The sequence below is a fragment of the Vreelandella boliviensis LC1 genome (genome assembly GCF_000236035.1).
Lineage (GTDB): Bacteria > Pseudomonadota > Gammaproteobacteria > Pseudomonadales > Halomonadaceae > Vreelandella > Vreelandella boliviensis.
Genome location: NZ_JH393257.1, coordinates 335,035 through 392,705 on the forward strand (window position 1 = coordinate 335,035; position 57,671 = coordinate 392,705).

Consider the following 57,671-nt stretch of genomic DNA (forward strand, 5'->3'; position numbering starts at 1 on the left):
TGAGGCCGAAGTGGTTGGCCGTTACGGCTGGATGACCGCGCAAACCTTCGCTGAAACCCTCGCTTTGGGCAACGCGCTGCCTAGCCCTATCGCCACCAAGATGGCCGGCTATGTGGGTTATGAAGTCGCGGGCATTGGCGGCGCCTTCATCGCAGTAGCCGCCACGGTTATTCCAACGTTGCTTTTGATGCTTGGCGCACTAGGGCTGCTTTATCGTCACCGCGACTCTCCCCGGGTTAAGCGCATGAGCCAATGGGTTCGCCCGGTCATTGCCATGATGATGGCTTGGCTGACGCTGGGGTTCCTACTCGAAAGCCTCAACACTAGCGGCACAATTCACACTCTTATCATTGGGGTAGTCGCAGCTATCGCACTGATGCGCTTCAAAACACACCCGGCCTTTGTCGTCATGGGCGCCTTGGTTTATGGAGGGCTGTTTCTCGGCTAACACTCACTGACACACGATCTCGTCAATAGACGATTGTGTGGTGACAACAAGAACCCGATAACGGGACCACGCGCTCACCACGCCGCTGCAGTTGGAGCGGCATCCCACAACACCAAACTCAATCTATAAAGGTGTACAAGAATGACGCGTTCAACATTTACTCTAAGTACGACCCTCGCCGCCATCGGTCTTGCGTCTAGCATGGCATTCGCCTCCACCGCTCAAGCTGATTATCCTGAGCAAGATATCCGTTTGATCATTCCATACGGCCCTGGGGGTGCAACCGATATCCTTTTCCGGCTCATTTCCCAAGAGGCGGAAAAGACGCTGGGTGAATCCATCGTTCCCGTCAATATGGCGGGCGCAGGGGCGACTCTGGGGTCTCGCAACGTGAAAGACGCTGACCCCGATGGCTACACGCTGCTTGGCAGCCACGACACCATTGCGCTTTCTAAGCTAGCAGGCACCGTCGACTACTCGTTTGATGCCTTCGAGCCCATCGCACTACTTACCCAAACCATCAATATTCCAACCGCACACGCCAATCATCCCGTACAGAGCGCCGATGAGATTGCTGACTATGTGAGTGAAAACCCAGGCCAAGTACGTTTCAGCATGATTCCTAGCTCCACTGACCACTTTTTCTGGGCACAATTTTTCCAGGAAACGGGCATCGATATGGCCGATGTACGCCTAGTTGGCTACCCCGACACGGGCCAGCAGGTATCGGCGCTGATGGCGGAAGAAGTAGATTTCGCCATGTTTAACCTGCCATCAGGCGGTGCATTCTTTGAAGACGGCACCTTCCGTGCTCTTGGCATCGCTCATCCAGAACGTCTCGAAAGCATGCCGGATGTCGCCACCCTGCGCGAGCAAGGTATTGAAATGGATCACTCCACCAGTCGCGGCATTTTCGCTCCCAAAGGCACACCTCAAGAAGTCCTCGACACCATTGCTGATGCATACGAACAAGCTCTAGAAAACGAAGAAGTGCAAAGCCGTATCGAAAATGAATTTGGCTCTGTCGTGAGATTTCTAGCGGGCGATGATTATCAAGCGTTCTTAGATGAAAACGAAGCTGCGCTTAGCGCCGCTGCCGAAAACATCGATTTCCAGAACTGAGGACGCATTCCCTAGCCCTCGTATGTACGCGGGCTAGGGTTGCCGGAGGCATCGCTAATGCTAACGCTAACTAAAGACCGCGCCTTGGCGCTGGCGCTGCTATTGATTGTGGCTGTCATGTGGAGGGAATCAGGCAGCATTGCCCCGCCCACCAGTTGGCAACCTTACGGGTCAGCGCTGTTCCCACGCATTTTATTGGTAGTGATCGGCGTTTTTTCACTGTTAATTCTGGTGCGTTCCTTATTGGTAAAAGTGCCAGAGCGGGCTGGCGCAAAGCAGCTCATTCATGAGTGGTTTCAAAGCCGGCGCACCATACTCGCTCTGTTCCTGCTGTTCGGGCTGTATGCCGCGCTACTTCCCGTAGTGGGTTATATCGTAGCCACCATCGGCTTCTTAGTCGCTTCTCTTGCGCTACTAATGGGTGTCAATACACGACGTAAATGGATGATCAATCTCACTCTTAGCTGCACCTTAGCTATCGTGATATTTGTCGTTTTTCGCTATGGCCTGAATGTTTGGCTGCCTTAACCTGGAGTAAATAATGACGAACTTTTTTCTCCAAGCGCTCGCTGAGGTCGGCACGCCATCGGTCTTGGGCTTAATTTTTATTGGCGTACTGTTTGGGATTGTGGGCGGTAGTATCCCTGGTTTTACCGTCACTATGGCCATCTTGGTGGTCTTCCCTTTCACGTTTGCAATGGATCCGGTAAGCGGTGTCTCGCTGATGGTAGGCGTGTTTGTGGGGGGGTACTCAGGCGGCATTGTGTCTGGCGTTATGTTGGGGATACCCGGCACCCCCTCTTCTATTACTACCGTTTATGACGGCTACCCGATGGCCCAGAAAGGCGAGCCTGGCCGCGCCCTGGGCATTGGCGTCGCTTCATCGTTTTTAGGCACCCTCATCAGCGTGGCAGTGCTGGTCTTTTTCGGGCCGCTCATTGCCAGCTTCAGCATGAACTTCCGCCCTTGGGAAATCACCGCGTTAATCGTTTTCGCGCTGACGCTGGTGGCAGGACTCTCCAGCGGCGCTCTGCTCAAAGGCCTTATGGCCGCTGCTTTAGGGCTTTTGATTACCACCGTTGGTTATGACCGTAACAGCAATCTGCGCTTTGACTTTGGCCTGCCGGCGTTGGGGTCTGGGTTCGAAATTCTCCCCGTGATGATCGGTATATTTGCTTTCTCACAACTGCTTGGAAATATAGAGAAGATCAAAGATGAGAAAAGCGAAGCCAAAAAAATCGATACCAACGTAACGATTCCTTACGGCCAGATACTCAAAGATATGACGGGGCAAAAGCTGAACATTTTGCGCTCTTCTTTGATTGGCAGCTTGGTGGGCGCGCTTCCTGGCACGGGCGGCACCGTAGCTAACTTTTTAAGTTACGACCAAGCTAAGAAATTCTCTCGTCATCCGGAAGAGTTTGGCACCGGCACCCCCAGCGGCATTGTGGCTTCTGAAGCCTCCAATAGCGCGGTGGCAGGTGGCGCGTTTGTGCCCACACTGGCGTTGGGAATACCGGGTGATTTGCCCATGGCCATCATGATGGGCGTACTGATTCTGCATGGCATTACGCCTGGGCCAATGATGTTTGAACAAAACCCGGTGCTGGTGGGCGCTATCTACGCCAGCCTGCTAATTGGTGCAGTGGTGATGGTGATCTGTAACCTGCTGCTAGTGCGCTGGTTCGCCAAAATATCGTTGATCCCCCAACAGATCCTCGTTCCCGTCGTATTAATGCTCTGTGCCATTGGCGCCTACGCCCTGAATAACAACCTGTTTGATATTTGGGTGTTGTTTATCTTTGGCATCATCGGCTATCTGCTGTGGAAAGCGAAAGTACCGCTAACGCCCCTGATACTCGGCGTGGTACTTGGCGACAACCTTGAGCGCCAGCTATTCCGCGCACTTGAGCTTAATGAAAGCTGGATGACCTTTTTAACTCGGCCACTCTCTGCGCTTTTCTTAGCATTAGCCATCGCTTCCATTCTGTTTTCGCTCTACCAGGATCGAAAGATTCAGCGTTTAAAAGGACTCTAATATGCAACAAGATGCACTCTACTACCCCAGCGCCTCACGGCGGATGGCCACATTTGGCAAACGCGGCATGGTCGCTACTTCTCAACCATTAGCGGCGCAGGTGGGTATTAGCATACTGCAGCAAGGCGGTAATGCGATTGACGCCGCGATTGCCACAGCAGCGGCATTAACGGTGGTTGAGCCTACCTCCAATGGCATTGGCAGCGACGCCTTTGCCATTGTGTGGGTAAACGGCAAGTTACATGGCCTCAATGCCAGCGGCCCCGCCCCGCAAGCGGCTACCATTGAAGCGCTGAAAGCACTCGGCCACGACACCATTCCCAATCACGGCATGCTGCCTGTCACAGTGCCCGGCGCGCCTGCTGCGTGGGCGGCACTGTCTGAGCGCTTTGGCAAGCTGCCGTTTGCTGAATTGCTAGCCCCTGCCATTGCGCTGGCAGAAGAAGGTTTCCCTGTTTCTCCCGTTATTCACCAAATGTGGAAGGATGCCTTCACCAACTATTCGGCCTATAGCGAGGCTTCTTTCAAACCTTGGTTTGATACGTTTGCCCCCGAAGGCCGGGCACCGGAAGCTGGCGAACTGTGGCGCTCGGAAGGCCATGCTAAAAGCCTAAAAGCAATTGCCGACACCCACGCTAAGGCATTTTACGAGGGCGAACTGGCCGAGGCTATCGACGCCTTTTCCCGCGAACACGGAGGCCTGTTGCGCAAAGAAGACCTGGCGGCTTACCAGCCGGAGTGGGTCGACCCGATTAGTGTGCGCTACAAAGGACATGATATTTGGGAAATCCCTCCCAACGGCAGCGGCATGATCGTGCTGCAAGCGCTGGGCATGCTTGAGCACTTAGGCGAAGAAGGACGCGATCCGGTTGAAACGCTCCACCGTCGTATTGAAGCCACCAAACTAGCCTATGTCGATGGCTTCGCACATGTTACCGACCTTGATGCTATGCGCCCCACTGTTGATCAGATGCTGGATGATGACTACTTGAAGTCACGTACCGCACTGATTGGCGAACAGGCGGTTGACCCAGTACACGGCAACCCGATTCAGGGCGGCACGGTGTATCTGGCAACGGCTGACAGCGACGGCAATATGGTGTCGCTTATTCAAAGCAACTTTAAAGGCTTTGGCTCAGGCATGGTCGTTCCTGGCACTGGCATTAGCCTGCAAAACCGCGGCTGGTCGTTCTCACTCGACCCCCAGCATCCCAATGCTTTGGCGCCCGGCAAGCGCACCTATCACACCATCATCCCTGGCTTTATTACCAAAGATAACCAAGCCGTTGGGCCCTTTGGCGTCATGGGTGGCTATATGCAGCCCCAAGGCCATGTGCAGGTGGTAACGGCGATGCTAGAGGATCAGCTTAACCCGCAAGCGGCACTCGATATGCCTCGCTGGAAGTGGACCAAAGGCAAAACCATCGAAGTTGAAGCCGACTTCCCTAATCACTTAGCGCTTGCACTGGCACGCCGGGGCCATGACATCGTCAAAGTTGCCGATTCCATCAGCTTTGGCCGTGGGCAAATCATTTTGCGCGACCCTGACACCGGCGTACTGCAAGGGGGCACCGAGCCACGCACCGACGGGGCTGTGCTGCCCTGGTAATATCTCACCACTAAACTGCCTTTCCGCCGCGTTGCCGTTGAAGGCAACCGGCGGTTGGGCTGGCTATCCACGCTCAACCACCGCATCATGACACTCCTTTTTTACTCGGTACTGTGCTAGCCCATCTATGTCTCCACCACCTGCTGAATCGACTTCCTCCTCACCGCTAAGCAGCTTCTTTGGCGTATTCCGTTACAGCCGCCGCGCGCTTGGTTTGGTGTGGGGAACATCCCGCTGGATGATGCTTGGCTTAGCCCTTTGCACGCTGGTCGCTGGCGTTCTACCTGCCGTGGCAGCGTGGGTGGGACAGTTGATTGTGGATGGCGTGGTGAGTGCCATGGAAACCCATCAAGCTGCCACGGATCCCAATCTGCTGGTATCCATAACGCCGGTGTTAAAACTGGTGGGTATTGAAGCTGTTATTATTGCGTTTATCGCCCTGGCCCAGCGCGGCCTCTCAGCCCAGCAGTCATTACTGCGAGCACTGCTGGGGCAGAAGGTTAATGTGATGATCTTGGAGAAAGCCGGCCAGCTGTCACTTAGCCAGTTTGAGGACTCAGAGCTTTACGACCAGCTCACGCGAGCTCGGCGTGAAGCGTCTACTCGCCCGCTTGCGCTGGTGAATAAAACCTTTGGACTGCTGCAAAACGCTATCTCGCTGGGCAGCTTCGGGGTGCTGCTGGTGCAGTTCTCCCCTTGGGCACTGCTGATCTTGGTGGCTGGCGCTCTGCCGGTATTTATCTCAGAGGCCAAATTCTCCGGCGATGCCTTTAAGCTGTTTCGCTGGCGCTCACCGCAAACCCGTATGCAGATTTATTTAGAGACGGTGTTGGCGCGGGAAGACAGCATTAAAGAGGTCAAGCTGTTTGGTCTAGAGGGACTATTTCTCAAGCGCTACCGGGATATCTTTACTCAACTCTTTGCCGAAGATCGCCGTTTAACGTTGCGCCGGGAAAGCTGGGGGTTTCTGCTCGGCTTGCTTGGCACCTTAACCTTTTACGCCGCCTACGCCTGGGTGGTGATTGAAACGATTGCAGGTGCCCTTACCCTGGGTCAGATGACCATGTACCTGATGGTCTTCAAGCAGGGTCAGGCCGCGCTCTCCGCCAGCCTCACTGCTATTAGTGGCATGTACGAAGATAACCTCTACCTCTCCAATCTTTATGAGTATCTGGAGCAGCCGGTGGAGGGAGAGAACGGTACGCTAACCCAAGGCGCACTGCCCGGCGACGGACTGCGCTTTGAACACGTTAGCTTCTCCTACCCTGGCGGCGGCGATGTTCTCCAAGATCAGGCTCTCCAAGATCCGGTTCTCCACGATATCTCGCTGCACCTCTGCCCTGGCCAAAGCCTGGCCTTAGTCGGCGAAAACGGCTCGGGCAAAACCACTCTGATCAAACTGCTCACGCGGCTCTACCAGCCTACCCAAGGGCGAATTCTGTTAGATGGCAGCGACCTGCGGGATTGGAGCACTCAAGCGTTACGTGAGCGCACCGGTGTGATTTTTCAGGACTTCGTGCGCTATCAATTGCAGGTGGGCGAAAACCTGGGCGTAGGCGATACCCATGCCTTTAACGACCAAGAAAGGTGGCAGAGCGCCGCGCGTCACGGTATGGCAGATGAGTTTATTACGCGCATGGCCAGCGGCTACAAAACCCAGCTGGGCCGTTGGTTTAAGAATGGCCAAGAGCTCTCCGGCGGACAGTGGCAAAAAATTGCCCTCTCAAGGGCTTATATGCGCGAGAACGCGGATATCTTGGTGCTAGATGAACCCACTGCAGCCATGGATGCCGCCGCAGAAGCCGAAATATTCGCCCGCTTTCGCGAACATAGTCGCGACAAGATGGCCATCCTGATCTCCCACCGATTCTCAACAGTGCGTAGCGCTGATCTCATTCTTGTTATCGATCAGGGACATATTATCGAGCGTGGCACCCATGAAGAGTTGCTTGCTGAAAATGGCCGTTATGCGAAGCTTTTTCAACTGCAGGCGGCAGGATACAAATAAGCTCTCAAATATAAATCGTTCTTATTACAAAATATACTCTCTTATTCTAAAGCTCCTTAAAGCGTGGATCGTAAACAAAAGTGACAAGTATCATAAAGCCGTCGACCATGCTAATACTTTAGCGGTAATGTGCACTCATCGTTTCCCACTACAGGAGTGGCACAGATGAACCGCCTCCATCAGATAAAAGTTAAATATGCTCTCGCTTTCATTAGTGTTGCATTAGCACTACTGATTATCGTTGTTGCAGACGTACTACTAGTTAACATGGTTAAAAACCGTTTAGATACTTTTATCACTAACTATATTCCTGCTACATCAGCCACACTTAACGGCGACCGTGATCTTTACCAAGCGCGGGTAGCAGAGATCGAATATCTGCTATCTGACCCCAACACTGAGCGAGCATCAGCGCTTATCGCTGAGTTTGAAGAAAATGCCCAGCAAGCCTACGATCGTATGGGGTTGTATGCCCAACTGATGCAGAACTACCCGGAGTTAACTGCCCAATTAGCCAATTTTGAAACGCTCTATACAGACTGGAAACAAGAGGCAGAACGGGTATTCGAGCTGCATCACCGTGGAGATACTACTGCAGCTTCAAACAGGCTAACTGGCATCTCACTAGACCGCTTTAATGAACTACGCAATATATATGATGTTTCAGGAACAAATATTGAGACAGCCACTTACAAAGCAGAAGCAGCGGTGATTGATAGAATCCAAGTGCAGCAAACAACCACTATCATTGTTGCATTAATTATCTTTATAGCTGCAACACTTATTGCTCTGTTAGGGCCGCTAATGATGTCACGGGCAATCCGTCAAATTAGTGGGCGTATCAAAGAGATTACCGAAGGCGATGGTGACTTAACCGCACGTATTGATAGCCAGCGCCGCGATGAAATTGGTGAACTTGCACAACAGTTTAATGCCTTTATTAAGCGCATTGACGATACGCTGCAGTCGGTTAGCAGCAGTACCGTTAGCCTCCAGCATGCGTCAACTGAAATTGCCAAAGGCAGTCAAGAACTCGCAGCACGTACTGAGCAAGCCGCTGCGAATTTACAGCAAACCTCTGCCTCGATGGAACAAATCGCGGCGGTGGTCAACAACGCCTCGGACTCTGCCCAACAAGCTGACCAACTAGCGCTTTCAACCCGCGACCTCGCTCAGCAGGGCTTGCACTCCATGAACAGTGTTGAGCAGACCATGGACACGATTAACGACTCGTCGTCTGAAATCAGTAATATCGTTAGTCTAATTGATAGCATCGCTTTTCAAACCAATATTCTGGCGCTGAATGCGTCAGTAGAAGCTGCACGAGCGGGAGAGCACGGGCGGGGCTTTGCGGTGGTCGCCCAAGAGGTGCGTATATTAGCCAGCCGCTCCAGTGATGCATCGAAAAATATTGCCACCCTGATCAATACCTCGTTAAGCCGCACAAAATCGGGCGTTGACCAAGTTAAGCAAACCGGCGTAACCATGCAGGAAATGGTAAAAAGCATTGAGCGTGTGGCTGACGTGATTGCTGAAATTAGTGCCGGTGCTAAAGAGCAGAGTGTGGGTATAGGTCAAGTCAACGACGCGGTCAACGAGCTGGATAGCATGACCCAGCACAATGCCTCCATGGTGGAAGAGTCCAGTGCTGCCGCAGCGGAGCTAAGAGAGCAAGCAGACCGGCTAGGCGTGCTAGTGGGTGCATTCAAGCTCAGTAATACCAACCAACAACCAGCCCTTGGCAAAGCAGCACTTGCTTCTAAGACGAATAAGACCTCGCCTACTGCTCCGCGTCGTTTGGCGAGCTCCCAGCAACCCGAGTGGGAGTCGTTCTAATCAAGCTCGCTTAGTTTTCAACGCTTCCTTGGACTTACGCTGAGTCCAAGGAAGTTTAATTGCCGGCTTATATAACGCATATCCATATCAGCAAGCTCTTTGGCTAACCACGGCCGCTCATAGTAGTCATCAAAGGTACACGTATGCTGTCTGATGCTTTAATTATTGATGATGATTGCAACGTCCAACTGTTGGGCAAAATGCTACTACGCCAGCATGGTTATCAGGTGGTGACTGCGAGCAGTTTTGGCGAGCTTGTGCGCCAACCCGACCTGCTCAATGTCGAGCTGATCTTGCTTGATATCGGGCTAGGCGAGTTTACAAGCCTGGATATTCTGGAATATCTGTATGATCTACGCTTAAACGCTTCAATTATATTAATTAGCAGTTGCACGGAAGAAACTGCCGCGCATGCTATTGCAGAAGGTGAAGCAAAAGGCTTGAAAATGTTAGGCTTCCTATCTAAATCCAAGCTACTCACCGGTCTAACGACATTCCTTGGGCCATTAAAAAAAGCGCCTAAAGCGCCTACAAGCGATGAGTTGGCGAAGGCCATTCGTGAACAACAGCTTTTTCTAGCTTTTCAACCCCAAATAAGCCTGCAACATGGCAACGTTATTGGCGTTGAAGCACTGGTACGTTGGCAAGATCCTCAACGCGGCGTGCTATACCCCGATAGTTTTATCCCTCTAGCAGAGCAAAATGGCCTGATGCTTCCACTTACTTGGTACGTTATTGAGCTTGCCATGAAGCAGCAAGCCCAATGGCAGTCGCGCGGGTGGGACTTAAACATCTCGATTAATATACCAGCGGCCTTTATTCAAGCAGAAGGTGTCCTGGAGGCGTTTGATCAACTCACCCAAGAGCACCAAGCTGTTCTTAGCAAGATCACCTTGGAACTCACCGAAACGGCGGGGGTTGAGTGTTTAGGCTACGCTTGCTATGTGCTCAAAGCGTTGCGGCAACGGGGCTGCAAACTGGCGTTAGATGATTTTGGTACCGGTCACTCTTCGCTAACACAGCTCTATCGGTTGCCTTTCAGCGAGCTCAAAATTGACCGTAGCTTTGTCTCACTGATCGACCAGGACAAAGAAGCACTGGTGATAACAGCGTCGATTATCGACTTAGGCACACGCCTGGGACTGACTGTAGTCGCCGAAGGTATCGAAACGTCGGCGCAGTTCACCTTGCTTGTTGAAGCTGGGTGTACGGTTGGACAAGGCTACTGTATTGCTCACCCTTTAACCGCTGGCGCTTTCAACACCTGGTTACGCGAGTACTCACCCTCAGCGCCAATAACTCATCAAACGAGCATGCTTTCTTGCTCTAAAGCCTGCTGAGTAGTGACCTGGAGAACGACTAAACGCTCCAGATAGATAGCCAATTCGCTAAATGAGGCTTCTAGCGCTGCTTGCTCCAATTGGCTTGCTTGCTCAGCAATCGCAGCACAGCCGAGAGAGGAAGAGGCGCCCTTCAGGGAATGCGCCTCTTGGCACAAGGCTTGGCGGTCCTCTGACTGCCAGTAGGCATTAAGACGGGCACTACGCTCACCAAGCCGCGTTAAAAATGTAGACAGCAGTGCCCCCAACGCTCTTGGCTCAAAGGTGCTTTTCAGCTCTTCACAAAGGCGCTTATCGAGTACCTGAACGGCGCCAACGGTATCACCCAGTGATTGGTGGCTTTTAGGCGAGTGACCGTCAACGTTTTCAACCGCTAAAATTTCGTCGTTAGAGAGATAGCGGCAGATCACCAGGTTCAGCTCATCCCGAGTAAAGGGTTTATGAATCATATCGTCCATACCGCTTTGCATACAGCGTTCGCGGTGCTCAGGCATAACATTGGCAGTCATCGAGACAATCGGTAGCCGGGGTAGCTGATGCACGGCTTCGTAATCACGCCAGCGTTGGGTGGTTTCGGTTCCATCCAGCTTGGGCATCTGCATATCCATTAAGACCAAATCGACCCTGCTATGGTCTACTTGAAGCAAGTCAAGTGCTTCCAAACCATTCTTTGCGATGGTCACCTGCTGGCCAAGGCGTTCAAGCATCACCCGTGCTACCGTTTGGTTTAGCGGATTATCCTCAACCACTAAAATATGGTGCTTTTGCTTAGTAGTGAGTTCACGCTGGCTTTCACCGGTTTGGTAGACCATTGGGGGGTCGGTTTCCGGCATTCTAACGGTAAACCAAAATCGACTACCCAGCCCCTGCTGGCTGTTAAAGCCTATCTCGCCCTGCATAGCTGCGACCAAACGCTTACAGATCGCCAGCCCAAGTCCTGTGCCTTCATGACGCCGCGCCATGGAGGTATCCACTTGAGAGAACGCTGAGAAGAGCTGTGTATGATCCGCGTCAGCGATACCACAGCCGGTGTCATGCACCTCGACGAGAACATTATCGTCGCCAAGTGCCTTCACGTGGCATTTAACGAACCCCTCTTCCGTGAACTTCAATCCATTATTGATTAAGTTCATTATGACTTGACGAAACCGAGCGATGTCCCCCATAACAAAACGCGGCAGCAAAGGATCAATCGTATAGCTAAAGGTGACCTTGGCCTTTGTCTCGCGCAGTGTGTAGCTTTCACATAGCTGGTCGATACACTGATGGAGATCAAACGGCTGAACATCCAGATCAAGGCGCCCAGATTCGATTTTGGTGTAATCAAGAATATCGTTAATGACTGCGCGCAAGCTTTCCGCACTGCGCTTGAGAGCAGCTAAATAAGTCTTCGCACTGGGTGTTTTAACCTCTTCGCTTAACAAGTCCGCCATCCCCACTACGCCATTTAACGGTGTACGAATTTCATGGCTCATCACGGCCATAAATTCGGATTTTGCGAGGCTGGCTTTCTCTGCCTGCTTGGCAGCTTCATTTAACGCTTGGCTCTTGGCTTCTAGCGCTTGGGCCTTGAGATCGCTTGAGCGGCTTTCCAAAATCAGCGCGCGAACTAACATCCCACCAGAAAACATAAGCAAGATAATAAGCAGCAGCACCAATCCGTAGAGATGCGTCAATACGCGGCGTTCCTCGCTGCGCTTATGTGAAACATGGGCATTGGTTTCGACCAGAATGGTACTGGTGAGCTGCTGTAGTTCAACCGTATCCTGCAGGAGGGTAGCTATTAACGCGCTATTTAACCCGGCAGGGTAGTCCCATAGCGTTTCGAGTAGGGTTTCCATCTCTAAAATGCGGATTTGAGTTTCTTTAACTACCTCCTCAATATCCTCAAGTTGCGCCACAATCCTGCCTATTTCACCTTGAAAAAAAAGTGACTGCCGACTGAAGAGAATTTCATAACGTAGCAACACATCGTCAACGGTGACGTTATCGGATCTTGTTGATTTCATTAACGTTAAGCGAAACTCGCGTACCTCACGATCAAACTGGTACCCGGCCCATAATAAGTTTTCGAGCAGGCGATTTTCCAGCGCATGCTGACGGTTGTAAATAACCCCACCGGTGGTTAACGCGGAAAGAAAAAAAAGGATCGCAGAGAATGTCGCGACCCTCGTACTGCGGGAAAAATAGAACTTAAAAAAGGCCAGCATGGCAATTACCCGGTTACATTATTCGACAACGATACGCGCCACCTGCCACACCGATCGCGAGAATATCTCTTCATTAAGCAGCTCGGGGTGTTTGTCAAAGGGGTAAATAACAAACAGCGGCCCCTGATCGCGAACACGTAGTACTTTGCCGTTCGCCTGCATGGCTAAAATCACATCATATTGCTCAACATCACTAACGGGTATAGTGGCCGCATACTCATTCAACGCTACCACACGCATGTTCTCCCCCTCGGCACCCGCGGCTTCCAATATGGCTCGCCCCAATGGGCCAGAGAAGCGCGTCATTCCATCATACCAGGGCGTGCGGGTAGTTGTTTCGTGTTGTACTAAGACCTCTAGCATCGCCCTATCAAAATGGGCCTCATCACCCACATTTGGCTGCCCTACCTTACCACTCACCACTAACATTACCGGGCCTTCAGGGGCTTCCAGGGCGATAGCCTGGGGCGACAGCAAGGTAATCCCCACTGCGGCGATAACCCCCCTGAATTTAAGAATCAGAGAACGACGCATTAAATTGCACCCCGGTATTAGCGATTAAGGATACAAGAAGTATATATCGGCCGCCTGCGGACAAACTGTGAACCTTTGTGTCAACGCATTATTATCAACTAAACTTTAGGTATTAGTTTTCTACACCTACGCGCGTGACATTTACAAGATGACAATAAGGGAATTCACCATGCATATTGGCGTACTTGAAGATGACCTCGACCAACAGGCATTTATTGAGCAGTGCCTACTAACGGCAGGCCACCAGGTTTCTTTGTTTACTCGCGCCAACGAGCTGCGTCGCGCAACCCAGCAGCGGTCATTTGATTTCTTGATTATCGACTGGTGGTTGCCAGACAGCGATGGCATGGACGTCGTTGCCCACCTGCGCCAACACGACAGCTGGCGCGGTCCAATCCTGTTTATTACCGCGAGCCAGGGCGAAGACGACGTCGTTAAAGCACTCGAACAGGGCGCAGACGATTTTCTCGCTAAACCCCTGCGGCCCAGTGAGCTTATTGCCAGAGTGAGCGCACTAGGTAGACGGTCAGGGTATGCCACATTGCGCCCAGCATCGGCTTGCCCAGAGACCTTTACCCTGCATACTGAGGAGCATTACATCAGCGTAGCGGGCAACCCCGTTGATTTAACCGAGCGTGAGTATCGGTTAGCCACACTCTTCTTTTCAAAAATTGGCGAGCTGATTACCCGGGCGCATTTATTAGAATTGGTTTGGGGTATCAAAGGGGACGTTTCGACACGCACGGTGGATACCCACGTAAGCCGCCTACGCCGCAAGCTGGAGCTGGATGGACGGCACGGCCTGCGCCTACGCAGCGTTTACCAGTCTGGATATCGAATGGAGACCTGCCAAACCACCAACGTAGAGCAAGTGGCTAATTAGACTTGACGCTCATATGAGCATCGGTTAAAAGATAGGAGCTGCCTTGGAAAGGTAGCTTGGTTTTATTAACCAGAATTTTATTAACCAGAGTTTTATTAACCAACGTTTTACCAACGAAATGTCCTTAAAGTAAAACTTTTCAGGAACCTCATCATGCGCTGGCAAATCCCCGCGACACGAATGAATAAGCTGCATCGCATTATTAATAATGCGGTATCAGCCTATTGTTGTCGCGCGCCAGACATGTAGAGAGAAAACTGGCCGCGGCAAGTGTCGCGGCCATGTGTTTTATCGTTACCTTTGATACTCCTTGCTCGCGATGTTGCCCGGCCTCCTAACCCAGGAGACCGACCCCATGGCAATTGCAACCATTACTCGCAAGCTACTCAACGCTTTAAAGCACTCTCGCACCCAGCGGCGTTTTTACGAAGATCCGCGTTTTCATGACCCGCATCTGCTTAAAGATATCGGTTTACGCTGGGAGCAGGGCCAACTGGTATCCATTCATGGCGTAGAAGAGCTGGAGCCAAGTCTACGCAACCAGCGCCTTCAGGCTGAAACCCGCGATGCCTACGAAAAATGTCCACATTGTGGGAGTAGTTTGGCATAGCCAACGCCCCGGTCACAGGAAGTGACCGGGGCGTTTTCAGTTGCGCGCTATGCCTGGCGCACCAATAAAAAAAGCCGACCCATTGGATCGGCCAAACTGATGGGAGTCTGCACAGCATGGGGGATACTGTGCAGAGATGCCTGGGGAAGGCATCGCCAAAACGCCGGGTTAAGCGGCTTGGCGATACCCTCTCTGGGAGTCGCGTCCTTTACGGGAGTAGCTGCCTTTGCCTTTTTTCGGCGTTTGCTGCTGCATTTTAAACATCGGCGTTCGCAGCTGCGCTTTTAACGCGTTGTCTTTAATCCTGCGCTGTTTCATTCACTTTCTCCTTTGATTAGGTGCCTGCAAAAAGCAGGCACCGCTATGACAGACGCTAACGTTTAGCGTTCACCTCTTTGTGTTTAAATTAGTGCTCAAAATTTTGGTTAAGCACACTATTTACTCATCTCACTCATCTCACTCATCCCAAGCCGGAGCAAAATCGGGGTTGGCAATGCGCTCTTTACGATCAAGCGTAGCAATTTCCGCCATTTCGCTGTCGCTTAGCACTAAATCAAAGGCGGCAATGTTGCTTTGAATATTACGCGCTTTGGTCGATGAAGGGATCGTCATCATATTGCGCTGCTTTACCCAAGCAAGGGCAATTTGCGCGGGCGTGACGTTATGCGCGTCGGCAATCTGTTTAAGGGTCGGGTCGTCCATTACCTTGCCCACAGCCAGGGGCATAAAGGCCGTAACTTGAATACCGTGCTGTTCGCAGTGATCGACCAGTTTACGGTTCTGTAAGAAAGGATGAACCTCGATCTGGTTGGTGAGGATTTCACCTTTGCCCAGAATGCTGACCGCTTCGTCCACCTGTGCACAGGTAAAGTTGGAAATACCAATATGGCGCGTCTTACCCTCGGCTTTCACCTTTTTAAGCGCCGTCAAATAATCGACCATCGGCACTTCATCTTCTGGGGACGGCCAATGGATCAACAACAGATCAACGTAATCGGTGCCTAATTTCTTTAGGCTTTCGTCCACGCTGGCTTCCAGCGTTGCGGGCTCCAGCTTATCGAACCACACCTTGGTGGTTAGGAAAATATCGCTGCGTGGCACGCTGCTGTCGCGAATCGCTTCGCCTACGCCAGCTTCGTTGCCGTAAAACTGCGCCGTGTCGATGTGGCGGTACCCGGCCTCAAGCGCCGCGTGAATACTCTGCTTGAGCGTATCGCCTTCCAGGCGAAAAGTACCAAAACCGGGGTTGGGTATCACAGTGTGCATCATTAACATCCTTTTCTATTGATAGCGTGTTAACTAACATGGGGTGGAAACCACCCCACTTCAACCCCAGTTGCCGGATCAACGGCAGTGTATCAACGCACCAACAGGGCGATAACCACTAGCGCCAATACTAATGAAATGCCCTTCCAAAACAGCACCGGGTCGCGCTCTAGTAGCGGCAATTGGGCACGTTTCAGCATGTCTGGGCTTGGTGAGCGTAGCTCGAAAATAAACTCCGAAAGCGCTGGGAAACGTTTATGAGGGCTGGGATGCAGCGCCTTTTTGAGCACCTCATCCACCCAGGCGGGCAGTTCGCGGTTTTCGCTTAGCGCCGATTGGTAGGCAAGCTTATGCTGCGCTGCCCGGGTGCGGGTTTTGGCCACCTCGGTGCCATAGGGTAGCGTGCCGGTTAGCATTTGATAGGTAATCACCGCCAGTGAGTATTGATCCGAACGGGGCGTGCCGCCCTCCCCAAGAAAATACTCCGGCGCAGTATACTGGGCGGTGCCTAGAATATCGTCGCTAGCCGCACTGCCCTCTTCGGCGATCCCCGCCACCTTGGCAGCACCAAAATCAATCAGCTTCACCGTGCCGTGGCTATCAATCATAACGTTGTCGGGGCGCAAATCCTGATGGAGCATTTCCAGCCGATGAAAGGCGCGCAGCCCCTTGGCGATCTGCTCGACGATAGGTCGCACGCTGGCCAAATCGGTATCAGGATGGTCGCGCATCCACTGGGTCAAGGTTTGCCCTTCGATATACGCCAGTACGGTGTACAGGTAGTGGCGTGGTCGCTGTTGGGCAGGCGCTTTAAGCACGTGTTGATTATCGATGCGACGGGCCATCCACTCCTCACGCACAAACCGCTCAATGCTTACCGGGTCTTGGCTTAGCTCGGTCGAAAGCGTCTTCAGCGCTACTTTCTCACCGCTCTCTACCTCTTCCGCCAAAAACACATGGCTGCGGCTGCTGGCATGCAGTTGACGCACAATACGGTAGCCATCCAGCTCGCTCCCCTCGCGCAACTCAGGCGGTTGCGGTAACGCGCCAAGCGCCGCGTAAAGCTCATTGGAGTGACGTTCAGGCAGGCTATCAATGCGCACAATCTGCACGGTAAGGTTATCGTCGCTGCCATTGTCGAGGGCAGCGGCGATCAGTGCCTCAGCTGCCGCGTCCAAATCCCCCCAGTGGGCATAAATCAGCGCAGCCATTTCGGCGTCAGTCAGCCACTCATAAACGCCATCGGTGGCGAGTAAAAACACATCACCTGCATTTAACGATACCGCGCGGTAATCCAACTCCAGGTGCTGACCAGCTCCCATGGCACGGCTTAAATGACTGACCTCCCGCGAGGCCCAGAAGCGGTGATCCTCGGTCAACGGCTCCAGCGTATTGCCCGCGAGCTGGTAGATACGGCTATCGCCCACATGAAATAGATGTGCGGTAGTGGATTTAATCACCATCGCGCTCAAGGTGCACACATAGCCACGCTCAAGGTTATAGCGGTATTGGCTCTGTCGGGTTTGGGCGTATAGCCATGCATTAGTAGCCTGCAACACCCGCTGGGCGGAGGTTTTAACCGCCCACGTTGCCGGGGTGGCGTAGTAGTCCGTCAAGAAGCCGCCCACCGCTGCTTCGCTGGCCTCGCGGCTCACTTCGCTGCTGCTAATTCCATCGGCTAACGCGATCGCAATGCCCTTGGTGGCGCGCAAGGGTTCGCTGGGCAGGTAAGCGCCATAAAAATCCTGATTGCTTGGCTTGCGTCCTTTATCAGAGTGCTGGCCGAGCGAAATGGTCAGCGCTGCCATTATGCTTCCCCTAAAAAAAGCCTCCGCCGGAGCGAAGGCTTGGTTAATGACAAACTACTGCCTATCAAATCATAGGGCTTTTTGCGGCGCGGTACGTACGTGGGTGGTGTAGAGCGTCAGGCCGGTTAATGCCAAACCACCAATTAAGTTACCCAACACTACCGGTATCTCATTCCAGATCAGGTAATCCATAATCGAGAAGTTACCGCCCATCATCAGCCCGGAGGGGAACAGGAACATGTTGACCACCGAGTGCTCAAAGCCCATGCCGAAAAACAGCATAATCGGCATCCACATGGCAATTACCTTGCCGCTCACCGTGGTTGAAATCATCGCCCCCACCACGCCCAGCGAGACCATCCAGTTACACAATACACCGCGGATAAAAATCGTCGCCATGCCGCCAGCACCGTACTCTTTATACCCCACGGTGCGCCCTTCCCCCACTTCACCGATCACCCGCCCGACTTCGCTAGGTTCGGTGCTAAAGCCGTAGGTAAACACAATCGCCATCAGAAAAGCGACCGTTAATGCCCCACCAAAATTACCCACAAACACAATGCCCCAGTGCTTGAGAATACGGTTAATCGTCACGCCCGGCCGCTTATCCAGCCACGCCAGCGGGGTTAACACAAACACTCCGGTCAACAGATCAAACCCCATCAGGTAAAGAATTGAGAACCCCACCGGAAACAGGATAGCGCCGATAATCGGGTAGCCGGTTTGCACTGCCACGGTCACCGCGAACACTGCTGCGATGGCCAAAATGGCCCCCGCCATAAAGGCACGAATCAGCGCATCACGGGTAGACATATGCAGCTTGGCTTCACCGGCATCGACCATCTTGGCGGCAAATTCGGCAGGCAATAAATAGGACATAGAGTGCGTTTCCTTTGTTGTGAGCTTCAGGGTCAGATGAGAGGTGCAGCGCAAACATCGGTGATTTTTACAGCAGGCGTGGTGGCGACTCGCTGCACCACGCTGCCTACCACAATCAAGCAGGGTGATGGCAAGGGGGTGGCGGCGAGCTGTTCGGGCATGTCCGCAAGCGTGCCCACCAGCGACTGCTGCTCGGGCTGACTGGCGTTGGCCACCAGCATGATCGGCCACTCATCCGGCAGGCCTGCCAGGCGCAGCCCGTGGCAAATTGCGTCGACCTTGGAAAGCCCCATATAAAACACCAGGGTTTCGTCCTTGCGCGCAAGCGATGACCAATCCGGGGTGCCGTCTTCGCGGCAAAGCTGGGCAGTCACAAAGCGCAGCTGCTGGGCATGGCCGCGATCGGTGAGCGGAATGCCCATGCAGGCGGCAGCCGCAGAGGCGGCGGGAATCCCCGGGACGATGGCAGCCGGCACCAGGGCGGCTGCCAGGGCATCAAGCTCTTCACCCATCCGCCCGAACACCGCCGGGTCACCGCCCTTCAGGCGCACTACCGATTTTCCTTCGTCGGCGAGTTTTACCATCAGCTCGCCGATCTCAGCTTGGGGTACACTGTGGTGACCGCGGGCTTTGCCCACGTAGTAGCGCTCGCTGCTGCTAGGAATCAGCGCCAGCACGTCATCGCCCACCAAGCGGTCATACACCACCGCGTCCGCCTGCATAATTAAGCGTGCAGCCTTGAGGGTTAGCAGTTCGGCATCGCCGCTGCCTGCACCAACCAGGTAAACCTGCCCGGCGCGGCACTCGCCACGCAGTGGCAAACGTATGTCAGCCCCATGCTGCACCAGCGGCGTCAGCGCGCGGTGAGACAAGCGCATAAAGGCGTTAAACCACTTCTGTAGTAAGGGGTTGCTTAGCGCGGGCATTGGGCCGCTCCTCTTCGATAAGTGATTTTAGTTCGGGAATACAGCTGCCGCACTGGGTGCCGCAGGCGAGCCTGGCGCCCAACGCTTCTACGCTGGTGTCACCCTCACGAATGGCATTGACGATGGTGGTTTGGCCCACTTGGTGGCAACTGCATACCACCGGGCCGGTATCCGCAGCACCGTCGTCGCAGCCGGCCAATAGGCGGCGACGGTGGGTATCGCTCAGCTCTGCCTCGTTGAAACGCGCTTCCAACCACGCTAGCCCTGGCAACTCGTTGGGCGGGCCAACCATCAGCCACCAGCGCAGTTGATCGTTTTCCACGCAGGCGGCGCGCAGCCGCCCGTTAGTGGGGTCTTGACTGACGACCGATACGTCGCCGGGCAGCCACGTTTTCAGTTGCACCAGCCAGTCATTAACCGGCTGCGTATGGGCAAGCTGCCAACGCTGGCAACTGCGCATGGGAATACGTGTCCAGTAGGCACTGGTGTGCCACGGTGTTGATTCCGTTGTTCCTTCGGCGACCAACAAGGTGGCCTGCCAATCGGTCGCAAGAGGCGCCAGCGCCACGGCGCCGTGCTTCGACTCCGGCTGCCCAGAGAGCGGATCGGTAATGCTGTCAATTAGCGCGCTGCTTCTGGCCTGCTGGGTAAAGCAGTCAGTCCAGTGGATGGGGACGAAGATCTCACCGCGGCGCTGGGCATTGGAGACCCGCACCCGAGCGCGAAATTCACCCTTCGCGGCGGTTAGCACCGCCAACCCCTGATCGGAGACACCGGCGGTGTGGGCATCGTCCGGGTGCACGTCCATAAAGGGTTCAGAGCGGTGATTCATTAACCGCGGTGAGCGCGCGGTGCGGGTCATGGTATGCCACTGATCGCGGATTCGACCGGTATTCAGCCGCAGCGGGTAAACGGCGCTCAGCGCCTGTTCTGGCCCTTGGGGATGGATCGCCAGCAGCTTGGCGCGACCATTGGAGGTGGCAAATTCGCCATTCTCAAACAGCCGAGCAGTGCCGCGGGGTGCGGCCTTTGTGACCGGCCACTGAATGGGGGCCAAGGCGTCGTAGCCATCCCGGCCCAGGCCCACCAAACCCGAAATATCAAACAACCGTTTTGGGCTGCCAGTCGAACCGTTATTTTCAAACCTGGAGAGCCGGGCGTGCTCGTCGAAAATTTCCCAGGGGTGGGTGTAGTCAAACGCCTCGGCAAAGCCCAATCGTTTCGCCACTTCGCACATTATCCACCAGTCGTGGCGAGCCTCACCGGGGGGCGGCAGCATGCCCCGCTGACGGGAGATGCGCCGCTCGGAGTTAGTCACGGTGCCATCTTTCTCAGACCATCCCGAGGCGGGCAGCACAATATCCGCGTAGGGCAGTAGATCGGTATGAGCCGCGCACTCGGAAACGATCACCAGCGGGCATTTTTCCAGCGCGGCACGCACCCGCGCCGCATCGGGCAGGCTGATGGCAGGGTTAGTCGCCATCACCCACAGCGCTTTTATCTCACCGCGTTCAATGGCTTCAAACAGCTCCACGGCTTTATAACCCGGCCCCTCCGGCAGAGCTGGCGCTAGGCTGTCGGTAGCCCAGAAGCGGCTGACCAGATCGAGGGCGCCTGGGGTGTGGTAATCCATATGCGCAGCTAACTGATTAGCCAACCCGCCCACTTCACGGCCCCCCATGGCATTGGGCTGGCCGGTAATCGAGAACGGCCCCGCCCCCGGCAGGCCGATTTTGCCGCCGGCCAGGTGGCAGTTAATAATCGCGTTGCACTTATCGGTACCGCTGGCGGATTGATTAACGCCCTGGGAGTATAGGGTGACCACATGCAGTTGGCTGGCGAACCAGTAATAGAAGGTTTCCAGGCGCTCTGGGTCTACATCACAGGCCGCCGCTACCTCTGCCACCGAGCCCGCCGTTTGCTGCGCGGCTTCCAGGGCCTCGTCAAAGCCCTCGGTGTGGCGCTCAAGGTAGAGAGTATCGAGCTTACGACGCTTTGCCATCCACGCCAACAGGCCGTTAAACAGATAGGCATCGGTGCCCGGTTTTATGCCTAGATAGAGGTCGGCGATTTCGCAGCTGTCGGTCACGCGGGGGTCGATCACTACTAGACGCATCAGCGGGTTGCGCTCTTTGGCGACTTTAATGCGCTGGTAGAGCACCGGGTGATTCCAGGCTAGGTTTGAACCCACCAGCACGATCAGCTCCGCCTCTTCCAAATCCTCGTAGTTACACGGCACCGCATCGGCACCGAAGGCGCGCTTGTAGCCCGCCACCGCGGAGGCCATGCACAGCCGCGAGTTAGTATCCAAATGAGGTGTGCCCAAAAAGCCTTTAAACAGCTTATTGGCCACGTAGTAGTCTTCGGTGAGCAACTGGCCGGAGAGATAGGCCGCCACACTGTGGTTACCGTGCTCGGCCCGTAGGCCATTCAAACGGTCAGCCGTGGCACTCAACGCAGTGTCCCAGGAGACGTCTACACCATCCATCCGAGGATGTGTCAGGCGGCCCTGCTCGCCCAGGGTTTCGTGTAGCGCAGAACCTTTGACGCACAGCCGCCCGAAGTTGGCCGGATGCTCGCGATCGCCCTCGACAGCGCTCAGCGTGCCCGCTTCAACGGTTGCCGTCACGCCACAGCCAACGCCGCAGTAAGGGCATGTGGTTTTGGCTTGCTGGGTCGTTTTGGTCTGCTGCCCTGCTTTTGCCCCTCGCATAGCTACTCCTCGGGTCGTACCTGAACGCCATAAATACATATATAAATGTCGGGCATAAAAAAACGCCCAGTCCCGTTCTCTAAGGCGCTATATAAACGCATTAAGAGAAGAGGGCTGGACGTCGTTGCCGCAGCGCACCTTCGTCGGTGCAATTTTTTAATTCAAACAGCTACTTTAAATCAAACAACTACAATTCAAACAACTACAATTTAAACAGCTACACATTCGGCTACTTATTTTTCGAACGGCTTTGGATTTGTTCGCTGCCATCGCCTAGCAATGAGCGCTTATCCTTTGTTAACTCACTTGTTGCTTAGTAGAACTGCAAAAGCCAAGCCTAAAATCACCTCATTCAAAATTAACTAATCAAAAACAAATAGTTAAAAATTAAAAATCAGTAATGCAGCGCTCGTTTTGGCACTCATCGCGGGCGAAATGGTGTGTGAGAGTGCATGCCACCACTCTTTTCGCACCATCACTGTGCAGCCTATCCGAAGAGCCGTAACAGCGCCCATCTACCATCTACATCTAAGCATCTGAAGTTACTTAAAAAAATAAGCTACGCAGCCAATTGGCTAGCTCCTTGCTTGTTACAGGGTAAGGTTTTTAATCAGTTGGCAGCCAATGGCGGTTGTCGCGCGTTTTTAAACATTTTTTAAAAAACGCTACCGGGCAACGACGCCCCTGTTACGTACGCTTCTGCAATTTTTGCAAAGAGGTGCGAGACAGGGGCGTTTTTTTGTTTGGTGCTCAAGCAGCCGCAACGACAAGAGGAGCCACCCATGGAAACCATTTCCCGGTGCTCACCCCACGATAATTTCAATGACCATCTAGTGATTATTGGCAATGGGATGGCTAGCCACCGTCTCATCGAGGCGTTGGTCAAACAGCCCACACGCCCCCAGCGCATCACGGTGATTGGCGCCGAGCCAACCCCTGCCTATAACCGTATTCTGCTCTCACCACTGCTGGCCGGTGAGATGCAGCAAGACGCGCTTACCCTGCGCGATACCGCATGGTACGCCGATCAAGGCATCACCCTGATACTGGGCGAAAAGGTCGAAACACTTGACCGCGAACGCCACACCTTGACTACCGATAGCAGCCAGTCGTTTGATTACGATCATTTGGTCATCGCCACCGGCTCGCGCCCAGCGCTGCCCGACGTTCCCGGCATTGAGCTTGAGGGCGTACACGGCTTTCGCGACCTAAAAGACGCCGCAGCACTTGAGGCAATAGCTCACAGCGGCGGCGACGCTGTCGTCATTGGTGGCGGCCTGCTGGGTCTTGAGGCAGCTGAAGGGCTGCGTAAGCGCGGCAGTGGTATCAACGTTAGCGTGCTCCAGCGTAGCGAGCGGCTAATGAACCGCCAGTTGGATGCGACCGCCGCGCATCTGCTTAAAGACACCCTCACGCAACGCGGCTTGAACATCATCACCGCTGCGCAGTTAGCCCGGTTGGAGGGTGACGACCAGGGCCGGGTCGCCAAGCTGCATCTTGCCGATGGCCGCCAGTTGAAGGCCTCCAGTGTGATCGTTGCCGCGGGCATTACCCCGAATGCAGAGCTGGGCCGCCAAGCGGGCCTGACCACCGAGCGCGCCATTGTTGTAGATGAGTTTCTAACCACCTCTGACCCGGCAATCTCCGCCCTTGGCGAGTGCTGCCAGTTTGAGGGTACTACCTACGGCCTGGTGGAACCTATCTGGCGCCAGGTAGAAGTGCTTGTCGCAACGTTGTGCGGCGCGGCCACCCAAGGCTACGCAGATGCCCCCAGCGCCACCAAACTTAAAATCAGCGGCGTAGCGCTCTATGCCTTTGGCCCCACCGAGGCCAGCGCCGAGCATGACGTATTGAGTTACCACGACCTTGAGCGCGGCGACTACCGCCGCCTGCTCTTGCGCAACGGCCAGATTGAAGGCGCGGTGCTCTACGGCGATACCAGCCAGGGCCCCTGGTACTTCGAGCAGGCGCTTGCTGGCACCGACCTTAACGCTTACCGCCAAGCCCTGCTGTTTGGTGCGGCGGATGTCGATGTGCTACGCGAAGCGGCGTCTCAACATACCCCTGGTTCTTCAAAACACTCTTCTCATACAACGTCGGAGGCGGCTTAGATGTCTACCCAACAGAAGCTTATTATTATTGGTAACGGCATGGTCGGCCACCATTTGGTCGAGCAGTTGGTCGATAACGGCGGCCTTGAGCGTTATCAAGTCACCGTGTTTGGCGAAGAGCGCCACCGCGCCTATGACCGGGTGCACCTATCCGAATACTTCAGCGGCCGCGATGCAAACTCGTTAGCGCTTTGCGAGGCAGATTACTACGCCGTTAGTGGTGTGGAACTACGCACCGGCGAAGCCGTGATTGAAATCGACCGCGACCAGCAAGAAGTGGTCACCGACCAGGGCCGTTACCCCTATGACCGCATCGTGCTGGCCACCGGCTCTTTCCCCTTTGTGCCGCCGATTCCCGGCAACGACCGCGATGGCTGCTTGGTGTACCGCACTCTGGACGACCTAGACGCCATCCAAGCGGCTGCCGAAAACGCGACCACCGGCGTAGTGGTGGGTGGCGGCCTGCTTGGTTTGGAAGCGGCTAACGCCCTGCGCGGCTTGAATCTGGATACGGCGGTGGTGGAATTCGCCTCACGCTTGATGCCCATGCAGGTGGATAACGAAGGCGGCGAGCTACTGCGCGAAAAAATCGAAGCACTGGGCGTACAAGTCCTCCTGGAGCGAGCCACCCAACGTATTGAGGATGGCGAAGCCAGCCGCCACCGCATGGTCTTCCAAGACGACAAAGTGCTGGAAACCGACCTGATCGTGTTCTCCGCAGGCATCCGCCCCCGCGACCAGTTAGCCCGAGACTGCGGCCTGGAGATTGGCGTACGCGGCGGCGTGGTGGTGGATAACCAGTGCCTGACCAGCGACCCGGCTATCCTGGCGATTGGCGAGGTGGCGCTGTGGAACCAGAGTATCTTCGGCCTGGTGGCCCCCGGCTATCAAATGGCTAAAACCGCGCTTTCGACGCTAACCGATGGCGACACCCAGTTTGGCGGCGCCGACATGAGCACCAAGCTCAAACTGCTCGGCGTGGATGTGGGGTCAATCGGGGACGCCCATGGCAACCAGAACCCCGGCGCGCGGATGTTCCGCTACCTGGATCCGATCAAGCAGGAGTACCGTAAGTTGGTGGTCTCCAGCGACGGTAAAAAGCTGCTCGGCGCCATGCTGGTGGGCAATAACGGCGTTTACGATACCCTCTTGCAGTACTACTCCAACGGCATTGAACTGCCCGATGAACCCGCCTCGCTGATACTGCCCCAAAGCAGCGGCGCAGCGCCCACGCTTGGCCCTGGATCACTGCCAGAGACCGCCACCATCTGCTCCTGCCATAACGTCTCAAAGGGCGATATTTGCGCCTCCATTGATGCGGGTGCGATCGATTTAGGCGGGGTGAAAGGCGATACCAAAGCCAGTACCGGCTGCGGTGGCTGTACTGCGCTACTCAAAAGCGTGGTCGACCATGAGCTGGAAGCCCGCGGCGTCGAAGTCGACAAATCGATTTGCGAGCACTTTGCCCATACCCGCCAGGAGCTTTACGACATCGTCCGCGTGGAAGGCATCAAAACCTTTAGTGAATTGATCGCCAAACACGGTAACCAGGACACCCATTGCCTGGGCTGCGATATCTGCAAACCCGCCGTGGCGTCCATTCTGGCCTCCTGCTTCAATGAGCCGATCACCGACGCGGCACATATCCCCTTGCAGGATACTAACGACACCTTTATGGCCAACATGCAGAAGAACGGCACCTACTCGGTAGTGCCGCGTGTGGCCGGTGGTGAGATCACCCCAGACAAGCTGATCGTGCTGGGTGAGGTAGCCAAAAAATACAACCTCTACTCCAAAGTCACCGGCGGCCAGCGCATCGACCTGTTCGGCGCTCGCCTGGAAGACCTGCCGGATATCTGGGGCGAGTTGATTGCTGCAGGTTTCGAGACCGGCCACGCCTACGGTAAATCCCTGCGCACGGTGAAATCCTGCGTGGGCAGCACCTGGTGCCGCTACGGCGTGCAGGACAGCGTCGGCATGGCGATCTGGTTAGAGAACCGCTACAAGGGCCTGCGCTCACCGCACAAAATTAAATTCGGTGTTTCCGGATGCACCCGGGAGTGCGCCGAGGCCCAGAGCAAGGATATCGGCATTATCGCCACCGAAAACGGCTGGAACCTCTACGTTTGCGGTAACGGCGGCATGCGCCCCCGCCACGCCGAACTGTTCGCCACCGATCTCGACGACGAGCAGCTCTACCGCACCATTGACCGCTTCCTGATGTTCTACGTGCGCACGGCCGACCGGCTCCAGCGCACCTCGGTATGGCGGGAAAATCTCGACGGCGGCCTGGAGTACCTCAAAGAGGTGATTCTGGAAGACAGCTTAGGCATCAACGCCGAGCTTGAGCGCCAAATGCAAACCGTGGTGGATACCTACCAGTGCGAATGGGCCGATGCGATTAGCGACCCGGAAAAGCTCAAGCGCTTCCGCAGCTTCGTTAACGACGACCGCCCGGATCCTTCGATCATTATGACCTCCGAGCGCGGCCAGCTACGGCCTGCTTAAGCGACGCTGGGCCCTGACACTAACAACGACACTGACACTGAATAAAAACGAGGCAACCCATGACCGCAACGGCACTGAAAAAAGAGATAGATATGGCGGATGTTCAAAACAGCAAGGCATGGCAAAAAGCCTGTACTAAAGATGATCTGGTAGCTTTCTCTGGCATCGCCGCTTGGCTGGAAACCGCCGACGGCCCCGCCCAGGTCGCTATTTTCTACTTGCCCGGGCTGCGAGGACAGGGTGATGAACTCTATGCTCTCGATCATCATGACCCTTTCTCGAACGCCAACGTCATCGCCCGAGGCATTGTCGGCGACCTTAAAGGCGCTCCAGTGGTCGCTTCGCCTATCTACAAGCAGCACTTCCGCTTGGAAGATGGGCAGTGCCTGGAGGATGAGAACGTCAAGCTGCGCACCTGGAAAATCGAGTTTAAAGGCGATGAGGTATGGGTTGAGGGGTGACACTCTACTCGGATTGAAATGGGTGGCTTCAATGCCGCCCTAATCTTTCCCATCAACGCTATTGATCCAAAAACCTTCATTTTTTAATTTATATATAAAAACAACAATTTACAGCATTTAAAGCAGGCCTTCCTAACAAAAAACAACCTAATTCTTAAAAATATTGCTTTTTCCTGAAATTGTGATCTATAGTGTCTATAGGCATTGTATACGTTGTATACAATGGTAATTAAAAATATAAACAATATTTTCAATAACTAGCATCAAATAAAACAAGCAAAAAAATGAGGAATAAACAATGAACAAAAAATCAATTGCTTTATTAAGCGTAGCAATTAGCTCAAGCTTTTTATTAACTGGTTACTCGGAAAAATCTAATGCAGAGGAGGCCTATCCAGATCGCCCTGTTAAGGTAATCGTAGCTTATGGAGCTGGTGGCTCAAATGATTTGACTTCACGAGTTCTAATGAAAGAAGTTGGAGAGATATTAAATCAACCGTTTAATGTTGAAAATATTTCTGGTGCCTCCGGTACAATCGGCTCAACGATTGCTTCAACTGCCAAACCAGATGGCTACACGATCTTTTTCGCTCCTACTGATCCCATCGCCGTTCAACCAAACTTAAGAAGTGTGGCATATAGCCTGGATGACTTTAAAGGCATCGCGGGGGTTTCATATGATGCAAGCGTATTAGCTGTACGTGCTGATTCATCCTGGGAAACTTTAGATGATCTGCTCAAAGAGGAGAATACAGATACTGTCATTAATCGTGGACATTCGGGTGTTGGCGGAGTTGCACAAATATTCTTAGAATCATTTTTTGACCAAACTGATTTAGAATCTAGAGATATTCCTTTTGATGGCGGTGCGGCCGCAATTACAGCCTTATTAGGAGGTCATGTAGATGCAATAGGTGGAACGGCTGGCGCAATGATGCCATATATTAACTCAGGTGAAATTAGGGTTTTAGCAGCTGCTGCCGATGAGCGCTTAGACCACCTTCCAGATGTACCGACATTTAAAGAAAAAGGTTATGATATTTCTCTTGGAGTCGAGTTTTTCGTGCTTGCTCCCAGCGGTGTATCAGATGAAATTGTTACCACGCTTGAATCTGCAGTAATGGAAGCAGCGAATAGCGAAGAATTTAAAACATTTGTTGATCAAAGAGGGCAGCAATTAATCGTTAGAGATGGCGAAGAAATTATGGCAAAAAACAGAAGAGATTACGAATTATTCAACCAGCTTATTAACTAGTCATGCTCAATGGGAGGTTTGAATATCAATTCAAACCTCCCATATAAATATTAATAATTATAAACGGTGAATAATATGCTCGTTATTCTTTATAAATATGCTCCAAGCATATGCACTGCCTTGATAGGACTGGCGATATTTATTTTAGTGCCGTTTCAGATAGATTTAAGTCATATGCGAGGGAGTAATCTTTCTGGTGTAGATGCGCGAACGCTGCCCTACCTTTTATCTTTTAGCATTATCTTTCTAAGCTTACTAGAGATAATACTTATAAATAGAAAAAAAACAAAAGAAAGCAATGCCAATAAAAAACCTCAATACTTAAACATGCTAAGAGTCTGCATTACCTTTCTCAGCATTGTATTATGGATCCTACTTGTACCAATTATAGGATTTATAATTTCAATGATTATTCTTCTAGCCTTTGTAATGATGGTAATGGGAAACAGGAAGATATTGCAGCTTATTTTGGTACCAGTAATCACTAGTGTGCTATTGAATTATATATTTACAACGTTTCTAGGACGGACACTACCCACTGGTATCTTTTTTTAATTAAGAGGTTTCCATCATGTTATTAGATTATCTTTTACATGGCATGACCCAACTGTTTGCATTAGATATGCTCTTGCTTATGTGCACAGGAGTTGCAATTGGTCTTTTTATTGGAGCGATGCCAGGATTAACCGTTACATTAGGTGTTGCGCTTGTGCTTCCGTTTACTTTTGGCTTGGACTCCTTGTCTGGCATTATACTTCTCACAGGAGTTTATTGCGCAGGAACATATGCTGGAGCGATCACTGCTATATTAATAAACACTCCAGGCACGCCCTCTTCAGTTACTACGGCTTGGGATGGCTATCCACTAACAAACCAAGGAAAAGCTCCAGATGCACTACGTTTAGCATTATATGCTTCTGTGATAGGTGGTTTAATAAGTGGCGTTTTTCTAATATTGCTTTCTCCACAGTTAGCCAAAATAGCTTTGAAATTCGGTCCTCCCGAGATGTTTGCACTAACATTTTTGGGATTAACTGTTATAGCAAGAGTTAGCGGTAGCTCTCCTATCAAAGGATTGATATCAGCTGCAGCCGGTTTGTTATTCGCAACCGTAGGAATTGATCTTATCTCAGGCGTACCTCGCTTCAGTTTTGGAATGAATTTTTTAAATGCTGGCTTAGGTGTTATTCCCGCATGCATCGGTTTATTTGCAATAGCGGAAGTTTTTCATCAAATTGAAAAACGCAACAAAATATTTATTCCGGAAATACCTGAGTCTTCATCAAAAATAAATGAAGTATCATGGAGGCTTTTATTAAAGCACAAAATGCTTTTAATGAAATCTTCTTTAATCGGTGTTGGCGTAGGGGCTATTCCAGGAACCGGTGGCAGTGTAGCTTCATTTATTGCCTATGATGAAGCAAAACGAGCCTCTAAAAATCCCGAATTATTTGGCAAAGGTAGTTATGAAGGACTAATGGCTTCTGAGTCTTCCAACAATGGAATTACCGGCGGCTCTTTAATACCAACTTTTACGCTCGGTATTCCTGGAACTTCCTCAGCTGCTATATTTCTGGGGGCTCTGATGATTCATGGCTTAACGCCGGGTCCGGATTTATTTAGATTTCAAGGGGAGCTAATTTACACTGTTTTCTTAGGCTTTTTTATTGTAAATATAATTATGTTATTTTTAGGCTCCATAGCTTCTAAATGGGCTATAAGTTTACTTAAAATACCTAATTCAATACTATACCCTGTCGTACTGGCTTTTTGTATAATTGGCGGGTATGCGATAACAGGCACTTTAACTGGTGTTGGAGTAAGTTTATTTTTTGGTGTTATTGGCTATTTAATGCTTAAAAATGGATACCCACCTGCCCCTATGGTTATAGCTTTAATTTTAGGACCTAAAGTCGAAGAGTCTTTAAGGCAGTCATTAATATTATCTAGTGGAGATTTTTCAATATTCTTCACAAGACCAATTTCAGTTTTTTTCATCATATTAGTAGCACTAACAACGTTAATCCCTATTATCCGGAATTTAAAATTGTCAAAAAATTTCAAAAAAAATACTAAAAACTAACAGATACTAGTTTACATCTATCTAAATGTGTTTTTAGAATTTAAAGGAGCAACATATGTCAATCTATAAAAGTTATGAAACTGCCACAAAACCAGAAGAAGCATATCGACGAGTATCAAAAGACATACTTAATTTAACAATGAAGCCAGGACAAGTTATCACTGAGCAAGATATTTGTGAAAAGTATAATATTTCAAGAACTCCAAGTCGTGACGTGCTACAACGATTAAAAAACGATGGCTTAGTCATCAGCATTCCTTATAAAGCGAATTATGTCACATTGCTATCTATGGACACTATTAAGCAATTTATATACATGAGAAAAGTACTAGAAATATCGGTCATAACTGATTTCATTAAACATATAGATGCTGAAAAAATATATAAGCTCGAATCAAGCCTTCAGAAACAGGCTTCCTTACTTGAAACTGACTTCACTGCAGAAGATTTCTACAAATTAGATGGTGAATTTCATGCCATCTGGTTTAATGCGACTAATAAAATTAAAATATGGGAGCAAATTCAAAAATTACAAGTGCATTACACAAGATTTAGAATGCTAGACATTGTTGCTATAAAAAACTTTAAATCTATTTATGACGACCACTGCAGCATTGTTGAAATAATAAAAAATAGTGATTATGAGCAAATTGAAAAAGCTTTTACTAGCCATTTAAATAGTGGACTCTCGCGACTGGGAGACAAGGTTTATACTGATTACGCTGACTATTTCGACAATGAATAAAAACCAAAAGAGGAAGTAAAATGAGAATTAGGCATGAATCCAATCCTGAAGATGTAAAAAACTATACAACTGAATCTTTACGAAATCATTTCTTGATTGAATCGCTTTTTAAAAGCGATGAATTAAGCATGGTTTATTCACATTATGATCGCTTAATTGTGGGCGGTACCATTCCACTTAAAAAAACAATTAAGTTGGATGCTGGTGATATTTTGCGTACCGAGTTTTTTTTAGAACGCCGTGAGATCGGTATCGTTAACATTGGTTCAACAGGAAAAATCACTGTAGATGGAAAAGCCTATTCGTTAAACAAACGCGACTGTCTATACATTGGCTTAGGAAATAAAGAAATAATTTTTCACAGTAATGACTTATCCGATCCTGCAATATTTTACTTTGTCTCTGCCAACGCTCATAAAGAGTATCCGACAAAGGTTTTAGCTATAAAGGATGCAGTTCCTACCAAGTTAGGTTCTGACATTGAATCTAACAATCGTACTATTTACAAATATATTCATGGCGAAGGCATTCAAAGCTGTCAATTAATGATGGGAATGACCTTACTTGAGCCAAATAATATGTGGAACACAATGCCTGCCCATGTCCATGATCGACGGTCAGAAATTTATCTTTATTTTGATATGGATGAAGAGTCAAGAGTATTTCATTTTATGGGAAAACCAGAAGAAACTCGCCACTTACTTATAAAAAACCAGCAAGCTATCATATCACCGCCTTGGTCGATTCACTCTGGCGTGGGCACAAAAAACTATACGTTTATTTGGGCAATGGCAGGCGAAAACTACACGTTTAAGGATATGGATTTTATTCCTATAGAAGACTTAAGATAAAATAAAAAATTATTACTTACACGCAAAAAAAATAAGGAAAACTTATGAACAATTATTTTTCATTGAAAGGCAAAGTTGCCGTGGTAACAGGTTCTTCTACTGGTTTAGGTCAAAGTATGGCAATTGGGCTAGCCAAAGCAGGTGCTGATATTATTGGGATTGCTTCCCGAAGCAATCAAGATGAAACAATGAAGGAAATAGAAAAAACGGGGCGTGAATTTTATCAAATCCAAGCAGATTTATCTAAGAAAACTGAAATTAATTCTATCGTTCAAGATTCAATAAACAAAAAAGGTAGAATCGATATTCTAGTTAATAATGCAGGAATAATTCGACGAAATAATGCTGAAAATTTTTCTGATGAAGACTGGGACGACGTTATTAATGTGAATTTAAACTCAGTTTTTCGGCTAACGCGAGAAATTGGTAATCACATGATAGCGAATGGGTCTGGAAAAATCATTAACATTGCATCAATGCTGACTTTTCAAGGCGGCTTAAAAGTACCGGCTTACACTGCCAGCAAACACGCAATCGCAGGCTTAACAAAATCATTTTCTAATGAGTGGGCTAGTAAAGGTATCAATGTGAATGCAATTGCTCCTGGCTATATGATTACAAATAACACTAAAGCTCTTAGAGAAGATAAAAAACGCTATGAGTATATTACGTCAAGAATTCCGCAAGGAGAATGGGGAACACCTGAAGACCTTAAAGGTTCAGTCGTATTTTTAGCATCTAACGCCTCACGTTACATCAATGGGCACATTTTATGCGTCGATGGAGGATGGATGAGCTCCTAAGGAATTGAGAGTTACCATTGAGGTAACTCTCAATTCCTTTTTATGATTCTTCTAAAAACCTAATCAGCGCTGCGTTAAATTCATCGGAGTGTGTAACATTAATAGCATGCGGGCCACCTTTAATCACTTGCGTTTGCGCATTGGGCAGTAGCTCCTGGGCTCGCTTACCGCTGACTTCAAAGGGTACGATGCCGTCTGAATCCCCGTGCAGCACTAATGTAGGCACATCAATGCTGGGCAGGTCTTTGCGAAAATCTGTATAGCTAAACGCCTTGATGCAGTCGTAGGTCGCTTGAGGTGAGGCAAAGGCGGCAATATCGCGGTGGTATTGGCGGTTTGGCTCGCTAACTAAGTCGCTGCGTTCACCTGCCGTAAAGAAGCTCTTGGTAAACTCTTCCAGGAAGGCAAGGCGGTCGTCTTTTACCCCCTCAAGGAACTGATTGATGGTGGCATTATCAAGACCACCTTCAGGATTATCATCAGCTTTATACAGGTAAGGCGGCACCGCCGCGGCGAAAACGGTTTTATGAACACGCGCCGTGCCGTAGCTGGAAAGATAGCGGGCTACTTCACCTCCGCCCATTGAAAAGCCCACCAGGGTGGCATCGTGCAAATCCAGCGCCTCAATCAATTTCTTGAGGTCTGACGCTAGGGTGTCGTAGTCGTAGCCGCCATCGGCCTGGGTTGACTCGCCAAAGCCCCGGCGATCATAGGTAATCACCTTGTATCCCGCCTCGACTAACGCAGGCACCTGCTTTTCCCACGAGCGGCCACTTAGCGGCCAGCCGTGAATCAGCACCACGGGCTTACCCGCCCCGCGCACTTCGTAATAGAGCTCTACCGGCGTGCCCTGTTCCGTTCCTACACTCAGCATTGGCATCGTCTCACCCTCCTGTTTGGCTTAACGTGAATTAAACAAACGCCCCATTAGGCTAGTAGAACTTACGATGCTTTCCAAAAGTGCGTAAACGTCGGGATTCGATAATTCGCTAACAAAGTTGCTATGCTTATTGGCTATTTTGACTATGTACACTGGAAGAAACCTTTGTGAAGACAGAATCGAGCACTTTAGCGTTTTCAGCCTTTATGGCACTGCTGATTGGATGTGCAGGCATCGTGGCCACACTGGCGTCTAACTCCCAAGCGATCCTGCTGGATGGGCTGTTCAATCTGATCTACTTCGGCGTTGCCCTGGTGACCATCAAGGTAAGCAAGTTAGCCAGCCGCCCCGATAGCGAATCCTACCCCTTCGGCTATAGCTACTTTGAATCGCTGGTCAATCTGTGCAAAGGCCTTCTAATCTTAGGCGTGTCTATTTTTGCCTTGGTGGATGCCATTGCGGCACTACTCACCGGCGGCCGTGAGATCGCGGCGGGCTTGGCGGTGCTGTATGCCCTTTTCGCCACCGCGGCCTGTTCGCTAACCGCCTGGGTGATGCACCGCAGCCAGCGCCATGTGAGCAGTCCCTTGGTAGCGGCAGACAAACTCAACTGGTTAGTCAACAGCGTTATCTCAGCTGCTGTGCTAGCCGCCTTCTGCCTAGTGATGCTGTTTGAGCGCTTGGGCTGGCAGACGATTCTGCCCTACGTGGACTCGGTGTTGGTGATTGCGGTGGTGGTGCTTTGTTTGGGCGTGCCGGTGCGGATGGCCTCCCAAGCGTTAAAGGAACTGCTCAACAAAACCCCGGAAGAGGCTATCGCGGCCCCTGTTCGCCAGGCCGTGGCAAACGCTCTGGCGGACACCGACACCCAAGAAGTGCGCGTACGTATGGTGCGCCCTGGGCGCCTGCTGTATGTGATCGTGCATGTGGTGCTGCCCGAGGCATCCGACGTTTCGGTCGCCAGCCAGGATTTGCTGCGGGTAAGAATCGACGACGAAGTCCGCCGCTACTACTCCCCCGTCGTATGTGATGTGGTATTTACCACCAATACCCGCTGGGCGGCGCCCTCCTGCGGACTGTTGGTTGAGAAGCACTGATCATGACAGCTTGAAAGCCAGTGTTTTCCTAACGCGCCTTGCGCAATAGAACGAGCGTGGCGAGTGCGCCGCCCAGTAGCGCGAGGCCAAATAACGCTAACGCCAAGGTATGCCCCACGGCATCAATCAGTACCCCGGTGGTAATCACCGGGATACTAAAGCCCAAGTAGGCCATCAAAAAGTAACCCGCGCTGGCTTGTTGGCTCGTCGACGCGTCCGCTATCGCCAACACACCGCTTAATCCCCCCAGGTAGATAAACCCATAGCAGGCGCTGCTGGCAGCCACCGTGCCCAGCAGCACTGCTGCGAGATTTCCTTGAACGGCGCCCCAGGCGATCAGTGCATAGGCAATCGGCAGAATCACCAGCCCCAGCTGAGTCGCGGTAGCTGGCTCAAGCTTTCTCGCCCAAGGCTGAAACAGCACCCCGCAGCTGCAAATACCGAAGGTAGCGAAGCCGCTCCAGGCGGATAAACCGTGTTGGTTTAATGCCGAAGGTAGAATCGCAATGACCAGCCCCACCGTGGCCCAGGCGAGTAAAATCGCCAGTCCATAAGAGAGCGCCCCCTTGGGATAACGGGGAAGGCGTAGCATTGGGCTTTTAACAGCACTCGGTGCGCGATCCTTAAGCGTGGTGACCACCACTAGCGCCAGCACAGCGATAGCGAGATAAAGCCACAGGCTGGGAGGCGATACGCTGGGAGTATGGAAAACAAACAGGCTAGTGACCGCCGCCCCCAGGCCAAACCCCAGCGCGGTACTGGCGGTGACATAGCTGGTCGCCACACGGTTATCCTGCCCACCCAACAGCATGTGCATATAAGCGGGCGCCACCGAGGAGGTTAACCCGGTGCTGATACCCAGCAAAAAGCGAGCAACCCCCAGCGCCAGCAAACCGGGTGCTATCAAGGTCATTGCGGTGGCCAAGAGGCATAGCAGTAGCGCAGTAACGATTAGCGGCTTGTGCCCTACCCGATCAGCCAGACCATTCAACCCCAGCAGCACCGGCACAATGCCCAACACATAGCAGGCGAAAGCGATGGTGGTGGCCCCAACGCCCAAGCCATCCCGCGCCGCCAGCGCATCGTAAAGCGGGGCCTGTAAGTTAACCGCCGTGGTAATGGTACATAGCGCAAAGGCCAGACAGGCGGCACTTTTTGTATTGATCGTTGCAGTCGCAGCGCGGCTCATAGCAAAGTCCTAAATAAGCGAGTCGTTGAATCGCTAAGCTCGCACGCTTACCGGGCAGCGGTAAGGTACACTTCACCACCACTTTTCAGACACTGTTCCGCCCTTTTAGCGAACAGTTGAAACGACAAGGCATGTTATGCAGCTAGAGGTTAATCGGCACTCTGCAACTCCCATCGCGCAGCAGCTCGAAGCGGGCATTCGTACTTGGATTGCAGCACACGGTGCCGGTGGTGGCCGCCGGTTGCCCTCTATTCGCCATTTAGCGGCCACCCATCACATCAGCCGTAACACAGTGATTGAAGCCTACGAACGACTTGTGGCATCTGGATTAGTGCGCTCACAACCGGGCTCAGGGTTTTACGTCGCGGATAACGCGGCAGCGCTGGTGTCACCACCGACCACAGCGAACGGCTTGGAAGAGGTCACCAACGGGCTGTGGGGGCTTTTTAGTGCGAATGAGCACACGCTAAAACTCGGCTGCGGCTGGCTGCCCAGTGATTGGCGCGAAGGCGACGATCTCACCCACGCCATTCGCCAAGTGGCACGTAAAAGCCGTTCGGGAATCTTCGAGTACAGCACCCCTCAAGGGCCCCAGGAGTTGCGCGGTTTGATCCAGGAACGCTTGCGCCCACTGGCGATTACCGCTGACGCCCAGCAGATCGTGATGACCGGCGGCGGCAGCCATTCGTTGGATTTGCTGGTAAGAATGCTGCTTGAGCCCGGCGACGTGGTATTTGTAGAGACGCCGGGCTATTACAATCTGTTTGGCCTGCTGCACTTGCAGCGCATTCGCGTGATTGGCGTGCCGCGTCTGGCGGACGGGCCGGATATTGAGCGCCTGGAGGCGTTGCTAGCCCAGTACCGCCCTAAGCTGTTGTATATCAACAGCGTGTTTCATAACCCTACGGGCAGCACGCTCACCGCGGCGATTGCGCACCGGGTTTTACAGTTAGCCGAACAGCACGATTTTCAGATTATTGAAGACGATATCTACGCGGATTTTCAGCACACCCCCACCACGCGCCTGGCAACACTAGATGGCTTAAATCGGGTGTTTTATCTAGGCAGCTTTTCGAAAAGCCTCTCCTCCTCACTGCGAGTCGGTTTTATCGCCGCGCCAACAACGTTGGTGCAGCGCTTAGTGGATATCAAGATGTTGACCAGCATTTCGGCTTCACGGTTTGCCGAGCAGGTGGTCACCGTCATGCTGCAAAACGGCAGCTATAGGAAGCTCACCGAGCGGCTGCGCATCAAACTGGCCAATCAAATGGCGATGGCACTAACGATGCTTAACAATGCTGGCTGGGAGGTATATACCCAACCGGCTGGCGGGATGTTTGTGTGGGCAAAACCACCGACGGCCATAACGCCTGAAACACTGAGCGAACTGGCCAACCGCTGGGAAATTACCCTATCGCCGGGGCACTTATTTTTCGTTGATAATCAGCCGACGCCCTGGCTGCGGCTCAACGTTGCCTATATGCAGGATCCCAGAGCGAAGGCGTTTATTGAAGCAGGGCGTTAAATACCGACCCTTCCTTTACTTCTTTTGACTCTTTCACTGGCCATACATCCGCATCCACCAGTTCAGGGCGTTTAAGAATGACCGGGTCAAATATTGGCTCTTTAATACCCTCGCGGCGCTGACGCTCATAATCTTTTAGCACGCCGACGGCAATCGGCCCCATGATCAGAATGGCAAACAGGTTAGTGGTTGCCATTAGCCCCATGGCCAGGTCGGCAAAGTCCCAGACCACGCTCAGTTCAGCGACGGAACCCAGCAGCACCATGGCGATAATAATTACCTTGAACACGCTTACCGCCTTTGCGGCGTGGCGGCGGAATAGAAATTCAATATTCACCGATGAGAATGAAAAGTTGGCCAAAATAGAGGTGAAAGCAAAAAACAGAATCGCCAAAGCGATAAATATCTCCCCAAAGCCGCCTAAGTGGTCGACCATGGCATCTTGAGTAAGCTGAATGCCTTCGATGCTGTCTCCTGGAGACTCCGACATCAGTCGCTCATAAACACCGGAGAGCAGAATCACCACCGCCGTGCAGCTACAGATCACAATGGTATCAACGAACACTCCAAAGGATTGCACCAGCCCCTGGGCCGCAGGGTGCTTAACCGTCGCCTGAGCGGCCGCATTAGGGGTTGAGCCCATGCCCGCTTCGTTGGAGAACAGGCCGCGCTTGACACCATTTTCCATCGCCGCTTTAATCGCGTAGCCCGCAGCACCACCCACCGCAGGGCCTAGGCCAAAGGCACTCATCACTATCAGCGAGAGCATATCGGGTACGGCAGAAAGGTTATTTACCAGAATCCATAGCGCGACTAGCAGATACGCAATCGCCATTGCCGGGACGATCTTCTCGGCGGTGCGCGCCACCGATTTGAGGCCGCCATAAATGACCAAGCCTGCCAGGATGGCAATCACCACGCCGGTGAGCCAATTGGGTATTCCAAAGGCGCCGTTCATGCCTTGCGCAATGGTATTTGATTGCGCGGCGTTAAACGCTAAGCCGTAAGCAATAATCAGAAACACCGCGAACAGCGCACCTAGCCAACGCCATCCCAGACAACGCTCGATGTAGTAGGCAGGTCCGCCGCGAAATACGCCATCCTCATTGCGATGCTTATAGACCTGGGCCAGAGTCGATTCGATAAAAGCGGTGGCAAACCCAAGCAACGCGGTCACCCACATCCAGAAAATCGCCCCCGGCCCACCAACCCAAAGCGCCAAGGCCACCCCCGCTAAATTACCGGTACCAACCCGCGCCGCCATCGACGTAGCAAACGCCTGAAAGCCGCTGATGCCATCCCCAGCACCACGGGCGGTGAAGGTAACATAGGCCATATGCCTGAAAAGGCGAAACTGCATACCCCGGGTCATGATGGTAAACAGCAAGCCAGCGCCTAGCAGCAGATAGACAAGTATGTAACTCCAGATAAAGTTACTGACGGGCATCATGATGGTATAAAGACCATCGCGTAGTGGGGCAATGAGTAATTCGAGGGTCTCCATGGGAATGCTCTCCAGTTTGTTTTTGTTCGCACCCAGGCTGCTAGAAAGCCCAGAAAAGTACCCTATCCCTATAGGCTGAGTTGGCTTGCAATAGTGAAGCCCACTCAACGAGTCTAGACAGTTTTTGAACACCCCCAGCAAAAAGCGTAAAAAAAGACTACTAAACGAGCACCCCGAAATAACGCATCAGCCCAATCACCACACTGAACGTCACAAAAGACGCCAGGGTAGCGGCCATTAAGGCGCCTGCGGCAACGTCTGCCATGCCGTAACGCTGGCCTAACAGTGGATAGATACTCGCCATGGGTGCGGCAGCGAAAAGAATCGCTCCCGCAAGCAGCAGTGGATCTGACGTAGGCATGATTAAAAAAGCCAACACGATGGCCAACGGATGGAGAATGAGTTTACCCACCACAATTTGGCTGACATCCATGACCACACCACGTACATGGAGACCATAGATTGCTCCCCCGATAACAAAAAGTGCCGCCGGGCCAGCCGCGTTAGCCACCATATCAATCGCCTTGGTCACTGGGCCTGGCAAGCTAAACCCCGATAAGGCGATCACTACGCCTATAAAAATGGCCATCAAGACAGGATTTCTTATCAGCCGACTCGCCGTCTGCTTAAGCGTGCAAGCAAGTCCGCCCCCCGACTGTCGTCCCATCTCTGCCAGTATCAACGCGGCGGGTATGATCAGCAGATTCTCAATAATCATACTTAACGTCATAAACGTAACCGCCGGCGGCCCTAACACCATTGCCGCAACGGGATAGCCGGTGAAGGCACTATTGGAGGCCGACATCCCCAGGGCAAACATAGCGCCGTTTTGCAGGGTTTTTTTCTTGATAAAAACAGCTAGCCCTAAAGCCAGTGAGAAGATGATCGCCGACCCTAATCCATAGGCCAATAAATAATCGACGTTAAATACCTCCTCAAGCGGGTTTTGCGTCAGGGCACGGATCACTAACGCAGGTAGCGCAAAGTACATCACGAAGCTGCCGACACCCTGCATCTGCTCGCGGCTAACGATCCTCAAGCGCATAGCCACAAAGCCCATTCCGATAATTAAAAAGATCGGCGTGGTGATGGCTAATATTTCAAGCATGATTGCTTCATCCCATTATGGGTAACGCCGTTATTGAACAGTCAGTGCGTTGAGCTCGTCATACAGCGCTTTGGGGAGAGTAAGGCCATCGACTTGGCTTCGCGCTCTTGCCTCAAAGCGGCGCTGGGAAGGCAAGCGCGCACCTTGGACCAGAATGCCTTCGAAAAGGGCTTCAGCGTGTTTGAGATGGCTCGCTGCGTCCTTACCTAGAAAAGCCTCAGGCGACATCGCGATAATTAGTTCGCCATGAAAAGGCTTGCCGGTTTTCTCTGCATTCGCTGCTTGGGTTTCATGGCCTAGCAGGTCGCCAATCAGTGGGCCCGCCAACAGCTCCACCATGGTGGAAAGCGCCGAGCCTTTATAACTGCCAAAGGGCAACATCGCGCCAGCGAGTGCGGCCACCGGGTCAGTCGTCGAGTTCCCCTCACTATCGATCGCCCACCCCTCGGGGATCGACTTACCCGCTCGCCGATGTAGCTCTATCTCGCCACGGGCGACCACGCTGGTGGCAAAGTCAAACGTATAGGGCGTATTCCCTGGACGGGGCCAAGAGAAAGCGATGGGGTTGGTGCCAAAAAGCGGCGAAGTACCACCCGCCGGAGCCACAAAGGCGTGGCTGGGTGTCATGGCCAACGCTACCAGCCCTTCTGCTGAAAGCGCTTCCACTTCGGGCCACAGGGCGGAGAAGTGAAAGCTGTTGTTAATCGCCAGCGCCGCAATTCCACTGCGTTTAGCTTTCTCAACCAAATGCGGCTTACCCATTTCAAACGACAGCAGCGAGCAGCCCTTATTGGCATTAACCTTGACGACACTTGTGGCTTGGTCAGTGATGGTCGGCTCGGCTTGGGTATCAACTCCGCCGTTCAAGGCGGTTTGGACACAGCCAATCAGCCGGTATAAACCGTGGGAATGGCATTCATCTCGCTGGGCCGCCATGACGCTGCGCGTAATCGCGTCAGCGTGGGGCTGGCTAAAGCCATTATGGGTGAGCACCTTGTGACTCAACGCTTCGGCTTGTTGTAGAGAAATAGTAATATTATCACTCATAGAATCACCTAACTCACTCTTCTTATTGATTATTTTCTTAAATCTGTCTTTAAAACCGCACTAAAAAAAGCAGGCAATCATTGCCTGCTTTTTGACTGCAATAGTGGCAGTTACTTTTAAAGTTCGCGTTTTCCGTCAACTAACCGCGATACTTTAAGCGGGTTGCCCTCTTTAAGCGCATCGGGAAGCAAGCCTTCAGGCAGGGACTGGTAACAAACCGGCCGTAAGAAGCGATGAATAGCCGCTGAACCGACTGAGGTCGTACGCGAATCAGACGTCGCCGGGAACGGCCCGCCGTGCACCATGGCGTGACAAACCTCGACACCGGTAGGCCAACCATTGGCGAGAATACGTCCTGCTTTACGCTCAAGGGTGGGCAGCAGCGCTTTAGCGGCATCCAGGTCGGCATCGTCCATATGCAGTGTGGCGGTGAGCTGGCCTTCCAGCTGTTCAGCCACGCGTTTAACTTCCGACGCATCTTCGCACTCAACCACCAGCGAGGTGGCCCCAAACACTTCCGCTTGCAGCGCGTTTGATGCGAGGAAATCGCTCGCTGATGCAGCAAACAGGCCCGTTTGGCACTGATACTCGCTGCCGGTTTGGCCTCGGGCGATTTCACGTGCCTCGGCTGCGTCGCTTAGGCTGGTCACGCCCTCTTGATAGGCACGGTGGATACCCGGCGACAGCATGGTTTGCGCACCGCTAGCTTCCACTGCACCACGTGCAGCCTCAATGAAGGCGTCCAATTCAGGGCCTTTTACCGCGATCACCAGACCGGGGTTGGTGCAGAACTGGCCCGCGCCCATATTGAGCGAACCGACAAACGCCTCACCTAGCTCTTTACCGCGGGCTTTTAGCGCCGCCGGTAGTAAGAAAACAGGGTTAATGCTGCTCATCTCAGCGTAGACCGGGATCGGCTGGGGCCGTGCTTGCGCCGTTTTCATTAGCGCCATACCACCACTGCGCGAGCCGGTGAAACCAACGGCTTGAATGCGCGGATCGTCAACTAGCGCTTGGCCGATTTCGTTACCGGCACCAAAAAGCAGTGAGAACACGCCTTCCGGTAAATTACAGGCTTTTACAGCTTTTTGGATCGCCTGCCCGACAAGCTCCGAAGTGCCTGGGTGCGCTGAGTGGCCCTTCACTACGACCGGGCAGCCAGCAGCCAGGGCTGAAGCGGTATCACCACCTGCCACCGAAAATGCTAGCGGAAAGTTGCTGGCGCCGAATACAGCGACTGGGCCCAGGGCGATATGGCGCTGACGCAGGTCGGCGCGGGGCAGCGGCTGGCGATCCGGCATCGCAGGATCGATACGTACATCAAGCCACTCACCGGCACGTACGACTGAAGCGAATAAACGCAGTTGACCGCAGGTTCTGCCCCGTTCGCCCTCGATACGCGCTTGAGGCAGGCCGGTTTCGGCCATAGCTCGCTCAATCAGCTCACTGCCAATCGCTTCAATTTCGCTAGCGATGGTTTCTAAAAAGGTCGCCCGCTCTTCGAGAGACGTTTCGCGGTAAGTGGCGTAGGCCGTTTCAGCCAGTTCGCAGGCTTGCTCAACGTGAGCTCGATTGCCGCCGACATAAATAGGTTCTAGCTTTTCGCCGGTGGCGGGGTTAACCGCTTGAATGTTGGCCTGGGTGCCGGTCACTGATTGTTGACCGATCAGCATTTCGCCTCGCATTGTCATACATCGCTCCTCATATGGTCAGTGATATCACTGGGCGTAATACCACTTGTCACTTTGCTACTGTCCGCGATACTACTTTTCAAGATACTGGGCATACGTGTTGCGCGCCCGGTTAAGGTGCTGAAACATCGTTTCGCGGGCAGCTTGCGTATCGCGGGAAAGAATAGCTTCGAGAATATAGCTGTGCTCTTCCTGAACTCGCTCTAAATAGCGCTCAGAGGAGATCGGGTTAATATCAATACTCAGCAGCTTGGCACGGGGAATAACGCTCTGACTCCACTGCTTGTAAAAAGATTGGAAGAAGGGATTTTTGGTCGCCGTGGCAATCGCAAAGTGAAACAGATAATCCTCTTCGCGAGCTTGGGTCTTTGCAGTATACGCATTGCTAAAGGCAAGGTGCTGCGCCTCAAGTCGCTGACGATCTTCATCGTCATAGCGTAAGGCAGCCAGTTCAGCCGCCGCTGGCTCTAAGGTTAGCCGCAGTTCCAGCAGGTGCAAGATATCTTCCACGGTAGTGGGATTTATGCGCTCTGCAGGCCGTGCCTCTACCGTGGAAGAGCGCAGCACAGAGGTACCTACTCCACGCCGGGTCTCCACCAGCCCTAGGGATTTAAGATGCGTAATCGCCTCGCGAATCACCGTGCGGCTAACTCCAAAGGAGTCACAAAGGCTGTTCTCAGTGGGCAGTTTCTCTCCCACCGCGACTTTACCCTGAGTAATCAACGCTTCCAATTGGTCAGCCACGTGCACGGACAAGCTTCCCTGCTGCGTCACTTTACTTACTTGAAGCGGTTTTAGGGCAGATGCCGTTGCGCTAGGTTTGGCCATGAAAGCTATCCTTCGTTAAAGTCCAGGTTGTATTATATCGTACAACCTACCTCTTTTAAGTACCATCAAACGTCGTCAGGGTGGCCTGATTTGGTGAATTTACCGCCCTGATAGCGCACGGCTAAATCATTGCCATCAATATCATGATCCTGCTGCTCGGTCTCTTCCCGCCAAGGTTCAGAGCTGTCTTTAGGTACCCAGCCTAAAAAACCGGCATGGGAATTGTCCCACCACTTTTCAGCATTATCTGATGCCCCGTAGATCACCGTATACCCTAAACGCGGTGTTACAAAAGCACGCTGCAATAGACTGACGAAATCCGCCAGACTTAGCCAAGTGGCCATCATGCGGGTATCGGCAGGCTTATCGAAGCAGGAGCCAATTCTAACGCTCAGGGTCTCTACCCCAAATTTGTCGTGATACAGGCTAGCGAGGTTTTCTCCAAAGCATTTTGATACGCCATACAATGAGTCGGGCTTTTGCACTACCTGGGTGTCGATCAGTTGATTACGCTCATAAAAACCGATGGTGTGGTTGGAGCTGGCAAACACTATCCGCGGTTTACCCTGTTTTCGGGCCGCTTCATAAAGGTGGTAAGTACCCATGATATTGGCCTGCAAAATCGACTCCCAAGGGCTCTCTACCGACATTCCCCCCAAGTGAACGATGCCATCACAATCGCGCACTAGATCCGCCACCGCTTGCATATCGCTAAGATCGGCTTGAACCAGCTCTTCCCCCTCACCGGCAGTTCCTAAATCAGCAATATCGGAGAGCCGAATATGCTTAGCGAGTTTGGATAAATGAGGCCGCAGGCTTTTGCCCAGACCTCCGGCCGCGCCGGTCACTAAAATTCGATTTAACATATGAACTCCTTACTATTTTGCAAAAGTCATAAAATGACGAGCTGTCTTAGAAGCCGTAAAGCGCGGCAGGGTTATCCACCAGGATCTTTTGGCGGGTGCTCTCATCTGCCCAATGCAGCAATACATCAAGCTGTTCGGCATCGTCGGGATACTGCATCCTGGGTACACCGACATGCGGCCAGTTTGAACCCCAGATCACACGCTCGGGGGCATGCTCGATAAGCCGCTTGGCGATGGGGCCGACATCGGCATACTCAGGCCCACCGCTTAGGCTGGTTTCATAACCCCCGCAGATTTTTATCCACGCATTACCACGATCCAGCAGGCTCACTATTTGATCAACGCGGGAATCATCGGCAGCTACAGGCGGCATAAATTTGCCAATATGATCGATGATGTAATCAGTTTTGATCGCTTTCAGCGTGGCCATGTAATCGCCTATCTCACGGCCATTAAACTGCACCATCAAGTGCCAGCCGAACGCACGTATGCGCTCTTCAACCTCTGCCAGCCCGTCTATTCCCACAGCGCCACCGGGTAGCTGCATAATCCTGGCGCCACGAGCGCCTTGGGTGTGCATTGCTTCGATCTCTGATTCAGAGGCATCCGGCGCTACCGCCACGATCGCCCGGGCGCGCTCCTGTCCGATTTCCGCCACGCCTTGTAAAATCGCTCGGTTATCAAACTGGTATGCATTGGGCTGGGTCACCACAACACGCTCTAGCGAGAGCCACTTTTGAAGGGCTTGGTAATCGGCAACCGTTGCCAGTTCAGGAATCTTGGGGCCGCCTGGCTGCGCTTCATAGCCGGGTAGGTACAAGTGAACGTGGCAATCGGTTGCCCCTGCGGGCGCCTTCAAGCGTGGATGCGTACCGGTTAATGGACGTGTATTGGCGGGGATAGACACGATTATTTCTCCCTAAGAGCGTAGGTGGATAGCGCATCGCGATTAATTTCAATACCCAACCCCGGACCATCCGGAATCGTCATCACGCCCTGGTGATGTTCTAGAGGTGTTTGAACAATAGCCTGGCGGAAGGGGTTCTCGGTACGGTCGAATTCCATAATGGGTTCGATAGGTTTGCGGCGCGGCGGGTTGGGCGGCAGCGCAGCCATAAACTGCAAGCTTGCTGCCAAACACACCGCTGTACCCCATACGTGGGGCACCAAACGCACGCCGTGCATGGCCGCCATATCAGCGACACGGCGCATTTCGCTAAAGCCACCGACACCACAAATATCCGGTTGCACAATATCTACCGCACGGCGGGACAAAGGCTCCTGCATGGCATAGCGCCCGTGCCAGTTTTCACCACTAGCGACGGGAATCGGTTGACCGGCGCGAACGGCTTCGTAGGTGGAAATTTGCTCGGGCAGGACAGGCTCTTCGAACCAATCAATGCCAAATGGCGCTGCACGCTGACCCAGTTCGATCGCTTCCAGGTAGTCATACCCGTGATTGGCATCGATCATCATGCGCATATCCGACCCAATGGCCTCACGCACGGCGGCAATCACTTCCAGATCTTCCTCAACGTCGAAGCCGATTTTAATCTTGACGGCGTGAAAACCTTCACGGCGATAGCCTGCCACTTCGGCGGCAATATCGGTTACCCGATCAACTCCAGCCCGGGCGAACGAACCGGTTGCATAAGCACGTACGCTCTCACGGAAGCGCCCGCCCAGCAGTGTTGAGATCGGCACGCCAAAGTGCTTGCCTTTGATATCCCACAACGCAATATCAATACCGCTTAATGCCGTGACCGTTAACCCGCGCTGGCCTTGGTCGCGCAGTCGGTTATAGAGCGTTAGCCAAACTTTTTCCGTTTGCAGCGGGTCTTCGCCTATTAGGGACTGGGCGTAGACCTCCACAATCGCTGCGTTGGGCTTAGCCGGCCCTAAGCACTCGCCCCAGCCGATGGTGCCATCATCGCAGACGATTTCGACCAGGCAGTGTTGGCGGCGCGAAAAGTGCATGGAAGCACTCTCAAACGCCGTCTCAAGTTGGTAATCGAGTATATGGGTGTTTACGGCGACGACTTTCATAATTGATCTATCCTTGTTAGCGGCTTTTTGAAAGCGCCCTTATTGGAAAAAGCTGGGTAACGTCAAAGAGATAGCGGGTACGTAAGTCACCAGCATTAAGGCTGCAAACAGTGCTAAGAAGAACGGCCAAATAGTGCGTACCGCTTCCTCGATTTTGATTTTGCCGATCACACAGCCGACAAACAGACAGGCACCTACGGGGGGTGTACACAGCCCTAGCCCCAAGTTCATCATCAAAATAATGCCGAATTGGATCGGATCCATGCCGAACTGCATGGCTACCGGCAGGAAAATAGGCGTACAAATAAGGATTAACGCCGCCATGTCCATAATCATGCCTAAAATCAACAGGATGATATTAAGCATAAGGAAAATAACCAGCGGCTTATCGGAAATAGCCATTAACCCTGTGGTCAGCATTTCCGGCACATTGTAGAGCGCCAACAGGTAAGAGAATGCCGATGCACACCCAACTAAAATCATCACCAGCGAGGTGGTTTTTACCGACTGAACAACAGCGGCTTTAAAAGAGGCCCAGGTCAATTCACGATAAACCAGACCGGTTACTACAATAGCGTAGATAGCCCCGAAGGCACCGGATTCTGTCACGGTCAGAATGCCCGAAAGCACCCCGCCGACGATAATCACTGCAGTCATCAGGCCAGGTAAGGAGGCGAAAAAACTGATCATCAACGCATACCAGCCAGGGAAAGCTTCGCCCTTATAACCACGCTTCACCGCTACAATATACGCCGCAACCGCTAAGCTAAGGCACATTAAAATACCGGGAACAATACCGGCGATAAACAGCTGGGTGACCGAGATACCACCGCCTGCCGCTACCGCATAAAGAATCATATTATGGCTAGGAGGAATAACCACGCCGGCTACCGACGAGGTGACAGTTACGTTCACGGCATAGTCGGCATCGTATCCCTTCTCTTTCATCACCGGGATTAGGATAGAACCTAACGCCGATGTGTCCGCCACTGCCGAACCGGAGATTCCCCCGAACAGCATGGAAGAACTAATGTTCACCATTCCCAAACCGCCACGCACCTTACCTACCATCGCCGATGCCAAGCGCACAAGCCGAGTGGAGATACCACCGTGCATCATCAGCTCACCGGCAAAGATAAAGAACGGGATAGCTAACAATGAAAACACGGAAATACCCGAGAGAATGCGTTGAAAGGCCACAAACAACGGCAAGCCTTCATACAGAAAGGTAACAACAGCGGCCAAGCCAACGGCAAACGCAACCGGCGCGCCAACTATCAGACCTAGGAAAAAGATCCCGAAAAGAATAATAAGCCCCATCGTTTATACCCTCTTAACTTTTCGAGACATTAAGCGCTGCGCTATATCCGCCGCAGCAAATAGCATGATCAACACACCGCAGATAACTAGCGGAGCCGCACGCCAGCTTTCTGATAGTCCTATCATAGGAATAGCGCGTTCCAAGTTGGTCATCACCAGTGTCCAGCCTTGGAAGGCCATAAAGCCGCCAAACGATAGAATAAAAAGATCAGCAAGATGGTACATTAAGCTACGCAAAGGACCGGTAAAGCCCTCACGTATAAAATCAATATTCAGATGGGTGTGATGCCTAACCCCAGCCGCCGCGCCTAAGCAGGTGATATAAACAACCAGTACTAACGAGGCTTGCTCAACCCAAGTAGGCGTATTGTTTAGCACATACCGGCCGAAAACTAACCACCCAAATATTATAATAAGAGTGACTAGCAAGATCCCCGCAATAAGAATACATAAGCTGGCGACACCATCTAAGATTCGATTCAGCGAGCTGCTCTCTTCCACGTCTTCCTTATCGACGGGCGATTCAAGTTCGTTACTCACGGCACATATCCTTCTCAACTTCCGACAGCGATTAACTGCCGGAAGCGTGTGGGCGACAAATTTACTCGGTGGCGCGAATTTCTTCGATCAGCTCACCTGTGCCAGGATTATTAGCAATAAAATCTTCATACATGGGTTCCATAAGTGACTGGAAGGCGGCTTTATCGTCCACTTCGTTAATCTCTACGCCGTGGTCGAGGACGATCTGACGACTCTCTTCCGAGCTTTCTACCCATAGCTCACGCTGACGTTTGGAAGCCTCTTCGGCTACTTCACGAACAATTTCCTGATCTTCTTGTGAGAGTTTTTCCCAACTTGCTTTAGCCACACACAAGCACTCAGGAATAATTAAGTGCTCGGTTAACGAGTAGTAGCCCGTCGCTTCATAGTGGTTGCTTGACTCAAAAGAGGGATAGTTATTTTCAGCACCATCGAGCACGCCGGTGGTTAAGCTCTGATACACTTCACCATAAGACATCGGCGTGGCATTACCACCCATGGCGGCGATCATATCGACGTAAAGATCGTTATTCATTACCCGAATCTTTAAGCCTTTAACATCTTCAGGAGTTTTAATAGGGCGTTGGGTGTTATAAATGCTGCGAGCACCCGAATCGAACCATGAAAGTACCACCAACCCTTTATCTTCTAAAGCGTCGGCAAAGCGCTCGCCAATTTCTCCGTCCATTACTGTATGCATATGTTCAACGTCATTGAACAGGAAGGGTAACGAGAATACGTTGGTTTCTGGCACGATGGGCCCCATCGGCCCCATATTAAAATTGGCAAAATCCAATGCCCCGTTACGAGTCTGCTCAATGGCGTCTGATTGGTCACCCAGCACGGCGTTGTTATAAACACGTGGAGTAATACGGCCTTCCGTTTGTTCCGCCACCGCGTCAGCAAACTCTTCTAACGCTACTGTATTAGGATAGCCGTCAGGATGGATGTTCCAACCACGCCAGTTATCTGCTTGAGCAGGCAGTGCAAAGGCTATAAGTGCCATTACGCCAGCGGTGGGCAACATAGTTTTCAAAGAACGGATTTTCAATGAGCTGGTTTTCATAGCGCTGTCGCTCATGCAGTTATTGTGTGTGCGCATGTCTAACATCCTCTTATTATTGGCAATTGCTTACTAACTGTTAGTAATAGCTAGTAGTGGGTTAGTACTTCTTTGCTACATCGATAAGCGCTTCAAGCTGCTGGCACTCATCTTTAGTGGGCATAGCCAGCGGTGCGCGGACACTGCCTGCAGGTCGACCGACAATGTCAGCGCCTGCTTTGATGAGGCTCACTGCATAGCCTGCTTTTCGATCCCTGAGATCCACGAAAGGAATAAAAAAGTCATTGGTGATCTGCTTCACAACTTCTTTATTGCCTTTGCGTAACTCCTTGTAAAACGTTACCGCCATTTCCGGTACGAAGTTGAAAACGGCAGAAGAGTAAGTATTCACGCCAATGGAGACGTAAGCTTCAGCAAAAATTTCCGCCGTGGGCACGCCGCCGATATACACCAATCGGTCGCCAACAGTTTTGACGATCTTGTTGAGTGCTTGGATATCGCCTTTTCCATCTTTTAGCCCCACCAAGTTAGCGCAGTGGTCGGCGAGTTGCTGAACCGATGAGGCATTCAAAATGCCATTGCCACGGTTGTAATAAATCACGTTGATTGAAGTGGCATCACAAATTTGGCGTGCATACTCGACTAAGCCATCCTGTGGGCACTCTGTCAGGTAAGGTGGCATCAACAGAATGCCATCGGCGCCCGCCTCTTCAGCCGCTTTTGCAAAGGCTTTGCCTGTCTCTACGCTTAAGCCAGCACTGGCAATCACCGGCAAACGTCCGTCAATCACCTCGACCGCCACGCGAACAATTTCGCGATATTCCTCTAGAGAAAGACTGAAAAACTCCCCCGTTCCACCCGCGACAAAGACCGCGGAAATCTCGTGGCTAATGAACCACTCAAGCCGCTTGCGATAGCTCGCTTCATCAAAACGGCCCTGACTATCGAAGTCCGTGATGGGGAACGATAGCAAGCCATCGCCGATGGCATTGGTTACTGCTTCTCTTGAAAACGTCACGTTACGCCCTCTTTGTGAATGCGTTGACCATTGAGTGAGCAGACATCAGCCGGTCAACATCCTATGTAATACATCATACAACTAGAAAGATAAGTATCGGCGAAGCATGGCGCAAGTAGAACTATCAAAATTTAAACCAAAGTAGCAGACGCATGCCGGGCAGCAGCAACTAACTAAAGATCAAAGTGTATTGCTGTTGGCTCACGACCCTACCGTTAATTTCCTGGCCTGCTAATGGAAAATACGTGTTAGTAGCAGGCCAGTTTCCAACAGTGTGCTTTCAACACTTCCCAGCCCACCGAATCCATACAAGACCGAGGAGGGGGTCAGCGAACCAAAGCGGCCCTTTTCGGATCAAACTCCCAACCAGGAATCAGGAACTGCATGGCCATGGCATCATTTCGCTGCGTGGTATCAAGCGACCTATAGAGATTATGTGCCTCCATGAGTTTATCTTCATCCAACTCAACACCTAACCCTGGAGTCGTTGACACCTTTAGCTTGCCATCGCGGATAAGCAAAGGGTCTTTAGTGATTCTCTGTCCATCTTGCCAAATCCAGTGAGTATCAATCGCGGTGATGTCGCCTGGGCAGGCAGCGGCAACGTGGGTCATCATGGCGAGCGAAATATCGAAGTGGTTATTGCTATGAGAGCCCCAGGTCATGCCCCACTCGTTGCAAAGCTCACCCACTTTAACCGCACCTTGCATCGTCCAGAAATGACAATCTGCCAAAGGTATATCAACGGAATTGAGCTGGACGGCGTACTGCAGCTGTTTAAAATCTGTCGCAATCATATTGGTAGCCGTAGGCAGGCCAGTGCGCTTCTTAAACTCGGCCATCGTCTCACGCCCAGAGTAGCCCTCTTCTTGGCCACAGGGATCTTCGGCGTAGCTAAGCAGGTGTTTAATCGGCTCCAGAACTCGCACCGCTTCATCAAGCCTCCAGGCACCGTTGGGATCAAGCGTCAATCGAGCATCTGGGAACGCTTCATGGAGCGCGCGAATGCAATCGGCCTCCTCTTCCCCACGTAATACACCGCCCTTTAGCTTGAAGTCTTTAAACCCATAACGCTCATAGGCGGCTTTGGCTAAATTAGCCACGGCTTCGGGTGTCAGGGCTTCTTGGTAGCGTATTTCGTCCCAGGTGTCCTGAGGGTTCTGCGCTTGAGGATACGGTAGGTCTGTTTTGCCAGGGTCACCCAATAAAAACAGGTAGCCCAATGCCTCTACTTCATCACGCTGACGACCATACTGGCCGAGCAGGTCAGCTACGGGCAGTTGCAGTGCCTGCCCATAGAGGTCTAATAGCGCCGATTCAATCCCCGTGATGACATGCACCGCTACGCGCAAATCAAACGTTTGACGGCCCCGCTCTTCCCGTCCGTTCTGCGCCAATTGCAGCCGCACCTGATTAAGGGTGTGCTTAATATTATTGATCTGCGAGCCTTCTACTAACGCGCGGCACTGCTCCAGCCCCTTAAGAATGCCGCCACTGGAAGGAATCTCACCAACGCCTTGGTTACCGGCATCATCTTCAAGAATAACCACACAGCGAATAAACCAGGGTGCATGGCCGCCACTGAGGTTAAGCAAAAAGCCGTCGTAGCCTGCAACAGGAACTACTTTCATTGTTTTAATCTTCGGAAACATATGTCGTACACCTCTCTTATAATTGATCTAAATTGAGAAACTCTTTAGCAGGGAATCAAGTCACTGGCGCAGGATTAAACAATACTAAATCGTTATGAATACCTAGCCGATCGGCCGCGGCCTGTTGGCGCCCGCTGGCCACATCGAGAATCAGGAGAAAGAGCTCCCAGCCCACCTCTTCGATACTGGCATCGCCTGTGGCAATGCGCCCCGCATCTAGATCGATAATGTCGTGCCAGCGTTTGCCCAGCGTGGAGTTAGAGGAGACCTTGAGCACTGGCACCATGGCTAGGCCATATGGCGTCCCACGCCCCGTGGTAAACACCTGCAAGTTCATACCCGCAGCTAGCTGCAGAGTGCCGCAAATAAAATCGCTGGCTGGGGTGGCAGCGAAGGTCAACCCTTTGCGGCGCAGCCGTTCACCAGGGCCAATCACATCGACAATCGGTGAGTTGCCTGACTTAATCACTGACCCCAGCGCCTTCTCAACCACGTTGCTGAGCCCGCCTTTCTTGTTGCCTGGGGAGGGGTTGGCACTGCGATCCGCCTGTCCTTGAGACAGGTAGTCGTCATACCAAGCCATTTGCTCAATCAGCGCTCTCCCCACTTGCTCATCAATAGCTCTGGGCGTCAGCAGATGGATCGCGTCCCGTACCTCGGTAACCTCCGAGAACATGACGCTCCCACCCGCCCGCACGATCAAGTCGGTCGCAAAGCCCACCGCAGGATTCGCCGTTACCCCCGAAAAAGCATCGCTACCGCCACACTGCATACCGACGACGAGCTCTGAAGCCGGACAGGTTTCGCGTTGACGTCGATTGAGGCGCTCTAAGTGGCGTTCGGCCATGGCCAGGATACCCTCGACCATCTCGCCAAAGCCCTGGAAGGAGTCATCTTGAAGGCTTAGTACGTTGGCTTCAGGATCGGCGGCCTGGGTGTTTTCGTAAATTCTCACTGGCCGATCGGAAAGCAGAGTGGAGGGTTGCAGCTTCTCGCAGCCCAAGGCGATGATCATTATCTCGTTGCCAAAGTTAGGATTTAGGGCGATATTTTTAAGCGTCCGAATTGGCACAATAGCCGCAGGCGCATTGATCGCTACTCCACAACCGTAAGAGTGATTGAGCCCCACTACGTCGTCGACGTTTGAGAAACGCGGCAGCAGTTCGTGCTTGATCCGCTGCACTACGTAATCAACCGTACCGGCGACACACTGCACGCTGGTGGTGATACCCAGCACGTTTTTGGTACCCACACTGCCATCCGGATTGCGAAAGCCTTCAAAGGTGTACCCTTCTAGAGGTTCCACAGCAGTTATCTCACGCGTAGCCAACGGTAACTCATCCAGAGCAGGCGCCGTTGGAAGCTGCACATTCGTCTCGTTCACGTGACTGCCGCTGGCAATAGCCACCAATGTCGTACCTATGACCTCTCCATAGCGAACGACTTGATCGCCTTCAGCCATCTTTACCAGAGCCACCTTATGGCCCTGGGGAATAGCCATCGTAGTGGTGATACCGCCCTCGATAATGGTGCCTTCGGCAAGGCCACCCTGCTCAACCACAATGGCGACATTATCGTTGGGGTGTACGCGAATAACGCGGGAATTAGTTTGTGTCATGACCCTTTCCTGAGGCTGTGGGTGTACTGCCAGTCACCTGGGTCAGTTCCATTTTTTGCCTGGCGCGGGACTTGAAACCCATCACGATCGCGAACATGACCGAGGCTACAATCAACCCCCAAAGCACCACTGCGATGGGGCTTCGGGTGAAAAATATCGAGTAGGTACCGAACGATTCCAGGCTTTTAACGAAGTAGATCTCGGCCTGACTGCCTAAGATAAAACCAATGATCAGTGGGGCGACCTCTAGCCCAATTTTCTGCACTAGATAGCCTAGAATGCCAAAAATCAGCAACGTCCAGACATCGAACATAATCCCGTAGTTGATGGCATAAGCACCGACCACACACATCATCACAATGATGGGAAAGAGAATATGCTTGGGCACCATCACCACTTTGGCGATGTATTTAATGGCATAGAACATTAAGAAGAACATCACGATGTTGGCAAACACCAAGGCAGTCATCATGACGTACCATGTTTCGGTATTCTCAGGAATAAATAGCGGCCCTACCTGGATGCCCTGCAGAGTAAACGCACCAATCAGAACAGCCGTGGTTGAGTCACCAGGAATCCCCAGCGATAACAGTGGAATGAGTGCACCACCGGTCAACGCATTGTTGGCTGACTCCGAGGCTATAAGTCCCTGCGGCGCCCCTTTGCCCATTTGCGACGAATCCCGCGTTAAGTTTTTCTCTTGGGTATAAGCCAACACAGAGGCTGCGCTACCGCCGACCCCAGGTAGCATGCCCACAAAGGTACCGATAAAAGACGAGCGCACCAGATTAGTCAGGCGCCCATTAAAGACCGAAAGCGAAAAGCCTCCTCCCCTGCTGATCTTGATGCGTTCGTTGACCAACCCGCTCTTAGCTCCCTTTTCCGCCTCAAGCAGGATCGTGGAAATACCAAAGATGCCGATCAGCACCGGCAACAGCGAAAACCCTTCAAATAAGTAGGGTTCCATGAAATCAAACATCAGCCGGGTCTTGCCGTTACCGCCATCCGAGATGCTGTAGTCCCCAATCAGGCTCAGCCAGATGCCGATAACTCCGCTAAAGATGCCAATCAGCATGCTGCTGGACAGCGAGGCAATGACACTCAGCGCTAACAAAATGATCAAAAACTTCTCCACGTAGGAGAACTTTATTGAGAAGTCTGCCAACAGAGGCGCAAATAAGAAGAGCACTGCGGCGCTGATAAGCCCCCCAACAACGGATGCGACAACACATATTTTCAGCGCTTTCTCACCCTCACCTTTTTGAGCCATGGGGTAGCCATCAAAGGTGGTGGTGATTGACGACGGCGTGCCAGGAATATTGAGTAGCACCGCCGGAACCATCCCACCCGAGATGCCTCCCACATAAAGGCCAAGCAGCAGCGCTAAGCCGTGGTGCAACCCAAGGGCATAGGTCAGCGGCAGACAAACAGCCACTGCCATGGTAGCGGTCATGCCAGGAATAGCGCCGAAGATGATACCGATCAGGGCACCGAGCCCGGCGAGTAAAAAAAACGTTATGTCGAGAAGGAAGAGAAAATCCATGCTGGCACTCGCTTCGGTCACGGTAAGGTAATAGTGAACAGCTTGGCGAGAACGAACCAGGCCAGACTAGGGGCAACGATGGCATTGACCACCACAATGGTGATGGCCTTTTTCGTCCAGTCATGCAAATAGAGCAGTGACATTAGGAGCACGAAAGCCATCGAAACCATTAGGAAGCCATAGCCCGTGTAGGGGAATATATCTCCCACCACTGCCATAAAATAAAAATACGCCACGATTAAGACGAGGGTTCCGAAGAAACGGAAGTTATCCCTGGCCTCACCTACGATGGGTATCGTACGTTCCCCCCGCTTCACAGCCACCATGAAGGGAGCGACCTTCGTCACCAAAATCAAGGCTAATAGTCCCGCCATGATCCAGTGGATGATCCTCGGGAAGAACAGATGGGAGGTCTCGAAATCGATTGAAATACTAAGCAGACTTAAAAGACCTGATTCCATAACGGCTCCGGGCATAAGCAGCAGGGTATTCTGCTTATCATTGTTCTATAGCGGCTCACAAAGAGGCGAGACACCCGCCGCAAATGCAGCAGGTGCCCTACCATTTACTTGATGTTGTTAATAATTTCTTCGTAGCGAACCATTTTATCGGCGAGATACGTCGAAGCTTCATCGGAGGGTTTAAAGTCGGGGATAAAGAAGGCACTCTTCTGAATTTCTTGTATCTCACCTTCCTCATAGATCTCCGCTAGCGCCTCATCGATTTGCTCCACAATCGCCGGATCCATGTCTTTGTTGTAGAGGAAGAAAAACTCTTTATCGAAGGTGAAGTTCTCGTCATTCCCCATGGTGACGTTCACATTGGGTTCCACATACTCTAGTAGCTGTTCGCGGGTGGTTTGACCGAGCCCCTCTTCTGGTGCCTGTTCAATGGTGTCTTGGCGCGCTGTCAACCAAACAAAACGCATCGCTTTTTGATCATCTTCAGGCAAGCGAGTGTACTGTTCGTTGGCCTGCACGGAACCATTAATCACATCAGCCTGGCCGTCGAAGAGCTGCTGGTTTTTGTCGGACTGTGAGCCGGTGTTAACAGCGACTAGGTTATCTTCCTGCCCAGGATGCTCGATGGCGATGGCATTCTTCAAAGCACTAAAACCAATCTCGGAGACGCCGCCCGGCTGGATAGCGACACGAACGGTCTCGCCACTGCCTACTGCAGCAATAATGTCGTCAAGTGTTTCGTAGGGTGAATCTTTAGGCACTAAATAGGCATTGCCCGGATTAATGGCTATTGTCGGTCCAACGGTATATTTCTCAAAAATATTGTCATAGCCTTCCACGCCATACAGGTAACCAAGATAAGACTGATCGTGGAAAATCATCAGCGTATTGCCGCGAGAATCACGATCAAGGGTACGGAAAGCAGAGCTCGCGCCAACCGCATCCACTTTCATATTGAGGCCCAGCTTTTCGGCTAGTTGATCCACCACAATGCTAGAGTTTTGATACGTGTCACCACCGGTCGACGTTGAGCCAATGACGACCCGGATATTGCCGCGCAAAGGGCCATCTTGAGCCATGGCCACGCCAGAGCTGATGCTCAATGCCGCCATCAGCGCTGCTGAACCGACACTTGTCATTAATTTATTGGAAACGATCATGCATTCACCTCTTTCGCTCGTTGTTAAGTTGTTATAGCTCAGTGGTTTAATGAATAAATGGCTTAACGAGTTGGTGCTGTATTACGACTAAACGCTATCAAGCAGCTTTTTAAGCTCCTCATTCCCTCTGTATAAATGTATTGACCATTGGGGTAGCAGACACCATCGGCGACACGAATAATCAAATACTATGTAATACATCATACAACAATGAAGATATGTAGCAGATCGGAATGGTGCAAGCAGAACCAGAAGAATTTAAACCAAAGTAGCAGGCCCAAAATTGCTATTAATAACGTTTAAATGACGTAAAGAGGACGCCATGTTTTTGAAAAAAAAGCTATTGTTACACCTCAACCACCCAATCTGGCTTAAACAGCGGAAGATTGAATTCATAGGGGTAACCGCCGGGGTTGGCGATGATACGGGTGCCGTTGCGCAGAATATCCACGGGCTCGTGAACATGCC

At 52.1% G+C, this 57,671-nt stretch carries 49 protein-coding genes (1 of these 49 running past the window's edge); 21 read left to right on the plus strand and 28 right to left on the minus strand.

Features of this window, described 5'->3' with window-relative positions:
• The 8 genes from KUC_RS01470 to KUC_RS01505 all read left to right on the plus strand — a co-directional run.
• Positions 1-448 (plus strand): chromate transporter (locus KUC_RS01470; RefSeq protein WP_244264716.1); only part of this gene is annotated, 448 nt, incomplete at its 5' end.
• Positions 449-589: 141 nt separating this feature from the next.
• A complete protein-coding gene (locus KUC_RS01475; RefSeq protein ID WP_141243399.1) occupies positions 590-1,570 on the plus strand; it encodes a Bug family tripartite tricarboxylate transporter substrate binding protein in 981 nt (326 codons plus the stop codon).
• A 57-nt stretch (positions 1,571-1,627) separates the two neighbouring features.
• Complete coding sequence (locus KUC_RS01480) at positions 1,628-2,098, plus strand: tripartite tricarboxylate transporter TctB family protein (protein WP_007111292.1); 471 nt, start codon at positions 1,628-1,630, stop codon at positions 2,096-2,098.
• A 13-nt stretch (positions 2,099-2,111) separates the two neighbouring features.
• Positions 2,112-3,608, plus strand: a complete 1,497-nt coding sequence (locus tag KUC_RS01485; protein WP_007111293.1) for a tripartite tricarboxylate transporter permease — start codon at positions 2,112-2,114, stop codon at positions 3,606-3,608.
• A gap of 1 nt (position 3,609) precedes the next feature.
• Positions 3,610-5,217: a gamma-glutamyltransferase family protein gene (locus KUC_RS01490; protein ID WP_007111294.1), complete on the plus strand. Its 1,608-nt coding sequence runs from the start codon at positions 3,610-3,612 to the stop codon at positions 5,215-5,217.
• 127 nt (positions 5,218-5,344) lie between these two features.
• A complete protein-coding gene (locus KUC_RS01495) occupies positions 5,345-7,225 on the plus strand; it encodes an ABC transporter ATP-binding protein (protein ID WP_007111295.1) in 1,881 nt (626 codons plus the stop codon).
• A 165-nt stretch (positions 7,226-7,390) separates the two neighbouring features.
• Entirely contained in the window at positions 7,391-9,061 is a 1,671-nt protein-coding gene (locus KUC_RS01500) for a methyl-accepting chemotaxis protein (protein ID WP_007111296.1), read from the plus strand.
• Between the two features lie 143 nt (positions 9,062-9,204).
• Positions 9,205-10,401: an EAL domain-containing response regulator gene (locus KUC_RS01505; RefSeq protein ID WP_007111297.1), complete on the plus strand. Its 1,197-nt coding sequence runs from the start codon at positions 9,205-9,207 to the stop codon at positions 10,399-10,401.
• On the opposite strand, the gene KUC_RS01510 is transcribed toward KUC_RS01505, so the two are convergent.
• A complete protein-coding gene (locus KUC_RS01510; RefSeq protein ID WP_007111298.1) occupies positions 10,365-12,611 on the minus strand; it encodes an ATP-binding protein in 2,247 nt (748 codons plus the stop codon). The genes KUC_RS01505 and KUC_RS01510 overlap by 37 nt on opposite strands.
• An 18-nt stretch (positions 12,612-12,629) precedes the next feature.
• On the minus strand, positions 12,630-13,145 hold the full coding sequence (locus KUC_RS01515) for a putative pterin-binding protein (RefSeq protein ID WP_040479183.1): 516 nt from the start codon (positions 13,143-13,145) through the stop codon (positions 12,630-12,632).
• 169 nt (positions 13,146-13,314) lie between these two features.
• On the opposite strand from KUC_RS01515, the gene KUC_RS01520 reads away from it, so the two are divergent.
• Positions 13,315-14,028, plus strand: a complete 714-nt coding sequence (locus KUC_RS01520; protein WP_007111300.1) for a response regulator transcription factor — start codon at positions 13,315-13,317, stop codon at positions 14,026-14,028.
• 355 nt (positions 14,029-14,383) lie between these two features.
• Entirely contained in the window at positions 14,384-14,638 is a 255-nt protein-coding gene (locus tag KUC_RS01525; protein ID WP_040479186.1) for a hypothetical protein, read from the plus strand.
• A 168-nt stretch (positions 14,639-14,806) separates the two neighbouring features.
• Here the strand turns inward: KUC_RS01525 and arfA are convergent, their stop codons facing one another.
• The 6 genes from arfA to KUC_RS01550 form a co-directional block, all read right to left on the minus strand.
• A complete protein-coding gene (arfA, locus tag KUC_RS19180; protein WP_007111302.1) occupies positions 14,807-14,956 on the minus strand; it encodes an alternative ribosome rescue factor ArfA in 150 nt (49 codons plus the stop codon).
• Between the two features lie 138 nt (positions 14,957-15,094).
• A complete protein-coding gene (gene dkgB, locus KUC_RS01530) occupies positions 15,095-15,913 on the minus strand; it encodes a 2,5-didehydrogluconate reductase DkgB (RefSeq protein ID WP_007111303.1) in 819 nt (272 codons plus the stop codon).
• Between the two features lie 83 nt (positions 15,914-15,996).
• Positions 15,997-17,712 carry a bifunctional protein-serine/threonine kinase/phosphatase gene (locus tag KUC_RS01535; RefSeq protein ID WP_007111304.1) on the minus strand — a complete coding sequence of 572 codons (1,716 nt, stop codon included), beginning with the start codon at positions 17,710-17,712 and terminating at the stop codon, positions 15,997-15,999.
• A gap of 69 nt (positions 17,713-17,781) precedes the next feature.
• Positions 17,782-18,591, minus strand: a complete 810-nt coding sequence (locus tag KUC_RS01540; RefSeq protein WP_007111305.1) for a formate/nitrite transporter family protein — start codon at positions 18,589-18,591, stop codon at positions 17,782-17,784.
• Between the two features lie 32 nt (positions 18,592-18,623).
• Positions 18,624-19,517 (minus strand): uroporphyrinogen-III C-methyltransferase, encoded by an 894-nt coding sequence (gene cobA / locus KUC_RS01545; RefSeq protein ID WP_007111306.1) that lies wholly within the window; start codon positions 19,515-19,517, stop codon positions 18,624-18,626.
• The gene (locus KUC_RS01550) at positions 19,477-22,230 is read right to left on the minus strand and encodes a nitrate reductase (protein WP_007111307.1); all 2,754 of its coding nucleotides are present in this window, start codon (positions 22,228-22,230) and stop codon (positions 19,477-19,479) included. Before KUC_RS01550 ends, cobA begins: the two co-directional genes overlap by 41 nt.
• Before the next feature lie 782 nt (positions 22,231-23,012).
• On the opposite strand from KUC_RS01550, the gene KUC_RS01555 reads away from it, so the two are divergent.
• The 9 genes from KUC_RS01555 (at position 23,013) to kduD (ending at position 33,047) form a co-directional block, all read left to right on the plus strand.
• Positions 23,013-24,341, plus strand: a complete 1,329-nt coding sequence (locus KUC_RS01555) for an NAD(P)/FAD-dependent oxidoreductase (protein WP_007111308.1) — start codon at positions 23,013-23,015, stop codon at positions 24,339-24,341.
• A complete protein-coding gene (gene nirB, locus KUC_RS01560; protein WP_007111309.1) occupies positions 24,342-26,849 on the plus strand; it encodes a nitrite reductase large subunit NirB in 2,508 nt (835 codons plus the stop codon).
• 59 nt (positions 26,850-26,908) lie between these two features.
• Complete coding sequence (gene nirD / locus KUC_RS01565) at positions 26,909-27,310, plus strand: nitrite reductase small subunit NirD (protein WP_007111310.1); 402 nt, start codon at positions 26,909-26,911, stop codon at positions 27,308-27,310.
• Positions 27,311-27,608: 298 nt separating this feature from the next.
• A complete protein-coding gene (locus KUC_RS01570; RefSeq protein WP_007111311.1) occupies positions 27,609-28,565 on the plus strand; it encodes a tripartite tricarboxylate transporter substrate binding protein in 957 nt (318 codons plus the stop codon).
• Positions 28,566-28,640: 75 nt separating this feature from the next.
• Positions 28,641-29,120: a tripartite tricarboxylate transporter TctB family protein gene (locus tag KUC_RS20275; RefSeq protein WP_040479189.1), complete on the plus strand. Its 480-nt coding sequence runs from the start codon at positions 28,641-28,643 to the stop codon at positions 29,118-29,120.
• A 16-nt stretch (positions 29,121-29,136) separates the two neighbouring features.
• Positions 29,137-30,648, plus strand: coding sequence for a tripartite tricarboxylate transporter permease (locus KUC_RS01580; RefSeq protein ID WP_007111313.1), 1,512 nt, complete (start codon positions 29,137-29,139; stop codon positions 30,646-30,648).
• A 55-nt stretch (positions 30,649-30,703) separates the two neighbouring features.
• Positions 30,704-31,393, plus strand: coding sequence for a GntR family transcriptional regulator (locus tag KUC_RS01585; RefSeq protein WP_083825731.1), 690 nt, complete (start codon positions 30,704-30,706; stop codon positions 31,391-31,393).
• Positions 31,394-31,413: 20 nt separating this feature from the next.
• Positions 31,414-32,244, plus strand: coding sequence for a 5-dehydro-4-deoxy-D-glucuronate isomerase (kduI, locus tag KUC_RS01590; protein ID WP_007111315.1), 831 nt, complete (start codon positions 31,414-31,416; stop codon positions 32,242-32,244).
• Positions 32,245-32,288: 44 nt separating this feature from the next.
• Positions 32,289-33,047, plus strand: a complete 759-nt coding sequence (gene kduD, locus KUC_RS01595) for a 2-dehydro-3-deoxy-D-gluconate 5-dehydrogenase KduD (protein ID WP_007111316.1) — start codon at positions 32,289-32,291, stop codon at positions 33,045-33,047.
• A 40-nt stretch (positions 33,048-33,087) separates the two neighbouring features.
• Here kduD and KUC_RS01600 read toward each other — a convergent pair whose 3' ends face one another.
• Positions 33,088-33,927, minus strand: coding sequence for an alpha/beta fold hydrolase (locus tag KUC_RS01600; protein ID WP_007111317.1), 840 nt, complete (start codon positions 33,925-33,927; stop codon positions 33,088-33,090).
• 167 nt (positions 33,928-34,094) lie between these two features.
• On the opposite strand from KUC_RS01600, the gene KUC_RS01605 reads away from it, so the two are divergent.
• Positions 34,095-35,024, plus strand: coding sequence for a cation diffusion facilitator family transporter (locus KUC_RS01605; RefSeq protein WP_007111318.1), 930 nt, complete (start codon positions 34,095-34,097; stop codon positions 35,022-35,024).
• 28 nt (positions 35,025-35,052) lie between these two features.
• Here the strand turns inward: KUC_RS01605 and KUC_RS01610 are convergent, their stop codons facing one another.
• Positions 35,053-36,213, minus strand: coding sequence for an MFS transporter (locus KUC_RS01610; RefSeq protein WP_007111319.1), 1,161 nt, complete (start codon positions 36,211-36,213; stop codon positions 35,053-35,055).
• 136 nt (positions 36,214-36,349) lie between these two features.
• Between KUC_RS01610 and KUC_RS01615 the strand changes: the two genes are divergently transcribed.
• The gene (locus KUC_RS01615; protein WP_007111320.1) at positions 36,350-37,738 is read left to right on the plus strand and encodes an aminotransferase-like domain-containing protein; all 1,389 of its coding nucleotides are present in this window, start codon (positions 36,350-36,352) and stop codon (positions 37,736-37,738) included.
• On the opposite strand, the gene KUC_RS01620 is transcribed toward KUC_RS01615, so the two are convergent.
• The 18 genes from KUC_RS01620 to KUC_RS01705 form a co-directional block, all read right to left on the minus strand.
• Positions 37,719-39,242: an alanine/glycine:cation symporter family protein gene (locus tag KUC_RS01620; protein WP_007111321.1), complete on the minus strand. Its 1,524-nt coding sequence runs from the start codon at positions 39,240-39,242 to the stop codon at positions 37,719-37,721. The genes KUC_RS01615 and KUC_RS01620 overlap by 20 nt on opposite strands.
• A 160-nt stretch (positions 39,243-39,402) precedes the next feature.
• Positions 39,403-40,350, minus strand: a complete 948-nt coding sequence (locus KUC_RS01625) for an AEC family transporter (RefSeq protein WP_007111322.1) — start codon at positions 40,348-40,350, stop codon at positions 39,403-39,405.
• Positions 40,351-40,380: 30 nt separating this feature from the next.
• A complete protein-coding gene (locus tag KUC_RS01630; protein WP_007111323.1) occupies positions 40,381-41,397 on the minus strand; it encodes an Ldh family oxidoreductase in 1,017 nt (338 codons plus the stop codon).
• Positions 41,398-41,513: 116 nt separating this feature from the next.
• Complete coding sequence (locus tag KUC_RS01635) at positions 41,514-43,088, minus strand: aldehyde dehydrogenase (NADP(+)) (RefSeq protein WP_040479193.1); 1,575 nt, start codon at positions 43,086-43,088, stop codon at positions 41,514-41,516.
• Positions 43,089-43,160: 72 nt separating this feature from the next.
• A complete protein-coding gene (locus KUC_RS01640) occupies positions 43,161-43,916 on the minus strand; it encodes a FadR/GntR family transcriptional regulator (protein WP_040479195.1) in 756 nt (251 codons plus the stop codon).
• Positions 43,917-43,981: 65 nt separating this feature from the next.
• Positions 43,982-44,782: an NAD-dependent epimerase/dehydratase family protein gene (locus KUC_RS01645; RefSeq protein WP_007111326.1), complete on the minus strand. Its 801-nt coding sequence runs from the start codon at positions 44,780-44,782 to the stop codon at positions 43,982-43,984.
• A 46-nt stretch (positions 44,783-44,828) separates the two neighbouring features.
• Positions 44,829-45,692 carry an amidohydrolase family protein gene (locus KUC_RS01650; RefSeq protein ID WP_040479197.1) on the minus strand — a complete coding sequence of 288 codons (864 nt, stop codon included), beginning with the start codon at positions 45,690-45,692 and terminating at the stop codon, positions 44,829-44,831.
• Complete coding sequence (locus KUC_RS01655) at positions 45,692-46,828, minus strand: mandelate racemase/muconate lactonizing enzyme family protein (protein WP_007111328.1); 1,137 nt, start codon at positions 46,826-46,828, stop codon at positions 45,692-45,694. Before KUC_RS01655 ends, KUC_RS01650 begins: the two co-directional genes overlap by 1 nt.
• 39 nt (positions 46,829-46,867) lie before the next feature.
• Positions 46,868-48,148 (minus strand): TRAP transporter large permease, encoded by a 1,281-nt coding sequence (locus tag KUC_RS01660; RefSeq protein WP_007111329.1) that lies wholly within the window; start codon positions 48,146-48,148, stop codon positions 46,868-46,870.
• A 3-nt stretch (positions 48,149-48,151) separates the two neighbouring features.
• Complete coding sequence (locus tag KUC_RS01665) at positions 48,152-48,688, minus strand: TRAP transporter small permease (protein WP_040479199.1); 537 nt, start codon at positions 48,686-48,688, stop codon at positions 48,152-48,154.
• Positions 48,689-48,749: 61 nt separating this feature from the next.
• Complete coding sequence (locus tag KUC_RS01670; RefSeq protein WP_371827730.1) at positions 48,750-49,715, minus strand: TRAP transporter substrate-binding protein; 966 nt, start codon at positions 49,713-49,715, stop codon at positions 48,750-48,752.
• 136 nt (positions 49,716-49,851) lie between these two features.
• On the minus strand, positions 49,852-50,769 hold the full coding sequence (gene kdgD / locus KUC_RS01675; protein ID WP_007111332.1) for a 5-dehydro-4-deoxyglucarate dehydratase: 918 nt from the start codon (positions 50,767-50,769) through the stop codon (positions 49,852-49,854).
• Between the two features lie 326 nt (positions 50,770-51,095).
• Positions 51,096-52,421, minus strand: coding sequence for an enolase C-terminal domain-like protein (locus KUC_RS01680; RefSeq protein WP_007111333.1), 1,326 nt, complete (start codon positions 52,419-52,421; stop codon positions 51,096-51,098).
• Between the two features lie 55 nt (positions 52,422-52,476).
• Positions 52,477-54,039 (minus strand): galactarate dehydratase, encoded by a 1,563-nt coding sequence (gene garD, locus KUC_RS01685; RefSeq protein ID WP_007111334.1) that lies wholly within the window; start codon positions 54,037-54,039, stop codon positions 52,477-52,479.
• Positions 54,026-55,582 (minus strand): tripartite tricarboxylate transporter permease, encoded by a 1,557-nt coding sequence (locus KUC_RS01690; RefSeq protein ID WP_050804799.1) that lies wholly within the window; start codon positions 55,580-55,582, stop codon positions 54,026-54,028. Before KUC_RS01690 ends, garD begins: the two co-directional genes overlap by 14 nt.
• Before the next feature lie 17 nt (positions 55,583-55,599).
• Entirely contained in the window at positions 55,600-56,043 is a 444-nt protein-coding gene (locus KUC_RS01695) for a hypothetical protein (protein ID WP_040479201.1), read from the minus strand.
• A gap of 104 nt (positions 56,044-56,147) precedes the next feature.
• A complete protein-coding gene (locus tag KUC_RS01700) occupies positions 56,148-57,203 on the minus strand; it encodes a type 2 periplasmic-binding domain-containing protein (RefSeq protein WP_007111337.1) in 1,056 nt (351 codons plus the stop codon).
• 346 nt (positions 57,204-57,549) lie between these two features.
• Positions 57,550-57,671: the 3' portion of a metallophosphoesterase gene (locus KUC_RS01705; RefSeq protein ID WP_007111338.1), read on the minus strand. The gene runs 640 nt beyond the window's last position; 122 of the gene's 762 nt are visible here — the last part of the coding sequence; its start codon lies off the right edge, out of view; it ends in the stop codon at positions 57,550-57,552.

Coding starts and splice junctions, on each gene's coding strand:
- KUC_RS01475 (WP_141243399.1), top strand. CDS start 590: ATGACGCGTTCAACATTTACTCTAAGTACGACCCTCGCCGCCATCGGT.
- KUC_RS01480 (WP_007111292.1), top strand. CDS start 1,628: ATGCTAACGCTAACTAAAGACCGCGCCTTGGCGCTGGCGCTGCTATTG.
- KUC_RS01485 (WP_007111293.1), top strand. CDS start 2,112: ATGACGAACTTTTTTCTCCAAGCGCTCGCTGAGGTCGGCACGCCATCG.
- KUC_RS01490 (WP_007111294.1), top strand. CDS start 3,610: ATGCAACAAGATGCACTCTACTACCCCAGCGCCTCACGGCGGATGGCC.
- KUC_RS01495 (WP_007111295.1), top strand. CDS start 5,345: ATGTCTCCACCACCTGCTGAATCGACTTCCTCCTCACCGCTAAGCAGC.
- KUC_RS01500 (WP_007111296.1), top strand. CDS start 7,391: ATGAACCGCCTCCATCAGATAAAAGTTAAATATGCTCTCGCTTTCATT.
- KUC_RS01505 (WP_007111297.1), top strand. CDS start 9,205: ATGCTGTCTGATGCTTTAATTATTGATGATGATTGCAACGTCCAACTG.
- KUC_RS01510 (WP_007111298.1), bottom strand. CDS start 12,611: ATGCTGGCCTTTTTTAAGTTCTATTTTTCCCGCAGTACGAGGGTCGCG.
- KUC_RS01515 (WP_040479183.1), bottom strand. CDS start 13,145: ATGCGTCGTTCTCTGATTCTTAAATTCAGGGGGGTTATCGCCGCAGTG.
- KUC_RS01520 (WP_007111300.1), top strand. CDS start 13,315: ATGCATATTGGCGTACTTGAAGATGACCTCGACCAACAGGCATTTATT.
- KUC_RS01525 (WP_040479186.1), top strand. CDS start 14,384: ATGGCAATTGCAACCATTACTCGCAAGCTACTCAACGCTTTAAAGCAC.
- arfA (WP_007111302.1), bottom strand. CDS start 14,956: ATGAAACAGCGCAGGATTAAAGACAACGCGTTAAAAGCGCAGCTGCGA.
- dkgB (WP_007111303.1), bottom strand. CDS start 15,913: ATGTTAATGATGCACACTGTGATACCCAACCCCGGTTTTGGTACTTTT.
- KUC_RS01535 (WP_007111304.1), bottom strand. CDS start 17,712: ATGGCAGCGCTGACCATTTCGCTCGGCCAGCACTCTGATAAAGGACGC.
- KUC_RS01540 (WP_007111305.1), bottom strand. CDS start 18,591: ATGTCCTATTTATTGCCTGCCGAATTTGCCGCCAAGATGGTCGATGCC.
- cobA (WP_007111306.1), bottom strand. CDS start 19,517: ATGCCCGCGCTAAGCAACCCCTTACTACAGAAGTGGTTTAACGCCTTT.
- KUC_RS01550 (WP_007111307.1), bottom strand. CDS start 22,230: ATGCGAGGGGCAAAAGCAGGGCAGCAGACCAAAACGACCCAGCAAGCC.
- KUC_RS01555 (WP_007111308.1), top strand. CDS start 23,013: ATGGAAACCATTTCCCGGTGCTCACCCCACGATAATTTCAATGACCAT.
- nirB (WP_007111309.1), top strand. CDS start 24,342: ATGTCTACCCAACAGAAGCTTATTATTATTGGTAACGGCATGGTCGGC.
- nirD (WP_007111310.1), top strand. CDS start 26,909: ATGACCGCAACGGCACTGAAAAAAGAGATAGATATGGCGGATGTTCAA.
- KUC_RS01570 (WP_007111311.1), top strand. CDS start 27,609: ATGAACAAAAAATCAATTGCTTTATTAAGCGTAGCAATTAGCTCAAGC.
- KUC_RS20275 (WP_040479189.1), top strand. CDS start 28,641: ATGCTCGTTATTCTTTATAAATATGCTCCAAGCATATGCACTGCCTTG.
- KUC_RS01580 (WP_007111313.1), top strand. CDS start 29,137: ATGTTATTAGATTATCTTTTACATGGCATGACCCAACTGTTTGCATTA.
- KUC_RS01585 (WP_083825731.1), top strand. CDS start 30,704: ATGTCAATCTATAAAAGTTATGAAACTGCCACAAAACCAGAAGAAGCA.
- kduI (WP_007111315.1), top strand. CDS start 31,414: ATGAGAATTAGGCATGAATCCAATCCTGAAGATGTAAAAAACTATACA.
- kduD (WP_007111316.1), top strand. CDS start 32,289: ATGAACAATTATTTTTCATTGAAAGGCAAAGTTGCCGTGGTAACAGGT.
- KUC_RS01600 (WP_007111317.1), bottom strand. CDS start 33,927: ATGCCAATGCTGAGTGTAGGAACGGAACAGGGCACGCCGGTAGAGCTC.
- KUC_RS01610 (WP_007111319.1), bottom strand. CDS start 36,213: ATGAGCCGCGCTGCGACTGCAACGATCAATACAAAAAGTGCCGCCTGT.
- KUC_RS01615 (WP_007111320.1), top strand. CDS start 36,350: ATGCAGCTAGAGGTTAATCGGCACTCTGCAACTCCCATCGCGCAGCAG.
- KUC_RS01620 (WP_007111321.1), bottom strand. CDS start 39,242: ATGGAGACCCTCGAATTACTCATTGCCCCACTACGCGATGGTCTTTAT.
- KUC_RS01625 (WP_007111322.1), bottom strand. CDS start 40,350: ATGCTTGAAATATTAGCCATCACCACGCCGATCTTTTTAATTATCGGA.
- KUC_RS01630 (WP_007111323.1), bottom strand. CDS start 41,397: ATGAGTGATAATATTACTATTTCTCTACAACAAGCCGAAGCGTTGAGT.
- KUC_RS01635 (WP_040479193.1), bottom strand. CDS start 43,088: ATGACAATGCGAGGCGAAATGCTGATCGGTCAACAATCAGTGACCGGC.
- KUC_RS01640 (WP_040479195.1), bottom strand. CDS start 43,916: ATGGCCAAACCTAGCGCAACGGCATCTGCCCTAAAACCGCTTCAAGTA.
- KUC_RS01645 (WP_007111326.1), bottom strand. CDS start 44,782: ATGTTAAATCGAATTTTAGTGACCGGCGCGGCCGGAGGTCTGGGCAAA.
- KUC_RS01655 (WP_007111328.1), bottom strand. CDS start 46,828: ATGAAAGTCGTCGCCGTAAACACCCATATACTCGATTACCAACTTGAG.
- KUC_RS01660 (WP_007111329.1), bottom strand. CDS start 48,148: ATGGGGCTTATTATTCTTTTCGGGATCTTTTTCCTAGGTCTGATAGTT.
- KUC_RS01670 (WP_371827730.1), bottom strand. CDS start 49,715: ATGTTGCCCACCGCTGGCGTAATGGCACTTATAGCCTTTGCACTGCCT.
- KUC_RS01680 (WP_007111333.1), bottom strand. CDS start 52,421: ATGTTTCCGAAGATTAAAACAATGAAAGTAGTTCCTGTTGCAGGCTAC.
- garD (WP_007111334.1), bottom strand. CDS start 54,039: ATGACACAAACTAATTCCCGCGTTATTCGCGTACACCCCAACGATAAT.
- KUC_RS01690 (WP_050804799.1), bottom strand. CDS start 55,582: ATGGATTTTCTCTTCCTTCTCGACATAACGTTTTTTTTACTCGCCGGG.
- KUC_RS01695 (WP_040479201.1), bottom strand. CDS start 56,043: ATGGAATCAGGTCTTTTAAGTCTGCTTAGTATTTCAATCGATTTCGAG.
- KUC_RS01700 (WP_007111337.1), bottom strand. CDS start 57,203: ATGATCGTTTCCAATAAATTAATGACAAGTGTCGGTTCAGCAGCGCTG.